Below are 53,820 nucleotides of genomic sequence, written 5' to 3'. Positions count from 1 at the left end.
CATATGCTTGGCCGCGCGTACGGCGGTCGAGCGTTCTTCCGGGGTGATCTTGATCAACTGCGCACTGCCGCCACGGTGCAGGTTGCTGCGAAAATCGTCCGCTGCGCCGGTGCGCTTCATTGCGGCCACCACCTTTCCGCCGACCACCAGCGCGCGAATGTCGGTCCCTCCCGCTTCCTTGATGAATTCCTGGACAAGGATGTTCACGTTTGCCCCGCGGAAGGCCTCGATCACGGACTTGGCCGATGACATGGTTTCGGCAAGGACGACGCCGATGCCCTGCGTGCCCTCCAGCAGCTTGATAACGACAGGCGGCCCCTTGACCGCCTTGATGATCTCCTCAGCCTGTTTGGGATCATTCGCATAGGCCGTCAGGGGCAGGCCCAGCCCGTGTTTGGCAAGAATCTGCATACTGCGCAGCTTGTCGCGGCTGCGGCCGATGGCGACGCTTTCGTTGAGCGGCCAGCATCCGCGCATTTCGAACTGGCGCAGGATGGCGAGCCCGTAATTCGTGATCGAAGCGCCGATGCGCGGGATGACCGCGTCATAGCCGACGCACGCTTCGCCATTGTAATACACTTCGGGCCGGTGGCTCGCGATGTGGACCGTGCAGCGCGTCGTGTTGAGTATATCGAGTTCGTGCCCGCGCTCCTCCGCCGCCTGCTTCAGGCGCTTGTGCGAATAGAGATTGGGATTTCGCGCAAGCATGGCGATTTTCATGGTTTGTGGCCTTTCTTGACCTTCATTTCGGGCGTCTGGAGCCAGGAATATCCTGAATCCACGACAAATCTACGACGCAAGGACGAGCGACCGATCAGCATCGGGAATTTCATGTCCGACCGGTCGGCCAGGCTGATTTCCGCACGAAACTTGATGTCGCCGATCTTCAGCGGCGTCTTGATGACATAGCGATACTGGGTTTCGCCATTGGAGCTGGTGATGCCGCGGATGTCGACATGAACCGCCTCGCATATCTGGCGCACATGTGGCTTTTCGAAGTCGACGGCGAACCGGACGTATTTCTCTCCGTCACGTTCGAATTCGTCGAGCACCACGCCGTGCAAGGACGACGTGCGCGCTCCGGTATCGATCTTTGCGGGAATACCGCGCAGACCAAGCTCAGGCAGGTGTACAAGCTCCCGCCACCCCACCACGGGCAAAACCTTCTTATCACTCATTCGATGATCGCCAGTCCGTCTCCGCCTCCTTCACCCGGTAGGCGGCGCAAGACCTCTCCGCTAGCGAAATCGACTTCCGCGATCGTGTCCGAACGTGTCTCTGCGGCGTAGATACGCTCTCCGTCGGGCGACCACAGGATCGTGACCTGAAAGCGCGTCTGCGCCTCGTCGGGACTGGACACGGCGATAGTGCGCACGACTTCTCCGGTCGCAGTATCGATCACCGACAGACCGCCATCGGCAAGGTCGCTGGTCACCGCGAAGTCACCTTGCGGACGGACAGCAATACGCAGCGGAAAGCGCCCGGTATCGACCTCCTTGCGGATCGCGATGGTCATGGGATCAAGCACGAAAGCCTTGTTGGAGCCGCGTGCGGAGACCCACAGCGTCTCGCCATCGGGACTCAGCGCAATGCCCTCGGGCTCCTCACCCACTTCGACCGAAAGGGGAGCGCGGCGGGTCTTCAAATCGACCAGCGTGACTGTCTTCGAGCCGAGATCGGTCGTCCAGGCGTGACGCGCATCGGGCGAGACGGCAATCATGTGGCTGCCCTCCTTCCCTGTCGAATATTCGAAAGTCTCGTGTTCGCTCATTGGAGAGCGGATCCAGAAGATCGACTGCCGCCCCTCGGCGGTTGCGTAAAGGTCGCCGTTCGGGTGCCATACGATCCCGTGCGGACGTGCGTTTTCACCAAGCTCCACCGACTTCACGCGGCCGAGGTCGCTGGTACGAAAAACGTCGACACTGGTTCCGCCATAGCAGGCGAGCGCCACGTGTTTGCCGTCGGGTGACGTCGCCAGTTCGTGCGGGTTGGCGCAGCTGTCCACCCGCGCAACCTCGGCCCCGCTGGCAAGATCGATCTTGGCCAACGTGTTGCCGAACTTGCCCGCCACGAACAGCGCGCCTTCCGCAGAAGTGTCAGATGCGGCGCGCAGCCCGTCCTCCGCCACCGGCGCGCATGACGCGAGCAGGATGGGGAGGAGCGCCGCGATCCGCATTCTTACCACCCTTGCGGCTTGCCCTGGTTCTGCTCTTCCAGCCACGCCATCAGCGGGGCGAAATACTCAACCATGGCCTTGCCGGACATCTGGCGCTCGCCGGTGAAGGCTTCCAGAGCGTCGGGCCACGGCTTGCTCGCGCCCATTTCGAGCATGGCGTTGAGGTTCTTGCCCACTTCTTCATTGCCGTAGAACGAGCAGCGGTGAAGCGGCCCTTCCCAGCCAGCCTGGTCGCACGCAGCCTTGTAGAACTGGAACTGCAGGATCCGTGCGAGGAAGTAGCGCGTATACGGCACATTCCCCGGAATGTGGTACTTCGCGCCCGCATCGAACTTCGTCTCATCACGCGCCACCGGGGGCGTAATGCCCTGGTATTCGAGGCGCAGGTCGTTCCAGCCGGCATTGAGGCCTTCGGCGGGGATCGAACCGTCGAACAGGCCCCAGCGATAGCGGTCGACCATCAGGCCGAACGGCAGAAAGGCGACCTTGTCCATCGCCTCGCGCAGCAGGAGGCCGATGTCCTTGTCGGCGCTCGGCACGTCAGAACGGGCGAGCATGTCGATCTGGACGAGGTACTCGGGCGTGATCGACAGGGCGATCATGTCACCTATCGCCTCGTGGAAACCGTCATTCGCGCCGTTGAGGTGCAGGTAATCCTGCTGGTTATAGGCGCGCTGGTAGTAATTGTGACCAAGCTCGTGGTGGATGACCTTGAAGTCGTCCGCGTTGCGCTTGATGCACATCTTGATGCGCAGGTCGTCGACATTGTCCACGTCCCAGGCGCTGGCATGGCAGACTACTTCACGGTCCCGCGGCTTGGTGAACTGGCTGCGCTCCCAGAAAGTCTCCGGAAGCGGTTCGAAGCCGAGGGAGGAGAAGAACTGTTCGCCCACGCGGACCATCTGGACTTCGTCCATGCCGTCTTCTTCGATGAGCTCGGTCAGGTCGTAGCCGATGTCACCAGCGCCCTCGGGAGCGACGAGCGGGTAGATGTTGCCCCATTCCTGCGCCCACATATTGCCGAGCAGGTCGGCGCGGATCGGCCCGGTCGCGGGCTGCACGGCATCGCCGTACTTCTCGTTCAGCTTGGACCGGACATAGGTGTGCAGCGCCATGTATAGCGGCTTCACTTCCTGCCACATCCGCTCGGTCTCGCCGGCGAACTGGTCCGGGTCCATATCGTAGTTCGAACGCCACATCGCGCCCAGATCGTTGAAGCCGAGCTCTTTCGAACCCTCGTTCGCAATGCCGATCATGCGCAGGTAGTCGCTGCGCATTGGCGCGCCGACATTGTCGTGCCAGCTGGCCCACATTTCGGCGAGTTCTTCCGGCGTACGCTCGAGGTTGCCCATCTCCGCCTCGATATCCGAGCCGTTGATCTCCTCGCCGTTCAGCGTGCCCTTGCCCTTGCCGTACGAAGAGCCGAGGCGCGTTGCGATATCGGACAATTCTGTCGCTGCGCCATCGCGTACGGGAGCAGGCATCACGATGCCGTTGCGCAGGATATCGAGCTTTCGAGCCACCTCGGGATCCAGGCCGGCAACGCGGGCATATTCCGCCGCCTTGTTCGCATAGGCTACCGACTTCTGCGTTGCTTCGGCACCGTATTTGGCAGCCAGCATATCACTGTCGTGGACGATGTAGGTGGAATTCAGCCAAGCGACGCGCGCATACTCGACGCCGAAGTCGAACAGGTCCTTCTCGACCATGTCGACCCATGCGGCGGCCCCTGTGGGCGTCATCGGATAAGGATCGGCCTCTGCGACAGGTGCGAGCGGTGCTGAGGGCACAGGCTCTGCATTGGCAGTGGTACAGGCGGCAAGCGAGATGGCGAGCGCGGACAGTGCGACGGGGGAGAATTTCATGTGTGTCCTCTCAAACAGGGTAATCCGGTTTCTTATGTCACCGGATTGCACCTGTCTGGAGGCTTTATCAACCCGCTCGAGCTTTCATTCGTCGAATGACAAGCAGGGCCAATGTTCCGAGGAAGCTTACTCCGAACGCGACCATCTTGATTGGCTGCATCGTCGCCGCCAGGCTCGCAAGGCCGTCGTCACCCCGCATCGAGGTCAGCTGGATGAACTGCGCGATAGTCTCTGCGTAATCCGTAAAAAGGAATATGGCACCTGCGACCGCGACGAGCAGCCCCGCTACCCTGAGGAAGCCGCTTCCAGCTTGGCGGAAGGATACGCCTCCGAGGACCGAGCCCAAGCCGTACAATCCGATAAAGAGGAAGTCACCGATCATTCCCCAGCGTGCGTGACCAAGCAATCCGGCATCGCTCCACGCCTGCTGGATCCGGTTTACCTCGGCGGCGGTGCCGGCCGCCTGATGGTCGAAAATTCCGCCTGGAACTTCCGGAATGGCCAAAGGCCCGTGGGGTATGCGCAGGAGCGCAAAAACGAACAGGCCGAAAAGCCAGATAATCCACCAGTATCGGACAGCCGCTTTCACTGTGTCCGGTCCAGCCAGTCAGCCATGGCAATGCCGAGGTCGGGCTTGGTTACACTGCCCATATGCGTGCCAGGCACTTCCGCGTACTCCGCGTTCGGCAGCAATTCGGCGAGCGCTTCGGCAGAGCCATTGTCCCGATCTTCGTCGCCGCAAACCACCAGCGTCGGCATGGTAACATTGTCGAGCATGGCCAGATCGAGATCCGGCATCGTGTCGAGCAAGAGGCGTGCGGCAGTGCGATTGACGCCCTGCGACTTCAGGAACTGCATCGAGAAATATGCCGGGTCGCCGCGCTCGATCGTGTCGAATTCATCGATCACGCGCTTGAAGAATGCGCTGCGCTTACCCCATTCGCCGAGACCCGCCGTGCCCATGCCTCCCACGATCAGCCGCTTTGGCGAGAGGATACCATGCGCCACGCCATGGAGCGATGTGCGCGCTCCCAGGGAAAAGCCGCCCAGGTCATAGTCCTCAAGCCCAAGATGATCGACAAGCGCCGCCACATCCCGCACCAGTACGTTTAGCGGGTACTTCTCTGGCTCTTCCGGGGCTTCGCTGTCTCCGTGAACGCGAAAGTCGAGCATGATGACCTCATACCCACGTGAGGCGATCTTTTCGGCATGGCCGAACTTGATCCAGTTCATCTGTGCGCTGGAGAACAGGCCGTGAAGCAAGACCAGCGGTCTGCCTTCGCCGATGCGGTGAATGGCAAGGCGGGTCCCGTCGAAGCTTTCGAAAGAATCGCCGCTCATGCCAGCCCCACCAGCGCGACCCAATCCTCGGCAGAGGAAGGCTGGGTATCCATTGTCTGGCTATCCTCCGGTATCACTATCCAGGGTTGCTTGCTCTTCACCCAGACATGCGCCGCAGGGACGACGTCGCTGCTGTTGTCCAGGGTTCCGCACCTCAGGCTGGCGAAGCCCGCGCGGCGGTCGTTCACTGCGTAGATCCTGGCCTTGCAGGTTTCGCATCCGTAAATCGTCGATTTCGTGCCGGAAGGCTGGGTGTATTCCGCAGCATCGAGCGCCCCTTCGACATCGATATCCCTCTCCGCGAACAACATGTGTTCCGAAAATGCGGTGCCGGTGCGCTTCTGGCAGTCGGTACAATGGCATGCGTATGGTGCAAGCCGCATACCCTCTTTGAGCGTATAACGCACCGCGCCGCACAGGCACCCGCCGGTCAATTTACCCTTCACCGCTTTTCCAACCCCTTCTGCTCCATCCGCCATTTGACCATGTCGATGCGGTCCTGTCCGAAGAAAGGCTCTCCGTCGAAGACAAGCGTGGGGACGCCCCAGTGGCCGGCGGCTTCCAGCGCTTCCTGGTTTGCGGCAATCTCGGCGTCGAGCGCCTCTGCATCGCCCTGCACCTCGGCGATGATTTCCTCGACACCCAGTCCGGCCGCCTCCAGCGCACGGTCGAGATGACCGCCTTCGTGCCAGTTCTCCTGCCCACCCCAGATCATCCGCCCCGCCTCGGCAGCGAAGACGAGACCTGCACCGCGACGAGCGGCAGCCTGCCCCATACGGGTCACGCGGCGAATGTAGGGTTGGTCCTCGGCTATCTTGCGCGTCGCCATATCCTGGATGATCGGATCGGGCCTGGGTCCGCCGAACGGGATATCGTGAAACTGGGCCACACGGATCATGTCGCGCATCGTGTATCCGAGCCAGTTCGGATGGTTGCGCTCGAAGAAATCGGGCTGCCGGATCGCGAGCGGGTAGACGGGCCTCAGGGCGATCTTGAGGTCGTACTCTTCCGTCATCGCGTGATATCGTCCTACCGACAGGTAGCTGTAAGGCGAACGAAAGCTGAAATAGAGCTCTGCGGTAAGGGTCATGCCTGTCTTATACAGACACGCGGCCTCAGCGGAAGAAGCAGGTGATCCCGGCCGAGAGGCCGCTGATCGACCCATCGGGATCGGCAAAGCCGGTTATCGTCCCGTAGTCGGCGGTGGTGTACTGGAACTCGCCATCGAGGGTCGTGTCCAGTTCCTGGACCTGCCGCTCTGACTTGAGCGCATCGAGAGTGGTCAAACCCGGGGCAATACCATCGGATGTCGCAACATCCTTTCCGGGACGCAGGAACCATCCGGCAAAGCGCCCGTCGAGAAACGCGAGGTCCACCGGGCCGTACTTGCTGAATTCCATCGGCCCTGCGCCGCACTCGTCCTGTTCCGATTTGATCGGCCCGTCGGGAAATATCTCGCTGGCCTTTGCATCGACCTCTTCGCGCGCCGTGCCGAACCGGACGGGCGCGCCATCACGGCCGCTGAAGCCATTGGCATCGACGATCATCCTTGCCTGCACGAGCGATTTTCCAGTCGGCAGCGTGTCGCCAGGCTGGGTTTCGTCGGTGGGCGTGTCGCTCTGGCCGCCGCAGGCAGCGAGAGCGAGTGTCAGAGCCGAAAGGATGCCTGCGCGCATCATCCCTTCTTCAGAACCTCGCGGCCAAGCAGTTCGGCGATCTGGACGGCATTGAGCGCCGCGCCCTTGCGGAGGTTGTCGGAAACGCACCACAGGACGAGACCGTTCTCGACCGTCGGATCTTCGCGCACGCGGCTGATATATGTGGCGCTGTCGCCTGCCGCCTCGACGGGAGTGGTGTAGCCACCGTCTTCCCGCTTATCGATGAGCATGATACCGGGCGCCTCGCGCAGGATATCCTGTGCAGCCTCTGCACTGAGTTCCTTTTCAAACTCGATGTTCACCGCTTCGGAATGACCGACGAAGACCGGTACACGCACGCAAGTGGCCGTCAGCTTGATCTTCGGGTCGAGGATCTTCTTGGTCTCGACCACCATCTTCCATTCTTCCTTGGTCGAACCATCGTCCAGGAAGACGTCGATGTGCGGAATAACATTGAAAGCGATCTGCTTGGTGAACTTTACCGGTTCGACCGAATCTCCGACAAAGATCGCGCGGCTCTGCTCGAACAGCTCGTCCATGCCCGCCTTGCCCGCGCCGGAGACCGACTGGTAGGTGGAGACCACCACCCGCTTGATCGTTGCGGCATCGTGCAGCGGCTTGAGCGCAACGACCAGCTGCGCGGTCGAGCAGTTGGGATTGGCGATGATATTCTTCTTGGAATAATCGTGGATCGCTTCCGGGTTCACTTCCGGCACGATAAGCGGCACGTCCGGGTCCATGCGATAGAGCGAGCTGTTGTCGATCACGATGCAACCCGCCGCAGCGGCCTTGGGCGCATATTCCTTGGCCGGACCGCTACCCGCGGCGAACAAGGCAATGTCCCAGCCGGCCCAGTCGAAATGCTCGATATTCTTGCACTTGAGCATCTTGCCGGTGTCGCCGAATTCGACCTCCGAGCCGTGCGACCGGCTGGAGGCGACGGCAGCCACTTCGTCGCAGGGGAACCCGCGCTCGGCCAGCACCATCATCATTTCGCGTCCGACATTTCCGGTCGCGCCGACTACGGCAACACGATAGCCCAAATCACTTCTCCAAAATCAATCTGCCGCCGAGATAGCGATTGCCGCCGCGCCCGCAAGCGCACATTCGATTGCGGGCGATAAAGCTCACACGAGTCCGGCAAAATGCGCGAGCAGGACTGCCAGGGCTGCGAAGGCCAACACTGTCCCTGGAAGAGTGATCCAGCGCTTCCCTACATTCTCCTTTACGGCAAGCGCGTTCAGTGTGCCAAAGACCAGCAGGAAGACAACGCTCGCGCCGCTTACCAGCCCGTCGAGCCCCCCCATCACCGCAAGTGTCAGCGATAATGCCGCCAAGGCGAGCACTGCCCATTGCGGGGAGCCATGCGAATTCTGCTTACCCAGCGCCTCAGGCAAATCGCCGTCCTGGGCCACTTCGCGCGCCAACCGAGCGGATGAGAAAAGTGTCGCATTGATGGCGCTTGCGGTAGATAGGGCAGCGGCGATCGTCACTGCAATGAGACCCGGCGTGCCAAGCGCAGCCTGCCCGGCCTGGCTCAAGGCAACTTCGCCGTCCTTGATGACCGCCTGTGTGCCGGTCAGCATCGGCACGGCAAGACAGACAAGAACATAGATCAGGGCGGCAGAGCCGATAGCCAGGGGCATGATCCGGCTCATCGTCTTCTTGCGATCTTTCATCTCGTCATAATCATACGCCAGCAATTCGAACCCTTCGTAGGCCATGAACACGCTTGCAGCGCCGACCACCACCCCGATCAATCCGGGCTGCTGCGCAATCTCCAGCTTGGCGGCATCGAATTGCGAAAGCCCGAATGCAGCCAATGCGGCAAGGATCGCCAGCTTCAGCACGACAATGGCAATTTCGACCCCTGCCGCCTGGCCTGCTCCGCGCAAGTTTATCGCAGTCATCGACAGGATAGCGACCGCGGCCATCGCAGGGGGGAGCCAGCCGGGACCGCCGATCGCGTGCCCGAGGTAGGCACCGAATGTATATGCGTACACCGCGCAGGTCAGAACATACCCGGCCAGCAACACCCAGGCGCTCCATTTCGCCAGACGCACGAATTTCAAATCGCGAAGGAAGGTGTAGATACCGCCGGCCTCGTCCTTGTCGACTGTCAGCGCGGCGAGGCTGTGGCCCGTAGCATAAGCAACCAGGCCGCCGAGCACGAAGCTCAAGGCAGCCCAATGCCCTGCAGCGGAGATTACAACGCCGAGCGTCGAAAAAATCCCGCCTCCGACCATACCGCCAACAGCGATGGCCCAAACTGCAGCGAGGCCGAGTTGGCCCTTTTCTTCTTGCGGGCTGTTCATTCCGGGGGGGTCACTCCATGGTGCTCGAGGAAGCGGAACACTGTGTTGTAGCGGTGCGGGGAGATCTGCTCGCCCGATACGCGGTGGGTGTAGCCGGGGTAGAGCATCATCTGGAAAGGCACATTGCCTTCCTGCATTGCCGAAATCAGCTCGGTTGCGTTCTCGAACACCACGTTGTCGTCTGCCATCCCGTGGATCAGTAGCATGGGATCCGTGATCTTCGTGGCGTCGGGTATGGCGGAAGCGGTTTCGTACGCCTCGCCGTCATCCTGCGGTGTCCCCATGTAACGCTCGGTGTAATGCGTGTCGTAAAGCTCCCAGCGCGTGACCGGCGCGCCGCTTATACCGGCGGCATAGAGGCCCGGATCCGCCTGCAGCTGCTTCAATGTCATGTATCCCCCATAGGACCAGCCATCGATGGCGATCTTGTCCGGGTCGACGAAGTCGAACTGGGTGAGAAATTCTGCGCCCGCCTTCTGGTCGCGCACTTCGACGCCGCCCATGGCGCGGTAGATGGGTTGTTCGAATTTCACCCCGCGGTTGGCGCTGCCACGGTTGTCGAGGGCGAACCAGATATAGCCTTTGTCGACGATTGCCTGGCGCAGCGCGCCGTTCCAGCCTTTCGTCACGATCTGCGGGCCGGGTCCGCCATAGTGGTAGAAATAGACCGGGTATTTCTTGCCCGGCTCCAGGTCCGGCGCGACCATTTCCCAGTAAAGCAGCGTGCCGTCCTCGGCCGGAAGCACGCCATATTGCGTTGGCCGGTGGCTGGCGAGATAGGGCGCATAAGGATGCTCACTGTCAATCTCGTTCTGCTCGATCCAGACGAGACGCGTTCCTTCTGCATCGGCAAGATAGCTTTGAGGCGGGCGATCATCGTTCGACCGCGTCACCAGCAGCGTCTGCGCTTTGTCATCCATCGTGCCGGAATTGGCGTAGGACAGGTCGGTCAGGCGTGTCACCTCAGACGGACCGGCAAGATCGAACATGTATATCTGCTGCGCCAGCACATCGTCCTTCGTCCCCTGGAAATAGACTAGGCCCTGCGCCTGATCGACGCCAAGCAGCTTCGTCACCACCCAGTCACCACTGGTCAGCTGCTGCCAGTTTCCTTCGGCGTAGCGATAAAGATGGCCATATCCATCGCGTTCCGACCACCAGATCAGGCTGCCATCGTCGAGCCACTTGTAGTCGTCCGACAGGTTGATCCAGTAATTCTCCATCGCAGCGCTCTCGGTGAAAACCACCTCGCTCTCGCCGGTGGCAGGATCGACCTTGAGCACATCGAGAACCGTCTGTTCGCGGTTCTGGCGCTGGACATAAAGCGCCGTTCCGTCAGGTGCCCAGTCGACGCGGGCGAGGTAGATGTCCGGATCATCGCCCAAGTCCACCTTCACGCGGTTCTGGCCGTTCGGGTCCATGACGAACAGGTCTACTATCGCATTAGCGCTGCCGGCGACGGGATAGCGCTGGTCGAAGACCTTGGTGCCCGTCGCGCCGATTGCTGCGCGGGTGACGATGCCCACGCCGCTTTCGTCGAAGCGCTGGACTGCGATCCGGCGGTCGTCCGGGCTCCACCAGTATCCGGTGAGCCGGGCCATTTCCTCTTGCGCGACGAATTCCGCCTCGCCCCAGCGGATATTTTCCCCCTCTTTCGGTGTGACGGGGCTGGCCTCGGCGCCCACGTCGCCGACCCACAGCTGCCTGTCGCGCACGAAGCTGACATAGGCGCCCGTGCTGCTCAGCGAGGGGTTAAGCTCGCTTTCTTCCGTATCGGTAAGCTGGACGACTTCGCCGCCGATCCGGGCGAGGTAGAGATCGCCGTCCAGCGGCACGAGCACGGCGTCAGCTTCCCTGGTCCACTGGTAGTCGATGATGCCCTTGAGGCTGCCGACACGCGCGCGTTCGCGCTGCATCTTCTCGTCCTCTGACAATTCGCGACCCGAAGACAGCGCCTCGCTGTCGACCAGCATCGACCAATCGTCCTTCTCGCGGTCGTATGCCCACAGATCGTAGCGCTCGCGGTCGTTTTCGCGGTTGCGCAGCAAGGTCAAGTAGCGCCCGTCAGGCGACAGTTTCGCCTGGCGCGGCGCGGGGCCGTCGAGCGAGGGAGAGGCGAAGACGCGTTCGAAGGTCAGGTCCATGGGGGCTGCCTGTGTTGTGGTGGTGTGATCGTCGGCCAGTGCGGGCGCTGCAAGGCATGTGCCGAGCGCCAGGGCCGTGGCATAGGTCAAAACGCGCAATTTTCTCTCCCTGATTGCGGTGCCATGCTCTTGCAAGCTGCGAAGTGGAAAGCAAGCCTAGGAAAAAAGCGCGCAATTTATACCTAATTTGGCCTTAAGCGCGCTTCCTTAAATCCCCTTAACGCCTGTCCTCCAAAACGGTCCCTGTCATCGGGAGCCACTTTCCGGCTCAACGGCTCCCGGAGGCATCAGAACGGGCCGCAAGGCTCATCATGATCCCCACGTGACAAGGGCGGTGCTTTCAGGAGCACCGCCCTTTCTTCTTGGTCTGAAGAATGGTGCCCGAACTACGTTGCCTAAACGAAAAAGGGCGGCCCCGCAGGACCGCCCTTCGAATTCGCACTGCTTGCGAGGATTACGCCTTGGGAGCGTTGACCTTGCGTTCCGCGATACGAGCGCGCTTACCGGTACGGCCGCGCAGGTAGTACAGCTTTGCACGACGCACGACGCCGCGGCGGACCACGGTGATGCTGTCGACGATCGGGCTGTAGAGCGGGAACACGCGTTCCACGCCTTCGCCGAACGAAAGCTTGCGGACGGTAAAGTTGCTGCCCATGCCGCGGTTGGAGCGGGCAATGACAACGCCTTCGAAATTCTGAACACGCTCGCGCTGGCCTTCCACGACCTTCACGCCGACACGTACAGTGTCACCGGCGCGAAATTCCGGAACGTCCTTGCCGAGGTTCTCGATAGCTTCTGCTTCGAGCTGCTGAATCAGGTTCATCGAACCGTTTCCTTAGTCTTTTCGCCGCGCGCCAGAGGCAGACTGGTCCCGATCGCCACTATAGCGATCCCAAAGGTCCGGCCTGCGTAACCGTGTGTCTTCCTCGCTCCTTGCCTTGCGCCAAGCAGCGATTTTCGCATGATCCCCCGATCGCAGCACTTCAGGGATCGTGCGCCCTTCCCATTCCTGAGGTCGGGTATATTGCGGATATTCGATGAGGCCGTTTTCGTAGCTCTCTTCGACTCCGCTATCGGGCGCGCCCATTACTCCGGGAAGCAGGCGAATGCAAGCGTCGAGTATGGCGATGGCGGCGGTCTCTCCGCCCGACAGGACGATATCGGCAAGGCTGACCTGTTCTATCTGCGGGTAATGGTCGAAAATCCGCTCGTCGAAGCCTTCGAACCGACCGCACAGGATGGCCACGCCGGGTCCGGCCGCGATCTCGCGAATACGCGCCTGCGTGATCGGTTTCCCGCGCGGTGTCATAGCGAGGATCGGATGTCCCTCGCCGACGCTCTCGATAGCGGGACCAAGCACATCGGGTTTGAGCACCATGCCCGCCCCGCCGCCGGCGGGCGTATCATCGACCGTGCGATGCTTATCCGTGGCGAAATCGCGGATCTGGACGGTCTCGCACGACCAGTCCCCCCGCTCGAGCGCCCTGCCCGCCAGCGACACGCCCAGCGGGCCGGGAAACATCTCGGGATAGAGAGTGAGGATGGTGGCGGCGAAGGTCATGACTCAGCAAAACGGTATGAGGCGAGGAAGAAGCTCGCGATGAAGATCAGAGCGAATATTGGAGAACCGTAAACCAACACGGCCATAGGCCCCATATACTCCTCACTTCCTCCGTTCGCGCGATGAATGGCGAAATCGATCCGATGGAATATCCAGAAGTAAGCCAGGACGATCAATACCGGACTGGCGATTGCCAACCCGAAGCGCAGGACAGCAGGAACCTGTGTTGCCCCGCGCTTCAGAACCCCGCCGCCAACGAAGGCGGCAATCAGGCTAAGCAAGCCTGGCGCAACAATGAGAAGCGTCCAGTGGATCATTGTTGCTGTTCTACACGCCGGTCAGCGGGAAGGAAGCTTATTGTCACCGACCCCACGCGTCGGGAAAAATTTCCCAACAACGCTTGATGTCGCCACCCCGAGCACGAGCAAGCCGCCTGCACCGAACAGATCCAAGGCGTCCAGCGTCGTGCTCGGCCCGCCTTCGAGCCTGATCGCAAGGAGGACCGCAAGCGGTGCCGCACCCGCGAAAAGGTGCCGCAATCGGGGCCCCATCGCGGGAGAAACCTTGCGCACGGCAAGGCTCATCCCTGCGCTCATGGCGGCGTAGGATGCAATAAGGAACGGAACGGAATCAAGCACGGCGGTCACCCCGGTAATGGCATTCGGACGAGGTCAGGAAAGTGTCCGCCCCGAACCATCAGGTCGAGAGGCGCTCTACACAGGTAATACAGCGATCTGCGAGTGCCTATTCGGCGAAATCGGCGCTGATTGTCAGCTTCTCGCTGTCCCAGCCGGGAACGGCCCGCTCCGTGAGGGGGACCATGAACTTCTTGCCGTCGGGCTTCTCGATTTCGACGATATCCGTCGCGCCGAAGTTCTCGACCGCGCACACGCGGCCCACTGCCTCGCCCGCATCGGTCACGACCGGCAGGTCGAGCAGGTCGGAGTAGTAAAACTCGCCCTCTTCCAGCGGCGGGAGGGCATCGATCGGAACCGTCAGCACCGTGCCGCGCAGGGCCTCGGCATCGTTGCGGCTGGTGATCTCGGCAAAGCGCGCGATCGCGCCGCCCTTGTTGTCGCTCCGCACCTTGGAGAGCGTCAGCGCACCGTCGTTGAAGCTCTTGTGGGCCTTAAGGGCATCGACGCCCTCGCCGAACAGCTTCAGACGGACTTCGCCCGCCACGCCGTGCGCACCGATGACGGCGGCAAGGGTGGCGGGCTTGTCTTGCATGAGAAAGGCTTACTCGGCCTTTTCTTCGGCTGCGTCTTCAGCCGGTGCTTCTTCGGCAGCAGCTTCTTCAGCCGGAGCTTCTTCAGCAGCAGCTTCTTCGGCCGGTGCTTCTTCAGCAGCAGCTTCTTCGGCCGGAGCTTCTTCAGCCGGAGCTTCGGCAGCAGCCTTGGCTTCTTCTTCAGCGGCCTTGGCAGCTTCGGCTGCTTCAGCTTCCTTTGCGGCCTTTTCTTCAGCGCGTTCCTTGGCGGCTTCGCCCGGTTCACCCTTCTTCGGGTTATTGCGCGGCGCACGCTCGAGGATGCCGGCAGCGTCGAGGAAACGCAGGACGCGGTCCGAAGGCTTCGCGCCGACCGACAGCCAGTGACGTGCACGGTCTTCGTCGAGCTTCACGCGCTCGCCCGAATCCTTCGGCAGCATCGGGTTGTAGGTGCCGATCTGCTCCAGGTACTTGCCGTCACGCGGGCTGCGCGTGTCCGACACGACGATGCGGTAGTAGGGACGCTTCTTCGCGCCACCGCGCGACAGACGAATTGCAACTGCCATTATACTTCACCTTTCGAATTTAAATATCTGTAATTTCGTTTATTTCTTGTTCAACATGTCACGCAGATCGGCGGGGAGCGTGTCGGGATCGACACTCGGCCCCTTGTCGCCGCCCGAACCGAGGCCGGGCAGGCCACCCATGGGTCCGGGACCACCGGGGCCACCAAGACCCGGCATGGCAGCGCCAAGCCCGCCCTTGCCGAACAGGGCGCCGAGACCCTTCAACCCGCCCATCTTCTTGATCTGCTTCATGGCCTTGGCCATTTCCTGGTGCATCTTGAGCACCTTGTTCACTTCCTGGACCTGCGTGCCCGAACCGGCCGCGACGCGCTTCTTGCGCTTGGCGTTGAGCAGTTTGGGATGCTTGCGCTCCTTCGGGGTCATGGACGAAATGATAGCGTCCATGTGGACGAGGACTTTGTCGTCCATGCCGCTGGCCTGCATCGCCTGCTTGGCCTTCTTCATGCCCGGCATCATGCCCGCAAGCGCGCCGAGACCGCCCATGTTCTGCATCTGCTTCAGCTGCATGCGCAGGTCGTCGAGGTCGAATTCGCCCTTCGCCATCTTCTTGGCGAGCGCTTCGGCCTCTTCTTCCTTGATTGCAGTCGCAGCCTTTTCGACGAGGCTGACGACATCGCCCATGCCGAGGATGCGGCCGGCCACACGCTTGGGATCGAAGGCTTCGATCGCGTCGAGCTTTTCGCCCGTCCCTGCAAACTTGATCGGCTTGCCGGTGACATAGCGCATCGAGAGCGCCGCACCGCCGCGTGCATCGCCGTCCATGCGGGTCAGCACCACGCCGGTCAGCGGCACTTCGCCGGTAAAGCTCTGCGCGACGTTGACCGCGTCCTGGCCGGTCAGGCTGTCGACCACCAGCAGCACTTCGGTCGGAGCGGACACGGCGTTGATCGCCTTCATTTCCGCCATCAGTGCTTCGTCGACGTGCAGGCGGCCCGCAGTATCGAGCAACAGGACGTCTGCGGCCTGGAGCCTGGCGCTTTCCATTGCGCGGCGGGCGATATCCACCGGCTGCTGGCCAGCCACGATCGGCAGCGTTGCGACATCGACCTGCTCGCCAAGAACCTTGAGCTGTTCCTGTGCCGCCGGACGATTGACGTCGAGCGACGCCATAATCGCTTTCTTGCCGTGCTTTTCGCGCAGCAGCTTGCCGAGCTTGGCCGTCGTGGTCGTCTTACCCGAACCCTGCAGGCCGACCATCATGATGACGACCGGCGGCTTCGCGTTGAGGTTCAGCCCTTCGACTTCGGTACCGCCGAGCATGTCGACCAGTTCGTCGTCGACGATCTTGACGACCTGCTGGCCGGGCGTGACGGACTTGAGGACTTCCGAGCCGATCGCCTTTTCGGTGACGGCATCGATGAAACGGCGAACGACGGGCAGCGCGACATCGGCTTCGAGCAGCGCGATGCGCACTTCGCGCATGGCTTCGCGGACATCGCTTTCGGACAGCGCGCCGCGGCCCTTGAGCTTGTCGAAGACATTGCCGAGCCGGTCTGACAGATTGTCGAACATGGCCGTTCTACTCCTTCCCGACGCCTGGGCGCCGGATAAACGCGAAAAACGCCGGCGGACGAGAACTCGTCGGCCAGCGTGGGGTCAGACCCCTATGAAACCCAAACGTGTGCCCGGGTGTGGTGGAAGCAAGCCGCAGCCGTCGCCACGACCTGCTACCATCAAACCCATCGAAATGGTGGAGCCTAGCGGGATCGAACCGCTGACCTCTACAATGCCATTGTAGCGCTCTCCCAGCTGAGCTAAGGCCCCGAGCCATTTTTCGCTGACGCATCCTGGGAGGTGCGTCACCCTTGCGGGAGGCGCCCAATATAAGCGACCTTCCCGCAATGCAACAGCAAAATTAGCTTTCGTCGGCGTTGTCGTCGTCGCCCTTGGACTTGGTTTCGACACCGAGATCGTCGTCGCCGCCAAGATCGACTTCATTGTCGGGCGAATCATCGTCCTCGTCGATGTCGATGTCGAGATCGTCATCGTCGTCGCCGCCCAGATCGCTGTCGGCTTCGCCCTTCTTGTCCTTCTTCTCTTCCTCGGCGAGGATCGGCTGCTTGGACTTGAGAACGGGCTCGGGAGTCCATTCTTCACCGCATTCGATACAGGTGACCGGATCTTCCTTGTTAAGATCGTAGAAGCGGGTGCCGCAATTCGGGCAAGTGCGCTTGGTGCCCCATTCAGGTTTGACCATGTGTAATCCTTGATGTTTGCCGCCCCGGCATCGGGCCGGGCCGCCTTGAATTCGTAATTGTATTGATGGGATCCCGCTGGGCAGGAATCAACTGCGCGCGCGCCTTGCCAGAAGCCATTGCCACTGTCAAAGACCCGCGCTCTATCCCTGCAACACCATCCGGAACCCTGCTTGACCGCCCATCGCTTTTCTCACCGTGGCCCGCTGACCGGACGCATCCGCGTTCCGGGCGACAAATCGATCAGCCATCGTTCGCTCATGTTCGGGGCGCTGGCAGTTGGGACCACGACCATCCGCGGCCTGCTGGAGGGCGAAGACGTTTTGGCGACGGGCCGCGCGCTCGAGCAGATGGGCGCAAAGGTCAACAAGACAGACGACGGCACCTACAGCGTCGACGGCGTAGGCGTCGGAACTCTCCTGCAACCCGAAGGCGCGCTCGACATGGGCAATTCGGGAACGTCGACGCGCCTCCTCATGGGTCTCGTCGCCAGCCACGGAATCACGGCAGCATTCATTGGGGACGCCAGCCTTTCCAAGCGGCCGATGGGTCGCGTGATCGATCCGCTCTCGACCATGGGCGCGAGCGTCACCCCTTCTCCCGGCGGCACTTTGCCGTTGATCATGGAAGGCATGCAGCCCGCGGTGCCGATCACTTATCGCCTGCCTGTTGCCAGCGCGCAGGTGAAAAGCGCCGTATTGCTCGCCGGGCTGAACACACCGGGCACGACGACAGTCATCGAACCGGTCCCCACTCGCGACCATACCGAGCGAATGCTGCGGGCATTTGGGGTCGAGGTGACGGTTGAGGAAATCGACGGCGAGAAAAACATTTCCGTCACCGGCCCGGTGGATATGAACCCCTGCGACATCGAAGTTCCGGGCGATCCGTCGTCGGCAGCATTCTTCGCAGTTGCGGCCAGCATCGTGCCCGGAAGTGATCTGGTGATCGAGAATGTGGGCCTCAACCCAACGCGCGACGGCATCTTCCGCGTCCTCAAGCAGATGGGCGCCGACATCGACTATCTCGACCCGCGCGAAGTTGGCGGCGAGCCTGTGGCCGACCTTCGGGTACGTCACGCCCCTCTTACCGGTATCGATGTCGATCCCGAAATCGCGCCGAGCATGATCGACGAATTTCCCGTATTGTTCGTGGCGGCCGCGATGGCCAAGGGGGCGACGATCACCAGCGGGCTGGAAGAATTGCGGGTCAAGGAAAGCGACCGCCTGTCCGCAATGGCCGCCGCTCTCAAACTGGCAGGCGCGAGGGTCGACGAGCGCGAGGACGGATTGCTCATCACCGGATCGAACGGCGAACCCCTGCCCGGCGGTGGCACGATAACCACCCACCTCGATCACCGCATCGCCATGAGCATGGCGGTGGCAGGCCTGGCCAGCAAGACCGGTGTCGAGATCGACAGCACCGAGCCCATCGCGACCAGCTTCCCCAACTTCACTGCGCTGATCGACGAGGCATCGGCATGATCAATCTCGACTGGGCATCCATGGTCGGCTTCGTGGGCACGGCCTGCATTATCGGCGCCTATGCGTACCTCACCTACAAGGAAGAACCGAACCCCATCATCCTGCATGGCACCAACCTGACCGGGGCCGCGCTGCTGACCGTATCGCTGGTGGTGCACACCAACTGGCCAAGCTTGGTGCTCGAAGGTTTCTGGGCAGCGATCGCCATCTGGGGCTTGGCGAAAGCGTTCAAGGCGCGCAGGAAAAGCGCATGAGCCGGAAGTTGCTGTTTATTTACGCGGCGATCAGCAGTTTCGCCGTCCTCACCTATGTTTTCCGGGGTGGAGGCGAGCTCGAGCCAGGCCGGGCCGCCGCCGCAATCTTCTTCGTTGTTCTCGCCGGTCCGATCATCAAGATGTGGTGGGATGAACGGGACAAGGCTCGCCAACGCAGGCGGACCAAACAAGAAAAGGCGAAGGAGGTCGAGGAATGATCATCGCCGTCGACGGACCGACCGCCTCGGGCAAGGGCACGATTGCAAGAGCTCTCGCCCAGCATTTCGGGCTGCCCCATCTCGATACCGGCCTCCTCTATCGCGCGGTCGGGCGTCAGGTTTTTCTCGATGGCGGCGATCCCGACAACGGGGCCGACGCGCTGGCAGCCGCCAGCTTTCCCGACAGCCTGCTCGACGATCCGCACCTGCGCGATGAACAGACCGGCGGTCTCGCGAGCCGCGTGTCGGTGCATCCCGCCGTGCGCGAGGCGCTGTTCGAACGTCAGCGCGCCTTCGCCACGCGAGAAGGCGGAGCGGTTCTGGACGGCCGCGACATCGGCACTGTTATTGCACCCGAAGCTGAAGCCAAGCTCTTCGTGACAGCCAGCGTAGAGGCACGCGCACGCCGCCGCTTCCTGGAGATGCGCGATCGCGGTGCGGGCGTGACGCTGCTCGAAATCCAGGACGATCTGCGCCGCCGCGACGAACGAGACCGCAATCGTGCCGTCGCTCCGCTGGTCCCCGCCAGGGATGCAATGGTTATCGACACCAGCGCCCTCGACCGCGACGAAGCGATCGCCGCTGCAATTGCGGCAGTGGAAGAAGCAATCAGCTCCTGAGCGGCGTCTGGGTCGCCCCCTGCTCGACCTTGTTCCGCAGGTCCTGGCAAAGGCCGAGGGCAAACAGCCCTTCCGCCACCATGAAAAGCGGCCCGACAAGCAGGCTGCGGATGTCATCGACGAAGGCAGGTTTGCGCCCTTCGTAATGGTGACCGACAAACTGGAACAGCCACCCGATCACGAACAGGGCGACACCGCCGCCAAGCCAGGCAAGGTCGGATATCTGCGCGATCTGGTGGCCCACGAAGGCGAAAACCGCGAGCAATGCCGTCATCAGTAGCCCGAACTTGAGATCGAGGCGGAGATACCACAGCGCGGCCAGCACGTTCGCTGCGATTGCCGGCGTCAGGACTATGCCGGAAAACTCCCATACGGGTCTCGCAAGCAGGACTTCCACCGACAGCACGATCATCGGGATGCCGAGCGCGTGGGTCAGGACATTGCGATGATCGCGATGGAATTCGCGATAGCTGGCGAGCGATTGCACGAGACCTGTCATGAAGCGACTCGTACCATCACGTTCGGCCTGCGCAAAGACGCCGCGCGAACGCCGTATTTCCTTGCTTTCACGCCCGCTTTGTCCTAGGCGCGCGCCCGTTCACTCAATCCTCGGATTCGATGGACCTTCGCAGCGGCATACGGCTCTGCGGAGATCACGGCCCTCTTGCCCCGTACGGCCCGTGCAATGGTGCACAGGCAGACGGAGAAAGACCCCGGTAAAACCGGTGGCCGGTAGCAAAACGAACGTTAGGACTACTCAACCCATGGCAACCTCAGCCAATCCCACCCGCGACGATTTCGCGGCAATGCTCGACGAGCAACTCGGTGGCGCCGATGACGGCGGCTTCGAAGGTCGCGTCGTCAAGGGCACCGTCACTGCCATCGAAAACGGCATGGCGCACATCGATGTCGGCCTGAAGAGCGAAGGCCGCGTCGACCTCAAGGAATTCATGCGCGGCGAAGACGACCACGGCCTCAAGGTCGGTTCGGAAGTCGAAGTTTTCGTCGACCGCATCGAGAACGCAGACGGCGAAGCAATGCTGTCGCGCGACCGTGCACGTCGCGAAGCTGCCTGGGACAAGCTTGAAAGCGAGTTCGGCGAAGGCAAGCGCGTCGACGGCCGCATCTTCGGCCGCGTCAAGGGCGGCTTCACCGTCGACCTCGACGGCGCAGTGGCCTTCCTGCCCGGTTCGCAGGTCGACATCCGCCCCGTGCGCGATGTCACGCCGCTGATGGACATGCCGCAGCCGTTCCAGATCCTGAAGATGGACCGTCGTCGCGGCAACATCGTCGTTTCGCGCCGCGCCGTACTGGAAGAGACCCGTGCGGAACAGCGCAGCGAACTGATCGACAAGCTGGCCGAAGGCCAGGTCATCGACGGCGTCGTGAAGAACATCACCGACTACGGTGCATTCGTCGACCTCGGCGGCATCGACGGTCTGCTTCACGTCACCGACATGAGCTACAAGCGCGTCAACCACCCCAGCGAGATGATCGAAATCGGCCAGACCGTGACCGTCCAGATCGTCCGCATCAACGAAGACACCCAGCGCATCAGCCTCGGCATGAAGCAGCTGGAATCGGATCCGTGGGATGGTGTCGCAGCCAAGTACCCGGTCGGCATGAAGATGACCGGTACTGTCACGAACATCACCGAATACGGCGCATTCGTCGAAATCGAGCCGGGCATCGAAGGCCTCGTCCACGTTTCGGAAATGAGCTGGACCAAGAAGAACGTCCACCCCGGCAAGATCGTCTCGACCTCGCAGGAAGTCGAAGTCATGGTCCTCGAAGTGGACAGCGAAAAGCGCCGCATTTCGCTCGGCCTCAAGCAGGCTCAGCGCAATCCGTGGGAAGAATTCGCCGAAGCGCACCCCGTTGGCGCCAAGGTCACTGGCGAAGTCAAGAACGCCACCGAATTCGGTCTCTTCATCGGCCTTCCGGGCGACGTCGACGGCATGGTCCACATGTCCGACATCGCATGGGGCATCTCGGGTGAAGACGCCCTTGCCCTGCACCGCAAGGGCGAGGAAGTCGAAGCCGTCGTTCTCGATGTCGACATCGAGAAGGAACGCATCAGCCTCGGCATGAAGCAGCTCGAAAAGGGCGCTCCGACCGAAGCAGGCGCAGGCAGCTCGCTCCGCAAGAACCAGGTCGTCACCGTCACCGTCCTCGAAGTCCGCGATGGCGGTCTCGAAGTGCAGGTCGGCGAAGATGGCGCAACCGGCTTCATCAAGCGTTCGGACCTCGGCCGCGATCGTGACGAACAGCGTCCCGACCGTTTCCAGCCCGGCGCGAAGGTCGACGCAATGGTCACCGGCTTCGATCGTTCGAAGAAGCCGACCTTCTCGATCAAGGCTCGCCAGATCTCGGAAGAGAAGGAAGCGGTTGCACAGTTCGGTTCGTCGGATTCGGGTGCATCGCTCGGCGACATCCTCGGCGAAGCACTGAAGAAGAAGGAAGACTAAGCTCTTCCTGCCTTCTCAAGGCTAATCAGGAAGGCCCGCCTGCTCCAAGGAGCAGGCGGGCCTTTCCCTTTGGCGCGGGGGCGCTTACGTTCCCTGTCCTAAAGAAGCGCAGCGTTAGGACAGACCGAGACACATGCTAGAAGTTCACCAGTTCCCCTGCCTGTCCGACAATTACGGATTTCTCCTCCACGATCCCGATAGCGGGGAGACCGCGGCGATCGACACGCCGGACGGGCCTGAATACCTGCGGCAGGCAGAGGCCAAAGGCTGGACGATCACGCAGATCTGGAACACCCACTGGCACCCCGACCATGCGGGTGGAAACAAGGCGATCGTTGAGGCTACCGGGGCGAAGGTCATCGCACCGCAGGAGGTCGAGAAGCTGAGTCCGATCGACCGCGTAGTCGGCAATGGCGAAAGCGTATCTCTCGGCGAGTGGAAGGCCCGCGTGATCGATGTATCGGGCCATACCAACGGCCACATCGCATACCATATCGCCGAAGCCGATACCGCCTTCGTGGGCGACAGCGTGTTCGCGTTGGGCTGCGGCCGTATGTTCGAAGGCGAACCGGAGCAATTCTGGAACAGCCTGGACCGCATCCGGCAGCTTCCCGACAACACCCAGCTTTACTGCGCGCACGAATACACTGCCGCGAACGCCAAGTTCGCCCTGCATGCGGACCCGGACAATACCGAACTGCAGCTCTACGCCGCGCGCGTTGAAGAGAAGCGTGCCAAGGGCGAGCAGACAGTGCCGACTGTGCTTTCGCGAGAGCTCGCTACCAACCCGTTCCTGCGCGCGGACAGCGCCGAATTGCGTGACCGCTGGGGTGGCAGTTCGCCTGCGGAGACCTTTGCCGCCCTTCGCGCAGCCAAGGACAGTTTCTAAGTCGATGAAGGCGGTAGTCGTTCAGCGTCTGAGCGAAGACCTGTCCGGCGTCCAAATGCTCGATGTCGCATTTCCGGCGCGCGCCAAGGGCGAAGTGCTGGTCCGCGTCCGTGCCGCATCGCTAAACTATCCAGACCTGTTGATGACGCAGGGCAAGTACCAATTCAAACCGGAGCTTCCCTTCACCTCCGGTCTAGAGATGGCCGGCGAGGTGATCGAGGCTGACCCGGACAGCGGCTTCTCGACAGGCGACCACGTCATGGGCGGCGCCAAGACCGGCGCCTTTGCGGAAGCCATCGCCCTCCCTGCCTCAGCCCTGAGGCGCATTCCCGAGGGGGTGGACTTCCCGCAGGCTGCAGCGATGGGTGCCGCCTACCACACCGCATATGTCGCGCTTGTCGAATTGGGCAATCTGGAGGCCGGCCAGACGATCCTCGTCCACGGGGCAAGCGGCGGTGTCGGCTTGGCGGCCTGCGACCTAGCCAAGGCCCTCGGAGCGAAAGTGATCGCGGCAACCCATTCCGAGGCAAAACTCGAACGACTGGCCGCTGTTTCCGGTGCCGATGCTGTCATTACCAATAAGGGTCGGTTTCGTGACGATATCTCGGCGCTCACCGAAGGCCGGCTATGCGATCTCGTCTTCGATCCGGTCGGTGGCGATGTTTTCGACGAGAGCACGCGCTGCGTCACCTTTGGCGGCAAGCTGCTGGTCGTCGGCTTCGTGGCGGGACGCATTCCCGAAATCGCCGTCAACATCCCCCTCATCAAGGGCTTCTCGATCGTCGGTGTGAGAGCAGGCGAATACAGCCGCCGCTTCCCCGACCGCGGGAAGCGTATCTCCGGTGCATTGGATAAGCTCGCCAGCGACGGGAAGATCACCCCTCACATCGACCGCACCCTGCCCCTTGCCGACTGGCGCGAGGCGTTCGAGGCGATGGACCGGGGCAAGATCATCGGGAAGATCGTGCTCACCCCGTGACGCACTCACTCTAACGAAAAAGGGCGACCCGAAGGCCGCCCTCTAAAATTCGCTTGTGTCCGGAAATCAAATTCCGGCGATAACCTTGTCGGCCAGCGCCTTGTCCGCCTCGGCGTCATGCTTTTCGGCAATCAGCTTGCGGCTTGCCGAAGTGGCGGCCAGCGCTGCGCGATTACGGACGTCTTCGATGGCTTCGCGCTCGGCAGCGGCGATCTTGTCTTCCGCCATGCGCTTGCGACGCTCGACCATGGCCTTGCTGTCGGCTTCCGCCTTTTCGAGGATGGCATCGGCTTCATGCTGGGCATTTTCCAGCATGGCTTCTGCGTCCTTTTCGGCACCTGCGATCTTGTCGGCATACTCCTTGCGAAGCGCTTCGGCTTCGGCGCGAAGCTGCTTGGCTTCGTCGAGCTGCTGCTTGATCGCTTCGATCTTGCCGTCAAGCCCGCCAGCGATCTTCTTGTGCACCTTCGCACCGAAGAACGCGAATGCGAGCAGGACCAGCATGGAGATCGAGACCCACTGGTAAGGCGCAAGGCCCCACAGCATCGGCTCGACGTGCTTGCCGGCACCGGCGTCGACTTCGACGCTTGCCTGTGCAGCCTCGGTCGCAAACACTTCGGGAACAGTCGTGTTAGCCATTTGCCATGGCCTCCTTCACCGCCTTGGTCGCTACAGGCTTGGTCACCTTCACGCCCGCAAGCGTCTTGACGATGTCCTGCGCGGCTTCGACGGCAACGCTTTCGACTTCTGCCAGCGCTTCCGTCCGAGCTTCGCCGATCCGTGCTTCCGCATCGGCCAGCTTTTTGTCGATACGCGTCTGCGCCGCCTTCAGCTTCTTTTCGGACTTGGCCGCAGCCTCGTCCTTCGCCTTGGCAACGATCGCCTGCGCGGCAGCGCGGTTTTCGTTCTCACGCACCCGCCAAGCTTCTTCCTGCTCGTCGGCAGCATCGCGCGAAGCCTTGGCCGCGGCGAGGTCGGCAGCGATCTGACCATCGCGTTCGGCGACGGTGCTCATCACCTTGGGCACCATGAGGTTGCCGACGACGAAAAATGTGATGCCGAAAAACACGAGCAACCAGAATACCTGGCTGGACCATGTAGCATCAAGCTGGGCTATCTGTGGCATTTCAGCTCTCGAAAAGCGGGTACGGGAAATTCAATGCACCGGCCGGGACTGACCCGACCGGTGCGATCTCGATTGTCGTCGATTAAGCGACGAAGATCAGGATCATGGCAACGACGAACGCCAGCAGGCCGAGAAGCTCGGCAGCGGCGAAGCCGATGAACAGGCGGCCCTGCTGGCCGTCGGCAGCACCCGGATTGCGCAGTGCGCTTTCGAGGAACGAACCGAAGACGTTACCAACGCCGATCGCAGCCATACCGGCACCGATCGCCGCGAGACCCGCACCGATGAGCTTTGCAGCTTCCATTTCCATGACAAACTCCTTTGGGAAAAACGTGTATTGTTGAAAGGTCTTAGTGAAGGTTTTCAGCGTCGTTGATATAAAGTGCAGTCAACAGCGCGAAGACGTAGGCCTGGATACCGGCGACGAGCAGTTCGAGCGCGCAGATGCCGATCATCAGGATAAAGCTGGGCAGGCCGACCAGCAGGCCGAAGCCCACGCCAGCATTGGTGCCGTCGATCACGAAGCTGGAAAGCACTTCCAGCAGAACGTGGCCGGCCATCATTGCGACGAACAGTCGCAGGGCCAGGCTGAACGGGCGAACCATGAACGAGATGAATTCGATCGGCGCAATGACCGGGATCATCGGCAGCGGCGTGCCATGCGGCACGAACAGGCTGAAGAAGTGGAAGCCGTGCTTCCAGAAGCCAACCAGCAGGACGATCGAGAAGCTGAGGATCGCGAGCACGCCGGTAACGGTAAAGTGGCTCGTGAAGGTGAACGGGTGGACGCCGACGACGCCAAGCGGCAAGAGGCCGAGCAGGTTGGCGAACAGGATGAACATGAACAGGCTGAAGACGTAAGGCACGTACTTGCGCCCGGCCTTGCCGATGTTCGCTTCGAGCATGTTGTCGATGAAGCCGGTGAAGGTTTCCACCATCATCTGCCAGCGGCCGGGGACCAGCTGGCGCCTCATTCCGCCAAGCACGAAGAGGAAGAGCACCACGGTCGTGATGAGCATCCACATTGCACTGTTGGTGAAGGCAATATTGAAGCCTTCGCCAAGCGTCCACTCATCCGAACCGCCAAGCGGCTTGATGGTGAACTGGTACATCGGATCGACTTTGGCCTGTTCGGCTGCCACGTCAGTTAGTCCTTCAAATCCTGTAACGAAAGCCCCGGAAATCCTTGCGGATTACTCGCCGGGGCCCTGATTTGCCGCGCGGATAATGTTCCTGAAAGCCACAACTATCCCGAGGAACAGCCCGACCAACAGACCCCACGGATTGGTGCCGGTAAAATAGCCAATGGCATACCCGATCACCGTACCGCCAAGGAGCCCTCCGAGCAGGTCCGCCAATACCCGGTTGCCACTGCGATAATTCGCATCGGCACCGGAGCTTTGGGGTAGGTTACGCTGCTCTTCGCGCTGCTGGGCGGCCTTGAGCCGCTTTTCCAGCGCGTCGATGCGCGCATCCTCCTCGATGGGTTCCCGTGCGGGTTCGTCATCGCTCATGCCTTGCTCCTTACGAGAGGGGGTTGCGCGGCACGCGCAGGGACTTGCCCGCCAAGGGCGCCGCCCCCTTAGAAGGGGGGCTTTGGCGAGTCAACACGAAGGGGGTGTGAATTGCGTGTTTCTAGGAGTTAGTGACCAGCGTTCCCGCAGCAAGGGAGACAGCAGCCCACTACCGGGCATCACGGACAACGCGAATCGCGCAGCGGAGCGGCGCTGTTTCGCGTCTGCCAGGTTCCGTCGGGTGCCTGGTACTTTTCGCCCGGGGACGTAGCGAGTATCGCCTGGCATCCGGCAGTCAGCGCGTATTCCTCGAGCGTGGCGTTATTTGCCTGCGCACGCTCTGCGTAGACCGCGCGGCGCTTGATGTTAATGTCGTTGACGACGCGGCGAAGTTCGGCGGTTTCCGCGCCGACGATGCCGAGATAGCCGTCCATCTTTTCCCCGACTTGTCCGGAAGCGCGCGCCGCGGCATAGGCGGGATCGCGCTGGGCGAAAGCGGGTGCGGCAATGCCGCCGAGCGCAGTTGCGATGGCCGCCGCGCCAAGGGCAGTCCTGATAATCGACCTGGTCATAATTTCACCCATCAAAAAATATCCGCATTTTCCTCGATCGTGTTGCCGGCATCTTCGGCAAGACGATAAATCACTTCCTGCCGGATATTGACGTTCAACTCGATCACGATCGGCTCGGTCGGTGCCTCGACAGTGATGCACCCTCCCAGCGCGAGCGGAACCGCCGCAATCGCCAATAACCGTCTGCCCATCGTGGCCCCCGAAACCTGCATGAGATCGCTTGTCGCAAGGGGCGAAGGGTCAGTCAAATATGCTCGTATCATCGCGCATCCTCGCTTTCCTGGTCCTGAATGGTGGGTTCATCCGGAATGATGTCTTCCGGTTCGATGTCTGGTGCGGCTTCCTCGCCGGTGATAGAGCGGCGCAGCAGGCGCTGGCCATCGTCACTGAGCAGACCCAGTTCGCGCGGATCGCGAACGGCGGACGGGTCGTAAAGAGCCTTCATGGAGGTTAGAAGCTGGTAGAACTGAGCCCGGATATTGATCCGGAACTGGATCGGCAGCTTGGCGATCTGCCGGGTGACGATGTTCTTCCTTGCGCCCTCGCCCTGCTGCACACCGTCGAAGCGCACGCGGGTCACGATCTCGCCCGCCAGCGGACCTTCCATCACGACGCGCATTTGCGAGTAATCCATGCTGCGCAAGGCATCGAAGGCGAAATTGGCGATTGCCGAGAGATCTTCGTAGGTGAGGTCACCGACATAGGAGAGATTGCCTCCCGGCGGGCGCGAAATAAGAATTCCTTCGTCGATGCGGCCATTGCCGTCGCTGCCGAACACGATCGGGACGGTGCCGTCGAAAGTGCCGGTGGCGGAGATGTTCTCCAGCTCCATCTGGGCGACGAACTGCGCCGCTTCGAGACCGATGATCTCGAAGACGTAGCGTCGTTCTTCCTCGACACCGAGGTTGAAATCGAAGTTCCTCAGGACGAGCCGTCCACCCATGAACGGCCAGCTGCCCCCCGCGATTGCAAGCACTTCGCCATTACGCAGTGCGAACTCGATTTCACCGTCGAGCACTTCGACCCCGGGATTGATCGAGGCGACACGTAGTTTCTGTCCCGGCGCAGTGGTCAGGTTGAGCAGGTCGGTGAAGCGGATAGTGCCGCTAGCCCCCTTCACCGGACCGAAGGCCGCTGCAAAATCGAGGCTCTCAGTCGAAAACTCGCCGCTGCTCGTCACGTCGCCATCAGCAGACCAGGCGATCCGCCCCACCCCGTCTATCGACCCTTGCGCGTTGGCGATTACGCCGAGCGCCAGCGGCGTCAGGTCCACGAACTGAAGCCGGTCATCGAACTGCAGATCGTCCACTTCCAGACGCGCCGATCCGGCGCCCGTGCCAAGATCATGGTCTATATCCACAGCGGTGACGAGCCGGTCGCTGTTCGGTTCGCGCAAGTCGGCCTGCGCCGAGATGATGTTGTCGCGCAGGGCAAGCGATGCCTCGCGCGCCGCCAGCGGTTCGAACCGGTCCGGCTCCGCTCTGTCGAGCAAGCGAAATGCGGCATCCGCGATGGCGAAAACGCCTCCCGAATAGGACCATTCGCCGCGCGCATCGCGAATATCGAGCGGCACCGAGGCGAGTGTAATCTCGGCATCGGAGAAACTGCCCTCGATGTCTTCGCCGAGCCTCGCTTCGAGATCCGTGATTGCGAAGCGGCTCGCCGTCTCTTCGGGGCCGAGCACGACATCGAGATCGCGCGCCTTCACCACGCCGGGCCAGGCAAAAGCGACCGGTCCGCTGGCAATGCTGAGCGGCGTATCTGCCAGCGTGCCTTTCATATTCAACTGCGGCGCGCCCGCCGCAAGTTGAAGTCCATTTGCCCCGTACGCCAAGATCGGTTTCCCGGGCGGCGGACAAAGCGTTAGGCCCGGCCCTTCTATGCTGAGATTTGCCAGCGCCGCGCGCCGGAAGGACACTCTGGTGCAGTCCCGCCACAGCGCAATGCTGCCGCCGGGCTCGTAGCGACCGGAAACCGGCATCGACAGTCGATCGATCGCGCCGCCGGGAAGCGGGCCACTCGCCTCGACTTCGCCCGAAAAGCCAAGCGCTCCGCGTTCCGACTGGACGATCGACAGGCTCGGTATCGCCAATCGTGCTACGCCAGCCTCGTAAGGAGCCATGGAGAGGCGAAATGAGGGGCCACTCTGTGTCCGGCGCTCCATCCGTCCGGAAATGCGTGGAATTCCCGGACCTCCCGTAGCCAGATTGCCGGAATAGCGCATGGGCGCATCGCCCTGCCTGCTTGCCTCGAACCGCGAGACCGAGAGCAATCTCGCCCCCTGTCCGCCTCGGATCTCGGCTTCGGGGACGAGCAGGGTCAATGCGTCATCAGTGCGACTGAAGCGGATGCGGCCCTGGATTGAACTGCCCCGCGTCTGCGCCTGCAGGGCGGCAGCGACTTTCCTCGCGATCGGTTCGACCAGCGTTCCTTCGCCCGTGTTGGCGAGGCTTTCTACCGACGCGATCAGCGCAGGTCCGAGCCGTAGGCCATTGCCTTCGACAGCGCTGTCGATCTCGAGGCGCGAAAACCCGTCCCGTCCCCGCACATCGCCGTCGACGGTCAGCAATGCGGCCGCCACCTGCTCGTTCGCGACACCGCGCGCGGCGAGCGTGTAACTTCCCGCCAGGTCGTCATCCCTGAACTGAACCCGCAGGTTGCCGGACAGCGATTGGGCCCCGAGACCCGGAAGCGTCACCGCATCTGTATCGAGGCGGGCGGCAATTTTCGGATCGGCAAGCGAGGGCTCGAGCTCCGCCTCCAGCTGTGCTGTGAGGTTGGCAATCGACACTCCCTGCCCTTCGCAGGCGAGTTGTTCGACCCGTAATGGACCGTCGAAATTCGGCGCACCCGATGCCGTGGTTATGCTGCCGAAGAGGGTCGTTCCTGCCAACTCGCAGCCAGCCGCCGCAAAGCGTGGAGCGTTGGCAGCAAGGATGCCCTCGAATCCGCCGCGCAGCGGGCCTGCGCCTTCGAGTTTCAGCCCTACATTCCCGTATTCGGTTTCCAACAGGCCGCGGCCATCGCGAATAACGAGAAGCAGATCGGGCAATCCGGTGGAAGCCCCGCTGTCGTCGAAGATTATCGGGTCCAGCGAGCCGAAGCTCAATTCGCCGTTGCGGTAGGTTCCGAATAACCTGGCCCCAACCAGTTCGACGCTGCCGACATCCGGCAGGCCAATACGGTGCTGAAGCTGGAGGATAACCTTCTCGGCAGTGAAATCGGGTCTTTCCGGGTCACCGATCACGACATTGCTGAGGATCTGTGTCTGACCGCCAATCCGCTCGATCTCGTAGGCACCGTCGATGCCGGAGGCGTCGAGCTGGTCGCGGATGAAATCGTCGGCGATGGATACGCGGCTCGACCACGCGGTCAGCGACAAGGCGATCAACAAGAGAAACGTGAGTCCGGGCGCTGCATAGCGCTTCTTGCGCCACCGCGGACGGGAATCGGAATGTGCTGGGGGTGCGACCTCTTCCATTGCGTGCACACTTGCGCCCATCGCAGCGCGAAGGCAATGCAAGCGTTTGAAAGGTCGCGCTTCGGGGGTCGAATTTGCCGCAGGATACCAGCAATGCAAAGGTGCACGCAGGCACCGGACATCGCGAGCGGCTGAGGAGCCGCCTGCTTAACGGCGGCGCGGAGGCGCTGGCCGATTACGAACTGCTCGAATACCTGCTCTTCGGCGCTTTCAGGCAGGGGGACACAAAGCCGCTGGCCAAGCGCCTGATCGAGCGGTTCGGATCGTTTTCCGGGGTTCTCAACGCCGACCCGGGTGCATTGTCGCAAGTGAAGGGAATGGGTGAAGCCAGCGCCGCCACGCTGCACGCCATCGCTCTGTCCGCACGCAGGATGGCGCGCGGGGAAATCCAGCAGCAGCCCGTGCTCGGCAGCTGGCAAGCGCTGATCGACTATCTCGCAATCGACATGAGCCATTTGAAGCACGAGCGTGTGCGAGTGCTATATCTCGACACCCGCAACCGGCTGATCCTCGATCACCTGGCTGCAGAAGGCTCGGTGGACGAGGCGGCGATTCATCCGCGCGAGGTTATCCGCAAGGCTTTCGACATCGGCGCATCGGCGTTGATCCTGGTGCACAACCACCCCAGCGGCGATCCCGAACCGAGCCGCGCCGACATCCAGATCACCAACCGCATTGCCGAGGCAGGCCGCCTCTTGAACATCACCGTCCACGACCACGTGATCATGGGGCGCGGCAGCCATGTGTCCCTGCGCGCGAAAGGGCTTATCTGAAGCCGAAACGTCAGTCCTTCGGAACGACCCCGTGCATCGCGTACCGGGCCGCAAGTTCGGGCGCCATGCGCAGCGCCCGCTGAACATCGGTGCGACCGGCCTTGTCGCCTTTTTCCAGGCGGACAATGCCGCGCAGGTAAAGCGATGCGGACAGGCCTGGCGCCAGCTCCAGCGCGCTGTCGAGATCGCTCAACGCGGCGTCGTAATTACCCATCCGGTAGCTCACCATCGCCCGGCTATCGAGCATGGGCGCACTGTTGGCCGCGCGTTCAATGGCTTTGGTGCATGATGACAAGGCGCCTTCGGGCTGAACGTTGAATAGCCCTCGGAACCAGCAATCTGCATTCAGTACGGACGCATTGGTCGGCTTGTCGGCAACCTGTTCTGCCAGAATCGCGATCGCGTCGTCCGTCCGCCCGGCAAGCCCCGCGACTGTGGCAAAGGTGCTGGCATAGGAGCCTTCCTCATCGTCACTGACCGGCAGGTCCTCGAGCAGGAGGAGAGCCTCTTCGCGCTTGCCGCCGTAGGCCATGAGCTCGGCCAGATTGAGGGCAAAAGCGGTGCTCGGTTCGAGATCGTAGGCAACCTGCGCATCCGCAATTGCGGCTTCGCGGTCGCCGAGCGCCTCGTACACGCCACCGCGCCAGCTATGGAGATAGGCGCTCGGCTGGTTGGCGATCAGCGTATCGAGATCGGCGAGGGTCCCGTTCCAGTCGAAGATTTGGGCCTTGAAGCTGGCACGCTGCGTAAGCGGCCCCCATTCATCGTCGGCGGCAAAATTTACCGCCGCGTCATAGGCATCGAGCAATGGCTTCACACGCTTGGCCAGCGTGTCGCTGTCCACTTCCCAGCGCCAGGCAAAGTCTTCGGGCGCCAGCACTTCCGCCTTGAGAGCGTTCAGCTGGCGAACCTTGCGCTTGTGCGCTGGAAGTTCGGAGGCGGGAATTTCGCCCAAATCATTCCACACATTCACATCGAACCGGATGGTGTTCCCGTCGACTGTGCGCGTTCCGTGCATGGCGGTGTTCGCGAACGTATCGTCGATCACGGAATCGCCGGTCACTTCGAAATCGTCCATGCCTTCGGGCAGGATGATGGTCGCGTTGATGCGGGTGAATTGCGGGCCGCCGGTCCTGACCGGGATACTCCTCCACTCGGGCCGTGCCCGGTCGGGGTTGAAGACGAACTTGTCGGTCTGGTCGGAACTCAACCGCATGCGGCCATCTGTCCATGAAAACTCGCTGGGCATCACGCCTTCGACCGTGAGGATGCCGACGGCTTCCTCGTCGTCATAGGACAGGCCGACAGAGGTCAGCGCCCCGCCCGGCCCCGACGCGAAACTGGAAGCGAAACGCTTGAGCTGGTCCTCGTCGGCTTCATCGGCCGCCGCCCTGAGGCTGGCGCCCTGCGGACCGGAAATTCTCATAGTCAGCGAGAAAAGCGAGGGGAAATCGATGCCCGCGGAATAATCGGTGGTCCCGTCCATCACCATGTTCGGCGCGGCCTTGCGCCGCTGTGTCATGGGAACGAGATCGGCGCCGTCTTCAGGCAATGGCAGAGCGTAGTAAAAGGCCGGGACATCGCCGATGTTGGACAGGCGCGTCGCCGTGCTCGTCCCGTCGAGCCAGTAATCCGTGCCGTCGATAGTCGCGCGTACGATCATGTGGTCGAAATTGCCCGGGATCGGCAGAAGCTCGGGAATGGCATCGCCGCCACGGGTTGAAACCAATACCGGGATTGCCTCGATGCCCATCCGCGACAACAGCGAATAGAGGAGTACCGACTTCGCCTTGCAGTCGCCGTACCGCTTTTCCCAGGTCTCGTCCGCCGCCTGCGGCATGTAATTACCGCCGTCGAGGCCGTTGAGGAGATAGCTCACCTCGTCCTGCACGAGCCGCAACGCCATCGCCGTGCGCTCCAGCGGATTGGCTGCAGCTTGCATGATCTCACGAGCCTTGACCGCGACGTCGCTGTCGTCGGCGACTTGTGCCGCCTTTTCGTAGTGCGGGGCGAACGCGCGCGACAATTCCTGCCAGTCCGCGAAGGTCCCGACCCGCAAAACCGGATCGCGGCTGAAGCGCGAAGGGGCATCGCCGGGCATATCAGGCAGTTCGTCTATCGGCAGCGATACGGTGAGTGTCTTGTAGCCATCCTTGACTACAGGAGGCTCTATTCCGGCTACATCTTCTGCGCGCCAGTATACATCCTCGCTCTCGGGCCAGCTGACTATCGCACGCGAGAAACCGACCTGCCACGGCTCCTGGAAGAGATATTGCGAAGCTTGCATTTCATCGCCGAGCGCCTGGTCGTCGACGGTGACCGAATGGGTCACGCGAAGGACGTCGTCGACCTGCAAGCCCGACACCGCGAGTGTCGCGGTGAGGCGTCCGTCGAGAAGGCGTTGTTCAAGCCCCCGCTCCCGGCGAATGACCTCGAATTCCGTGCCGCCGCCGATGACGTCGATGCTTTCGCCTCCGCGAATGATTTCGACGCGGTGCACGGTCAGGTCGCCCTTGTCCGGCTGCCAGGATAGGGAAACGGTTCCGTGGTCCATCAGCAGATCGGGGTTGTCGATCCGGATCGCGCTGTCTTCATACTCGGTAACGACCCCATTTTCGAGGCGCTGCTGCCAATCGTAGATCAGCGTCGAAGGTGCGTCCTCCATGTCCACGAGAGCAAGCGATGCGGGATCGACCCAGTCGGGCGCAGGCCCGTAGAGGACTGCCTCTCCTGCATTTGCAGGGGCAGACAGTATGATTGCCATCGCCGCAGATGCTGCCAGGCTTGTTCGCGAAGTTCGAAGTATCGTCCGGTCGTTCATGAAGAACAACTTACCGCAATTGCAAGGACATGCAATCGTGGTGAAGCCGTCCGGGAAACCGCATGTTCACCAATATTTCGAATGCATGCCGCCCCCGCCCTTGCCAGCGCGCCCACCCTTGCCTAGCGCGCAGCCCTGCACCCCAATCATAAGACTCGGAGACGACCGATGGTCCCCCGCTATGCCTGCCCTGCCATGACTGCCATCTGGGAGCCGGAGGCGAAGTATCGCATTTGGTTCGAGATCGAGGCGCATGCGACCGAGAAACTCGGTGAGCTTGGCGTTGTCCCCAAGAGCGCGGCAAAGGCACTGTGGGACTGGTGGGCGACCGACCCGAAGATCGACGTCGAAGCGATCGACGCCATCGAAGCCGTGACCAAGCACGACGTGATCGCCTTCCTCACATGGGTTGCGGAAAACGTCGGCGACGAGGCGCGCTTCATGCACCAGGGCATGACCAGTTCTGACGTTCTGGACACGACGCTGGCCGTCCAGCTGGCGCGTTCGACCGACCTGCTGCTCGAAGACCTCGACCAGCTGCTGGCCGCAATCAAGCGCCGCGCCGAGGAGCACAAGTACACCCCCACCATCGGTCGCAGCCATGGCATCCATGCAGAGCCGGTAACCTTCGGCCTCAAGCTTGCGCAGGCCTATGCCGAGTTCGACCGCTGCAAGACCCGCTTGATCGCCGCGCGTGAAGAAATCGCGACCTGCGCGATCTCCGGCGCGGTCGGCACCTTCGCCAATATCGATCCCAGCGTCGAAGAATATGTCGCGGAAAAGCTCGGCCTCAAGCCGGAGCCGGTTTCCACGCAGGTCATTCCGCGTGATCGCCACGCCATGTATTTCGCCACGCTGGCGGTGATCGCCGGATCGATAGAGCGCGTCGCGGTCGAAATCCGCCACCTGCAGCGTACCGAAGTTCTTGAGGCCGAGGAATTCTTCTCCAAGGGCCAGAAGGGTTCGTCGGCGATGCCGCACAAGCGCAACCCGATCCTGACCGAGAACCTCACCGGCCAGGCCCGCATGATCCGCGCCTACGCCCTACCCGCACTCGAAAACGTGGCGCTGTGGCATGAGCGCGATATTTCGCACTCCTCGGTAGAGCGTTTCATCGGTCCCGATGCGACCATCACACTCGACTTCGCCCTCGCCCGCCTGACCGGCGTGGTCGACAAGCTGCTCATCTATCCCGAGCGGATGCAGGCGAACATGGACCGCATGGGCGGTCTCATCCATTCGCAGCGCGTCCTCCTCGCCCTCACCCAGAACGGCGTGAGCCGCGAGGCTGCTTACCGCCTCGTCCAGCGCAACGCGATGAAGGTGTGGGAATCGGACGGCAGGCTGATGCTGCTCGACCTGCTCAAGCAGGACGAGGAAGTGACCGCCGCACTGACGAACGAGCAGCTGGAAGAGCGTTTCGACCTCGATTACCACTTCAAGCAAGTCGACACGATCTTCGATCGCGTTTTCGGCTGAGCCTTGCGGCACGTCTGGTGTGCGCCTAGCATTGCCGGAAAACCGGTGAGGGGTAGCTAAGAAATGCAAATTGTCCGGACCATCCTGTGGATTGCACTGCTGGTGGCGATCCTCGCCTTTTCCTTCGGAAATTGGGACAAGCAGATCGACGTTCGTATCTGGCCCGGCATCGTCTGGGACACCCGCGTTCCCGCGCTCGTCATCGTGTCCTTTCTTATCGGAATTGTGCCGATGTGGCTCTACCACAGGGGCGTCCGCTGGCGTCACACGCGCCGGATTACCGCTCTTGAGCAGGCGACCGCACAGATGGCAGCACCGCGCGCAGATGATCGCCCCGCTGCTGCGCCTGCACCTGAGGCTACCGCCGAGGCCGAACCTGCCAACCCCGTAGATCCGGAACCCGAAACGCGGTCATGAGCAATCCCGTCTATCTCGCTCTCGACGTCCCCCGTCTTCGTGATGGGGTGGCATTGGCAGAAAAGGTCAAGGCGCACGTCGGCGGGATCAAACTGGGGCTTGAATTCTTCTGTGCCCACGGAGCCCATGGGGTCCACATGATCGGGCAGCTTGGCCTGCCTATCTTCCTCGATCTCAAGCTTTACGACATTCCGAACACTGTGGCCGGCGCGATGCACGCGATCCACCAGCTCGAACCTTCGATCGTCACCATCCACGCCAGCGGTGGCCGCGCCATGATGGAAGACGCCAAGGCTGCTGCAGGCGAAAATACGAAAGTCGTCGGCGTGACCATGCTGACCAGCATGGATGACCGCGATTTGCAGCGCACCGGCGTCCAGGGCACCGCCCATGACCAGGTGATGCGCCTAGCAGAATTGGCCAAGGACAGCGGGCTCGACGGAATCGTGTGTTCAGGTCACGAGGTGAAAGCCGTGCATGACCAGTGGAAAGACGGCTACTTCGTCGTCCCCGGCTTGCGTCCGGCTGGAAGCGCCGTTGGTGACCAGAAGCGCGTGGTTACGCCCCGTCAAGCGCGTGACGATGGCGCCAGCGTGCTCGTCATCGGTCGCCCCATTAGCCGTGCCGACGATCCTGCAGAAGCGGCCCGCGCGATCGAGGCTACTCTTTGACACCCATTACCGAAGCATCCCTTGCGGATGCCGTCGAGATCAAGCTCCTGATCGAAAGCGCCTATCGCGGAGACAGCGCACGGCAAGGTTGGAACCACGAAGCCGACCTCCTCGACGACGAGAGAACCACCCCCGAAGAGATCGAACGCCTCATCGAAGACGAGAAAGTCAGCTTCCTCGTCTCGCGGGATGTAAGCGCAGCGATGACCGGATGCGTTGCCGTCACCACGCTCGATGCGACCCACGGCTATCTCGGGATGCTGTGCGTGTCGCCTTTGATGCAATCGGACGGGCTTGGCGGAAAGCTGCTCGACGCGGCGGAACAGGCGGCTTCTGAACGAGGTATCGAAGTCCTCGAAATGACCGTGATCACCCAGCGTTCCTCCCTTATATCCTGGTATCAGCGTCGCGGATTTGAGCGGACAGGTGAGACCCGCCCCTTCCCGGTTCCGCGCGATCCGCCGCTGGAATTCGCGGTGCTGGCAAAGCGGCTCGCGGACACCTAGGTTCACTTCATGACCGATGTAGCGATCAAGATTTGCGGGATTTCGACCCCGGATGCCCTCGATGCAGCGATAGCGGCGCGCGCCGACTTCGTAGGGCTGGTGTTCTTTCCGCCCTCCCCCAGGCACGTCGATGGCCACGCCGCAGCAGCACTGGCTGCGCGTGCGGGATCCGCTATCGGGCGCGTGGGCCTTTTCGTGGGCGCGGACGACGGCCTGATCGGAGAAAGCGTCAGGGCTGGCCGCCTCGATGCAATCCAGTTGCATGGCGAGGAAACGCCGGAGCGCGTGGCGCAGGTGAAGGAGCGCTTCGGGCTGCCGGTCTGGAAGGCAATTCCCGTCGCGACGGCAAGGGATGTCGAACAGGCCAGGCCGTACGAGGGGGTTGCCGATCTCCTGTTGTTCGATGCGCGGACGCCCAAGGATGCAGCCCTACCCGGTGGCATGGGGCTCAGCTTCGACTGGTCCCTGCTGTCTGCATGGCGTGGCAAGCCAAGATGGGGACTGGCAGGCGGGCTTTCTGCCGCAAACGTGGCAGATGCGCTGGGGCGGACTGGCGCGCCGCTGCTCGACACCTCCTCGGGCGTCGAAAGGGCGCCCGGCCGGAAGGACCCCGAAATGATCCGCGCCTTCTGCAAGGCGGCGCGCAACGCTTGACGCGCTGCACAATCCTGCTATGCGCGCGCCTTCGCTAATTGGCTCCGCACCCCGGTGAAGCGGTAGCCGCGCTGGAACACTGTTCCAGTGGTGCGATGCCGGGTTGAATGGCTACCGCAGGGGTAGCTCAGCAATTTGAAGGAAAGACTTATGTCGAAGCGCAAGAGCGCCAAGTACAAACTCGACCGCCGGATGGGTGAAAACATCTGGGGTCGTCCGAATTCCCCGGTCAACAAGCGTTCCTACGGCCCCGGCCAGCACGGCCAGCGCCGCAAGAGCAAGATGAGCGACTTCGGCCTGCAGCTGCGCGCCAAGCAGAAGCTCAAGGGCTACTACGGCGACGTGACCGAGAAGCAGTTCAAGCGCACCTACAAGGAAGCGTCGGCCATGAAGGGCGACACCGGTCAGAACCTGATCGGCCTGCTCGAACAGCGTCTCGACATGGTCGTCTATCGCGCCAAGTTCGCTCCGACCATCTTCTCCGCCCGTCAGATCGTGAGCCACGGCCACATCTTCCTCAACGGCGTGAAGACCAACATCGCATCGGCCCGCGTAAAGGTCGGCGACGTTGTCAGCCTCGGCAGCAAGGCAAAGGACATGGCTCTCGTCATCGAAGCGCAGAGCCTGCCCGAGCGTGAAATTCCCGACTATGTCGCGCCCGACGGCACCGACAAGGTGACTTTCACCCGCGTGCCGAAGCTCGACGAAGTGCCCTACCCGGTCACGATGGAACCGAACCTGGTCGTCGAATTCTATTCGCGCTGATCACTTCGCCAACGAAACACGAAAAGGGCGGTCCCGCGGGGCCGCCCTTTTTCATTTCGATTGGTCGCATTTTCAAAAGGTTGCGGGAACCTGACGGTGGGCGCGCGTTGTGTTCCTTGCTATGGTTTTCTACCGCTTCCTCACGCGCAATCGCGTCGGCAAATGGTACGCATCGCTGACTGATGCGCAGCGCAACGCAAACGAGATCGGTGCGGGATTCACGGGCCCCGGCGGCAGTTTCACCGCCTATCGTGGGACGATACTCGAAATGCAGGACCAGCCCGGTCAGCGCGAATGGGCGAAGCGCAAGGACCAGTAGATCATCGCAAGGATGATTGCGGTGATCAGGCCGCCCCAGAACCAGTAAGGCAGGAAAAGCGCCTGCGCGATGTGGCCGGTGTCGGACAATTGGGGCCGCCCACCCAGCATCCCGCCCTCGCTGAACAGATAGCCGAAATCGCGATAGATGCTGATGCAGCCCTGCACGCCAAGGAATTGCACCGCGAAATGGCGTTGGTTCGCCTTCGCCTTGAAAGCCAGCCACAGGCACGCAAGCCCGACAGCAGGTAGGATCAGCCAACCGGTCAGGGACCGCACCCAGATCAGCGTCGAGACCAGCAGGACTACGCCCAGCACCGCCAATGCGTTTCGCGTGGCGCGCTGCGTACGCGAGGAGAGGATGAGCGCACATCCGGCGAAAGTGGGGCCAAGAAGCCCCGCCGCGGCGATTAACGCGCTCGACAATCTGGACGGCTCGCCTTCGGACAAGTGTGCCGCATAGCCCGAGCCGTTGGGGAAAATGACGAGGCGCTCGAACTCATGACCAAACGCCATCGCGGCAAGGCCGTGGCCCATTTCGTGAAACCACGTTGACAGGATCGTGAACGGGTAAAGCAGGTATCCTCCGTAGGGCGAGTGCCAGAGGAGGATCGTGACGATCGCCATGACGACCAGCGCAGTAATCTCATTCCGGTCGTTCGAGGGAAGCCCTCCGCTTGCACGCCATCTGGTCATGTTGCGCCTCTAATCTTCATCAGGCGGGAATTTCCTCGCCGTCGTAGGCAAAACACTTTCCGCTATCGGTCGGTCCAAGCCCATCCAGCACTTCCAGCAGCCTTGCCGCAGAATGGTCCGGCGTGAACAGCTTGCCCTCCGGGACATTACGCTGGAAGGGCTGGCTCAAACGCGTGTCGACCGTGCCGGGATGGAGGCCGACGCAGAATGCCTCAGGCTTCTTTCGCGCCAGTTCGATCGACAAGCTCCGGATCATCATATTGAGCGCAGCCTTGCTCGCCCGGTAGGCATACCAACCCCCCAGGCGATTGTCGGATATGCTCCCGACCCTTGCCGAAAGCGCCGCAAATCCAGCGCGACGTTCATCCGAAAGGAGCGGCAGGAAATGCTTCGCCACCAGTGCCGGCCCGGTGACATTAATCGCAAAGTTTCGCGCGAGATTTTCCGCGTCCAGATGACGCCAGTCCTTTTCGGGACCACTCCCCTCCTCGTGGAGAAAACCTGTGGCGACGAACACGAGATCGAGTGGTCCGCTCTCACCCGCCTTCGCTGCCGCCTCGGCAATGCTGGTTTCGTCCTCCAGATCTATCTTCACGTCACCGCCCGAACGACCCAGACGGATGACCTCGACCCCGTCAGCTTCCAGCCTGTCGGCAATCGCCGCGCCAATGCCGCCGGACGCGCCGATCACAGCTGCGCGGCGCCACGTCACTGCTTGGCGGCTCCGAAGTAATTCCTGCGGAAGTCAGAGGCGAAGGCCGCGAAAGCGCCCGCAGCGATAGCGTCACGCATGGCCTGCATCAGCTGCTGGTAAAATGCGATATTGTGTTCGGTCATCAGCATCGCTCCGAGGATTTCTCCCGACTTCTGCAAGTGATGAAGATAGGCGCGCGAATAGGTAGAGCAAACCGAGCAGGCGCATTTCTCGTCCAGCGGTCCGGTGTCTTCGGCAAACCGCGCATTGCGAAGGTTCAAGGGGCCATGCCAGGTGAAAGCCTGTCCGTTTCGACCCGACCGGCTCGGCAAGACGCAATCGAACATATCGACCCCGCGCTCTACCGCGCCCACGAGGTCGTCGGGCTTGCCGACGCCCATCAGGTAGCGCGGCCGGTCCTGCGGCAGTTGGCCCGGCGCGAAATCGAGCGTGGCGAACATCGCCTCCTGCCCCTCACCCACTGCAAGGCCGCCGATCGCGTAACCGTCGAACCCAATGTCGGTGAGTTTTTCCGCGCTGATCTTGCGCAATTCCTCGTCGAGAGCGCCCTGCTGGATGCCGAACAGGGCCGAACGCTCGGCGTGCTCTCCACCTGCGTCGAACCCGTCGCGGCTCCGCTTGGCCCAGCGCATCGACATTTCCATGCTCGCCGCGATTTCGTCACGCGGGCGATCGGCGCGCGGACATTCGTCGAAGGCCATCACGATATCGGACCCGAGCAATCGCTGGATTTCCATCGAACGTTCCGGTGTCAGCATATGCTTCGAGCCATCGATATGGCTGCGAAACTCTACGCCTTTTTCGGTCAGTTTGCGCAGATCGGACAGGCTCATCACCTGATAGCCGCCGCTATCGGTGAGAATCGGACGATCCCAGTTCATGAACTTGTGCAGACCGCCAAGCCGGGCAACCCGCTCTGCACCGGGGCGCAGCATAAGATGGTAGGTATTCCCGAGGATAATGTCCGCGCCCGTCGCTCGCACGGTCTCCGGCTTCATCGCCTTGACCGTGGCGGCGGTACCTACCGGCATGAACGCAGGCGTGCGGATGTCGCCGCGCAGCATGGAGATGCGACCGGTGCGCGCGGCCCCGTCGGTCGCATCGATCTTGAAGTCGAACCGGCTGGCCATTTCAGAATCCATAGATAAGCGTGGCGCGGGTCAGCGTGTCGGTCGAGACTTTCCCGACCGGCGGATTGCTGTCGTAATCGATCTGGTACGACAAGCGCGAACGGAGGCGGTCGCTGATCTCGAAATCGAGACCGCTGATGAAGGTCAGGCTGGTGTTCGATCCATCGACGATCAGCTGCGCTTCCCCGCCCGTTTCGGCCAGCGCATTCGCGTCCTGCGTGAAAGAGAGACGCTCGAAAATCTGCCAGTCGAAATCTAGCCCTGCCAGAGCCGCAATGCGGTTTTCAGTCCGGCCATCGGTATATTCGGTCACCCGATAAGCCGGGCCTGCCTTCACCGACAGGGCGAGCGTTTGGCTGTCCACCAGCTTGTAACCGATCCCGCCCGATACGGCGTACCTACCGGAAAAACCCTGAATCTTGTCGCGCTCGTACTGGGCGAGGCCGTAAACGAACATCCGGTCGTTGAACTGCCAGCGAGGTTCGTAGGCGAGGAGGTATTGCTCGCGGCTCGTCTCGCCGTTCTGGCGCTGGTAGTCGAGTCGCGCGCGCAGGCGGTGACTCCAGTCGATGCCCTCGCGCTTCATCTTGAGCGAGGCTGCAATGCCGACGCTGTCAGTGTTGCCGGAAGACTGGAAGCCGCCGATCTCGCCCTCGCCGGACCACAGGTCGAGCGGGCCGGCGTCCTTTATCGTGGCGATCCGCGCCTGCTCGGCCGCGGCAGTGCGTTCGGCAAGCGTGGCCTTCCAGCCGTTCTCAAGCTTGTCGATTTCGCTCGCATCGTCCGGAAAGCTCGAGCGGGCGACCGATATCACGGCATCCACTTTGGCCGCATCGCCGGTCGCGATGGCGTTTTCGATCATTGTCCGGGCGGCTTCGGGAAGCTCGGCGCTGGCGGGCACAGCCAGGCACCCGACCAAAAGGGCTATCAGCATATGACGCAGGTAATTCATGGCGCCCGCGCCTAGCGCGTCATGCGCGCAGTCGCCAGCCCGTCTTGAAGATATAGGCGATCACGGCGGTACACGCCGCCAGGAAGGCGAGCGTGATCCCGAAGCTGATCCAGATATTCACATCGCTGCTGCCGTAGAAGGTCCAGCGAAGCCCACTGACGAGGTAGACGATTGGATTTGCCAGCGCGATCGTGTCCCAGGGCTTAGGCAGCATGTCTATCGAGTAGAAGGTGCCGCCGAGGAAAGTCAGCGGTGTGAGAAAAAGCATCGGGATGATGCCCAGCTTCTCGAAATTATCGGCCCAGATCCCGAGGATGAAGCCGAACAGGCTAAAGGCAGCGGCCACGAGCATAATGTAGATCACCGCGAGCAGCGGGTGCGCGATCGAATAGTCGACAAACAGCCGCGCGGTCAGGAGGATGATCGCAGCAAGGATAAGGCTCTTGGTCATGGCCGCGCCGACGAAACCGATTAGGGTCTCGCCCACACCGACAGGCGCGCTGAGCAATTCGTAGATCGTGCCTGTGAAGCGCGGCATGTAGATGCCGAAACTGGAATTGCTGGTCGTCTCGCCCAGCAAGGTCAGCATCAGCAGGCCAGGGATGATGAAGGCGCCGTAATCCACGCCGCCAAGGTCGGGCATACGCCCTCCGATGGCCGCGCCGAAGACGATGAAATACAGCGACGTGGTCAAGACCGGCGCAAGGACCGACTGAAAGGCCGTGCGCAGGAAGCGCATCAGTTCACGCGTGTAGATTGACCAGGTCGAGCGCCAGTTGATCATGCCGCCTCCTCGTCTTCGCCAAGCAAGGTGACGAAAATGTCTTCCAGGCTGCTCTCGCGAGTGTCGATACCGGTGTAATCGATCCCGGCCGCGATCAGGGCTTTGGTCAAGGCTGCGACCTCTTCCTTGCCCTTCCCCGTCCCGTCGCCGCCGCGATAGCAGATCGCATTTCCGCCATCCTCCAGCTCGACAGGAAAGTGTCCGAGCGATGCCGGCAGTGTTTCCAGCGGTTTGGCGAGCGTAATGTGTGCTTCTGTTCTGCCAAGGCGGGACATCATGGCGTCCTTCTCGTCGACCATCAGGATCCTGCCGCCACTGATGATCCCGACGCGGTCGGCCATTTCCTCGGCTTCTTCGATGTAATGCGTGGTCAGGATCACCGTGACCCCGCGCTCGCGCATCTGGTCGATGATACGCCACATGCCCTTGCGCAATTCGACGTCCACACCGGCAGTAGGCTCGTCGAGGAACAGGAGGTCGGGCTCGTGCGCCAGGGCCTTGGCGATAAGCACGCGGCGCTTCATTCCTCCCGACAGGGCCATGATCCGCTCTTCGCGCTTCTCCCACAGGCTGAGAGAGCGCAGGATTTCCTCGATCCGGTCCGGATCCGGCGCAAGGCCGAAGAGCCCGCGCGAATAGGCGACCGCACGCTTCACCGGCTCGAACATATCGGTACTCAGTTCTTGCGGAACGAGGCCGATACGGCTGCGCGCTCGCCGCCATTCGGTCGCCAGATCGTGTCCGAACACGCGCATCGTGCCCGAGGTCGGTCGGACCAGTCCGCAGACTGCGCCGATCAATGTCGTCTTGCCCGCTCCATTCGGTCCGAGCAGGGCAAAGATCTCGCCCCGGCGGATGGTCAGGTCGACATTGTCGAGCGCCTTGAGGCCGCCAGGGTAGACCTTGGTCAGCCCATCGAGTTCGAGGATCGGGTCGGAGATCAGAATCGCGCTCCTACTCGGCCAGCGCAGACATGGCAGCGGGATCGATATACTGGATGTACGCCATCAGAGCCTGCATGGCTGCCGGGTCCATCATCAGCTCCGCCATCGCGATCTCGCCAAGCCGACCGCCTGCAGCCTGCATTCCCATCCGGTCGCGGCTTTGCATGACCACCTTGGCCTGCGCCATGCAGTCCTTGGTGAGCAAACGCGCAAAGAGATCGGCCATCTCGCGATCGACCTGCTCCTTCGCGCCCGTATCGACTTCGACCAGCCCTTCCATGATCGGCGAGGAAGCCATACTGCCTGCCATCCAGCGAGCAACCAGGGTGCGATCGCTGCCGGTAGTTTTGTCGACCAGGCACTGCCCCAGCTTGGCCGAAGCCTCGTTCGGCGCTGCAACCATGCTTTGCGCCGCGAGCGGCGTGCTGATGGCGAATGCAGCAGCGGCTGCAAGACCAGTGAATTTCATTGCGTCCCTCCGTTGAGATGAGGTCGCGATTCGAACCTCGCGCTCACCATAGGCCAAGGATCGGGAGTGCCAAGTTCGGACTGCGGACGGATCCCCGTATCAGGGGATCAGCAGCGACGAATCGCCGTAACTGTAGAAACGATATTCATTGGCAATCGCATGGGCATAGGCAGCCATCATTCGTTCTCGGCCCATTAGTGCGCTCACCAGCATCATGAGTGTCGATTTGGGAAGGTGAAAATTGGTCATCAGCCCGTCGACCGCGCGGAACTTATATCCGGGCGTTATGAAGATGTCGGTGTCGCCTGCGAACGCGCGGATCACGCCATCGGCCTGCGTCGCGCTTTCGAGCAGGCGAAGACTCGTCGTTCCGACGGCGATAATCCGCCCACCAGATGCGCGCGCGGCGTTGAGCCGCTCCGCAACCTCGGGTTCGATCCGGCCCCATTCCGAGTGCATGGCATGATCGTCGGTATCCTCGGCCTTTACCGGCAGGAAGGTCCCAGCTCCGACATGGAGGGTCAGGGTTTCCCGCCCGATACCGGCGTCATCCAGCGCGGCCACGAGTTCAGGCGTGAAGTGCAGCGATGCCGTCGGAGCTGCCACCGCGCCGTCTTCGGCGGCGAACATGGTCTGGTAATCCTCGCGGTCCTGCGCATCGGTCTCGCGCTTTCCGGCGATGTATGGAGGCAGGGGCATCCGGCCTGCGCGTTCGAGCAGGACCTCGACCGGCTCATCCCCCTGGAATTCCAAGACGAAAGATCCATCGGCCAGTCGCGCTTCGGCAATGGCAGAGACACCTCCGCCGAATTCGATCAGATCGCCCGCCCGCACGCGCTTGGCATTGCGGATGAACGCCTGCCACCGCCGCAGGTCGACGCGCTTGTGAAGGGTCGCGCCAATCTTCGCCTCGCCGCGGCGGCCCTCGAGCTGTGCCGGAATGACGCGGGTGTCATTGAAGACCAGAATATCGCCAGAATTAAGCAGGGACGGAAGATCGCGTACGCCGCAATCGCGCATCCTGGCATCGGCGCCCTCCACGACCAGCATACGGGCTGCGTCGCGCGGGCGCGCCGGACGCAAGGCTATGCGTTCAGGCGGCAAATCGAAATCGAACAGGTCTACCTTCATCGCCAGCGCCTCTAAACGCATGGCGGGTTCAGGAAAAGCGCTTAACCGATCGGCGCGTTGAGATCGTCCGCAGTAACCTCGGGATCGGCCATGATACGCGGAGCCGCCGGAACCGGACGATTGTCAGCCGCGATCGAAGCCTGGAGGATGCGAGTCGGGTCCTGCGGCGGTTCGCCGCGATTGATCGCGTCGACTGCGGCCATGTTCGAAATCACGCGCCCGAAATTGGTGTAGCGCTTGTCCAGGTTGAAACGCGGGTAGAAGACGATGAAGAACTGGCTGTTCGCGCTGTCTTCATCGGCCGCACGGGCCATCGACACGGTACCGCGTACGTGCGGCATGATGTTGAACTCTTCCTCGAGGTCGGGAAGCTCCGAGCTGCCCTGGCCGGTGCCCGTCGGATCGCCGGTCTGCGCCATGAAGCCGTCGATCACGCGGTGGAAGATCACGCCGTCATAGAAACCGGCGCGCGCCAGCGTCTTGATACGCTCGACATGGTTGGGCGCCCAGCTCGGCATCAGGCGGATTGCCACCCGCTCGCCATTGGACAGGTCGAGCAGCAGGATGTTCTCCGAATCTTCCTGCACGCTGTAATTGATCGGCTGGAAGGGGGCGCGCGCAGCCGGAACTTCGGCATCCTGCGCTGTCGCGGTAAGCGGAGCGAAAGCCGTCAGGGCGGCGGCAGCAAAGGCAAGCGAGGTCTTGAGCATCGGGTTTCCGTCGAATTGTCTGGTATGCGAAACACCCTAGCGAGCGCGCGCTGTCGGTTCAATGAATAGCTTCGGCAGGATCAATAGTCGCCCAGCCGACCCTTTTCATCCACACGCTTGACGACATCCTCGCAAACCGCCTGGCTCACGAAGGGTGTGATATCGCCGCCGAACAGGGCGATTTCCTTCACCAGCTTTGACGCGATCGGCTGGAGCGAAACGTCGGCCATGAGGAATACCGTCTCGATATCGTCGTCGAGCTGCTGGTTCATGCCCGCCATCTGGTACTCGTATTCGAAATCGGCGACGGCCCGCAGTCCGCGGATGAGCACGTTAGCGCCCATCTTCTGGGCGAATTTCACGAGCAGTGCGTTGAACCCGACGACTTCCACATTGTCGAGACCCATGCGTGCGATCTCTCGCTCGACCATGGCGAAGCGTTCTTCGTTGGAGAACATCGGGTTTTTCGAGGGATTGGTCGTCACCCCGATTATGAGCGTGTCGACCAGCTTCGATCCGCGGCGGATGATGTCCGCATGGCCGAGCGTGATGGGATCGAAAGTCCCCGGATAAATGCCGATACGTTCGCCCATCAGTGATCCCTCTTCACGACAAATCGCGCAAGTTCAACGAGCAGTGCTGCGTCCGAACCGTGGCTGGCAAGGTGCTGCCCCGCTTGTTCGACCAGCATTTCCGCCTGTGCGCGTGCGGCATCGCGGCCCATCAGGGTCACGAATGTCTGCTTGCCCTGGCCTTCGTCCTTGCGGAGCGCTTTCCCGGCCTTTTCCTCGTCGCCTTCAACGTCGAGAAGATCGTCGGCGATCTGGAAGGCAAGTCCGATGTCGCGTGCATAAGCGCGCAGGTGGGTGCGGCCTTCGGGCGGGATGCGGCCAAGGATCGCGCCCATTTCGACACTGGCGGCAAGCAGGGCGCCGGTCTTGAGCTGTTGCAGGCGCGTCACCTGGCGCAGATCGTAATTCTGTTCGTCGGAAACGATGTCCATCATCTGGCCGCCAGCCATGCCTTCATGGCCGCTTGCCTTGGCAAGAGCGGCCACCAACTCTGCGCGAACAAAGGGATCGTTGCTGGTGTCGGGCATGGTCAGGATGTCGAATGCCAGCGCGTGGAGGCAATCGCCAGCGAGGACCGCCGTCGCCTCGTCGAACTGCTTGTGCAGCGTAGGCTTTCCGTGACGCAGGTCGTCATCATCCATGCAGGGAAGGTCGTCGTGGATCAGCGAATAGGCATGGATCGCTTCGACGGCGCAGCCTGCATTGACGGCGGCCTGGCGCGTCACACCGAAAAGCTGGGCAGTGGCGCAGACGAGCAGCGGGCGGACACGTTTGCCCCCTCCTATCGCGGCATAGCGCATCGCCTCTACCAAGCGCGCCCGCGTGTCCTGCGGCACGGGTAGAAAGGCATCGAATGCCCCATCGACCTCGGCCTGGATTTGATCGAACGCGTTTGCAAGAAGATCGGGCATTGCGGTCATCGCGTTCAGGCCTCAGCTTTCCGCATCGAAAGGTACGGTGCCCGATGGCTTCCCGTCGGCTCCCTGCACGATTTTTTCGATCCGGGCCTGCGCTGCATCCAGCCGTGCCTGGCACGCCTTGCGCAATTCTTCGCCGCGTTCGTAGAGCGCGATACTTTCGTCGAGCGGCACTTCCCCGCTTTCGAGATTACGCACAACACCTTCAAGGGCGCGGAGCGCTTCCTCGAAACTCATTTCGCCGATCGGCTTGTCTAGACCCTCTGTCATATAGGGTGAGCATTGACGGGGCGCAGCCGCGCGGTCAAGAACATGGAAAAACTGGGGAGCGGATATGACGTGGATTATCGCATTCGTTGCAGCGGCACTGGCTTTCGGGGCGCTGGACGCACTGTGGCTCGGCTGGGCCGGGAATAACTTCTATCGTCCCAGGCTCGGTGACATGCTTGCGGACAGCTTCCGGATGGGCCCGGCGCTGGTGTTCTACGCCGCCTACGTGGCCGCTATGGTCTGGTTTGCAGTCCGCCCCGGCCTCAGCGCCGGGCTCGGCAGCGCGGCGCTCAACGGAGCATTGCTCGGTGCGATCTGCTACGCGACCTACGACCTCACGAACCAAGCAACGCTAAAACAGTGGTCGACCACGGTCACCATCGCCGACATCATCTGGGGCGCGTTCGCCACGTCGGTTGCAGCAACCGTCGCCACCTACGCCGCGAGCAAACTCGCCTGAAGGAGGCAGCGGCTCCATGTTCATAGGTCATTTCGCACCGGCTTTTGCCGCGTGCGCCATCACGAGCGAAGCCCCGAAGCTGGGCACGCTGTTCATTGCCGCGCAGCTGGTGGACTGGGCCTTCATGGCCTTCTTCATGGTCGGCATCGAGCAGGCGCGGATCGAACCCGGCATCACGGTAATGAGCCCGCTCGACCTCTATCATATGCCCTATACGCACAGCCTGCTCGGCACAGCGGTCTTTGCGATAGGCTTTGCAGCGGTGGTCGGAATTATCTTGCGCAACGCAGTGGCTGCCACCTGGGCCGCGATCGTGGTGATGAGCCACTGGGTTCTCGACCTCCTGGTCCACCGTCCCGATCTCACGCTCGCAGGAGGGGACGAAAAGCTTGGCTGGGGACTGTGGAATTACCCGTGGATCGAAATCCCGCTCGAGCTGGGAATAACCCTTGGCGCATTCATCTGGTTCATGCGTGCAACCAAGGGACCGATCGTACCCCCGCTGATCCTGATCGGCTTCATGCTGGCCTTCCAGCTCGTCAGCTGGTTCGGCCCGCAACCCACGGAATATTCGATAGCCTTGCCACTGACGGCGCTCTTCGCTTTCGGCTTCCTCACGGCGCTCGCATACTGGGTCGGCACGACACGCTGGCACCGCAACGAGGTCGGCCTGGGAGTGGCAAGCCCACCATTGTGGTAGCCGAGCATATTGCGCCTCGGCGCGCAGCACCGTAAGGGCGCGGGCCATGAGCGAAATCACCCCAGACGTCGTTGCCCAGCATGGCCTTTCCGAAGAAGAATACGAGCGCGTCCTGAACGCCCTTGGACGAGAGCCGAACCTCGTAGAACTCGGCATCTTCTCTGTCATGTGGAGCGAACATTGCTCCTACAAGTCCAGCCGTCTGCACCTGAAAAAACTGCCGACAGAGGCGCCGTGGGTAATCTGCGGACCGGGCGAGAACGCGGGCGTGATCGACATCGGCGACGGACAGGCCGCCATCTTCAAGATGGAGAGCCACAACCACCCGAGCTACATCGAACCCTACCAGGGTGCAGCAACCGGCGTCGGCGGAATCCTGCGCGACGTGTTCACGATGGGCGCGCGCCCGGTAGCAAATGCGAATGCGCTGCGTTTCGGACGGCCCGACCATCCGAAGATGAAGCACCTCGTGCAAGGCGTGGTCGCGGGCATCGGTGGCTATGGCAATTGCGTCGGCGTCCCGACAGTGGCTGGCGAGACAAACTTCAACCCGGCCTATGACGGCAATATCCTCGTCAATGCGATGACGGTGGGCGTCGCCGATGCGGACAAAATTTTCTACTCGGCCGCGACCGGCGTCGGGAATCCGATCGTCTATGTCGGTTCGAAGACCGGCCGCGACGGCATCCATGGCGCGACCATGGCCAGCGCGGATTTCGAGGAAGACGCCGATGCCAAGCGCCCGACGGTGCAGGTCGGCGACCCCTTCACCGAAAAGCTGCTGATCGAGGCCTGCCTCGAACTGATGGCGACCGATGCCATCGTCGCGATCCAGGACATGGGCGCAGCCGGCCTCACCTCCTCCAGCGTTGAAATGGCGACCAACGGCAAGGCCGGTATCCGCCTCGACATGGACAAGGTGCCGTGCCGCGAAGAAGGCATGACGCCCTATGAAATGATGCTGAGCGAAAGCCAGGAGCGCATGCTCATGGTGCTGAAGCCCGGCAAGGAAGAAATGGCGGCGGCCATCTTCGAGAAGTGGGAACTCGATTTCGCTGTCATCGGCGAGGTCACCGACACGCGTCACATGGTGCTGGAATTCGGCGGCGAAGTGGTGTGCGACATTCCGCTCGGCCCGCTCGCGGCAGATGCGCCCGAATACGACCGTCCGTATCTTTCGAAGGAAGAGTACATCGCCTGGGCCGGGATCAAGCCGATGGTCGATCGTCCCGACACCAGCGACGTCGGCGGGGACCTGCTCACACTACTGGCCTCCCCCAACCTGTCCTCGCGCAGCTGGATTGCGGAGCAGTACGACAGCCAGGTTGGCGCGGATACGCTCCAGACCGGCGGGGATGCAGGCGTCGTACGCGTTCACGGCACGAAGAAGGCGCTTGCAATCAGCACCGATTGTACGCCGCGTTACGTCCACGCGGACCCTTACGAAGGCGGCAAGCAGGCAATCGCGGAAGCATACCGCAACCTGTGCGCAGTCGGCGCGCGTCCCCTCGCCGTCACCAACTGCCTCAACTTTGCCAACCCGCAGCGCCCTGAAATCATGGCGCAATTCGTCCATGCGCTCGACGGCATGGGTGCAGCTTGCCGCGCGCTCGACTTCCCGATCGTCTCCGGCAACGTCAGCCTCTATAACGAGAGCAAGGCGACCGGCGGCGGTAGTGCGATCCTGCCCACCCCGGCTATCGGCGGTGTCGGCCTGATCGACGATTACGCCAGGATGATGACCATGCCCTTCAAGGCCGAAGGCGAAGCGATCTACCTCATTTGGCCGGAAGAATGGGCGACGCCCGATCCGGAACGTTCGCATATCGGCAAATCGCTTTGGCTTGCCAAAATCCATGGCCGCGACGAAGGCCGCGCACCGCCGGTCGACCTGACGCTGGAAAAGAACGCGGGCGAAGGCGTGCGCGAACTGATCGAAGCAGGATTGGTCAGCGCGGTACACGATGTTTCCGATGGCGGTCTCGCCGTGGCGCTCGCCGAAATGGCCATGGCCAGCGGCATGGGTGCCGAAACCATCGGCAATGACGACTATACGCAGGCGCAATGGTGGTTCGGCGAAGACCAGGGCCGCTATGTCATTACCGTTCCCGATGCAGAGGCGTTCAACGCCTATCTCGCCAAGGGCACCGAGAACGAAGACACCGCCCGCGTCGGTTTCCGTCGGCTCGGCACTGTCGGCGGCAACGAGCTGTTCGGCGTTCCGGTGACCAAGCTGCGCGAGGCGCACAAGAGCTTCTTCAGCAAGTGGATGGAGGGCTGAGGCGGCGCCAATGGCGCTGCTGCAGATTGCCCTCCACTATGGCGGGCACTGGCTCGTCCCCTACCTGATCGCCCGCATCCTGTGGGCGAACAACTGGCTGCGCGCCGGGCTGGTCATCGCTTCGGCAAATCTGATTGATCTCGACCACTTGCTGGCCGACCCAATGTTCGATCCGGAACGGTGCAGCATCGGCTTCCACCCGCTCCATGGCTGGATTGCGGCTGGCGTCTATTGCGTAATGCTGCTGGTGCCCAGGTGGTGGGTTCGCGCTTTCGCCGTGGGCGCGCTATGGCACCTTGCAGTCGACCTGGGCGATTGCGGCATGCAGGACTGGAGTTGATTCGATGAGCGCAGGATATTCGGACACACCCCTGGCGAAGAAGCTGTCCCTGAGGGACGGAATTACCGTGTGGTTCGACGGCATGCCCGAAAGCATCATCGACGAGATCGATGAATACGCACTGGAACTGACATTCGTCCCGGGGCCGGAAGCCGGACCGGACGCGGCCCATATCTTCGTAACCGATCAAACGGCTATGGAAGAGAAGCTGGCTGTGCTTCGCGATGCGATTTCGCCCGATGGCCATGTCTGGGTCAGCTGGCCGAAACAGGCATCAGGCGTCGCGACCGAAATCGATGAACACTCGGTGCGCGAAGCTGGGTTGGCGCTGGGGTTCGTGGACACCAAGAAATGTGCAGTGGACGAGACCTGGTCGGGCCTCAAATTCGCTATCCGCAAGGAGTTGCGCTGAAGATCAGGCAGCCTGCTGCTGCGGCGGCATGATCTGGTCGTCGGTAAGGCCTTCGTCGCGCATGATTTCAAGGCAGCGGAAATAGGTCTCGGGCTTGCCGACATTCAGCCGCTTGCGCGCGACTTCGATGTCCTCGCGCATCACTTGCTCGACATCTATATGCGCCAGCTTCTTCGCCGCCTTGCCGAGCCGGCGGCCTTCGTTGATCGCAGCAAAGATCGGGGCGGAAGTTCCCGTACCCTTCTTGATTTGGCGCGCACCGGCATAGGCGATGAACAACACGCCGGGATTGAGGTTCTGTTCGTAGCTGAAGCCGAGCAACGCGGCCTCTCCCAGAGCATCCCGCCCGTAACCAGTCAGGATGTGGAAGAGGTCGTGCGTGTCGCGCAGGCGGCAGAAATACCATTCCGTCAAATCGTCATGGCGATTCTCCGGCGGATTGAACCTGTGCGATTCCGCCACCAATCCAGCGGCGGACAAGCCCTCGCGCTTCATGAAGGAGATGTATTTCGCGGCCACCGTGTTCGGTCCGCAATCGGCCCAACGCTCGTGATTGTCGAGCATTTGTGGGATATCGGTTCCATTTTCGAGAAACCGGCGCCCCTCTTCGGACTGCACGAAGTTCCACGCCTGCAGGTGGCTGCGCTTGCCCTTCAGCGACTCGATAATGTGAAACACCTGCGCGGTGTCTTCCTTGTCGGCAACGAGCTTGCGGAAATGCCGCCACGCCTTCAGCGGACGAATGCCGCTGGTCTTGCGGTCCGGATGAACGAGTGGTCGATCAGAAAGTGCCATGCGAGACTCCATTGCAGGCAGCAACTTACAATACTGTAAATTGCCTGTCCATGTAACGGGTTCCCTTTCACCGCCGAAACAGGAATAGGAGGGGTCATGCTTGATCACGAGACAGTACCCTATTCCCTGCATACGATGGACGATGCGCAGCGTATCGAGCGCGCGCGTTCGATGCGCGACAGGTTGAAGGAGCGGCGCACCTGCCGGTATTTTTCCGACGCGCCAGTTCCGCGTGAAGTCATCGAAGCCGCGATCGAGGCGGCAGGCACGGCTCCCAATGGCGCAAACCACCAGCCGTGGCATTTCGCGGTGGTTTCATCGCCCGAGAAGAAGCGCGCCATTCGAGAAGCCGCCGAATCCGAAGAACGCGCTTTCTATTCCGGCAAGGCGAGCGAGGAATGGCTCGAGGCGCTTGCCCCGTTGGGGACCGACGCCGACAAACCGTTCCTGGAAACCGCGCCCTGGCTGATCGTCGTCTTCGCCC

The 53,820-nt window shown here is 61.9% G+C and carries 64 protein-coding genes and 1 tRNA gene (2 of these 65 running past the window's edge); 21 read left to right on the top strand and 44 right to left on the bottom strand.

Features of this window, described 5'->3' with window-relative positions; genetic code table 11:
- The 21 genes from rimK to CVE41_RS13315 all read right to left on the bottom strand — a co-directional run.
- Nucleotides 1-720 carry the 5' portion of a 30S ribosomal protein S6--L-glutamate ligase gene (rimK, locus tag CVE41_RS13415; protein ID WP_100261104.1) on the bottom strand. Its footprint begins 186 nt before the window's first position, so only the first 720 of its 906 coding nucleotides appear in the window; the start codon lies at nucleotides 718-720; its stop codon lies off the left edge, out of view.
- Entirely contained in the window at nucleotides 717-1,178 is a 462-nt protein-coding gene (locus tag CVE41_RS13410) for an ATP-dependent zinc protease family protein (RefSeq protein WP_100261103.1), read from the bottom strand. The genes rimK and CVE41_RS13410 overlap by 4 nt, the downstream gene beginning before the upstream one ends.
- Nucleotides 1,175-2,176: a YncE family protein gene (locus tag CVE41_RS13405; protein WP_100261102.1), complete on the bottom strand. Its 1,002-nt coding sequence runs from the start codon at nucleotides 2,174-2,176 to the stop codon at nucleotides 1,175-1,177. Before CVE41_RS13405 ends, CVE41_RS13410 begins: the two co-directional genes overlap by 4 nt.
- Before the next feature lie 2 nt (nucleotides 2,177-2,178).
- Nucleotides 2,179-4,041 carry a M2 family metallopeptidase gene (locus tag CVE41_RS13400; protein WP_100261101.1) on the bottom strand — a complete coding sequence of 621 codons (1,863 nt, stop codon included), beginning with the start codon at nucleotides 4,039-4,041 and terminating at the stop codon, nucleotides 2,179-2,181.
- A 67-nt stretch (nucleotides 4,042-4,108) separates the two neighbouring features.
- Nucleotides 4,109-4,630: a hypothetical protein gene (locus tag CVE41_RS13395; protein ID WP_100261100.1), complete on the bottom strand. Its 522-nt coding sequence runs from the start codon at nucleotides 4,628-4,630 to the stop codon at nucleotides 4,109-4,111.
- Complete coding sequence (locus CVE41_RS13390; protein WP_100261099.1) at nucleotides 4,627-5,382, bottom strand: alpha/beta fold hydrolase; 756 nt, start codon at nucleotides 5,380-5,382, stop codon at nucleotides 4,627-4,629. The genes CVE41_RS13395 and CVE41_RS13390 overlap by 4 nt, the downstream gene beginning before the upstream one ends.
- Nucleotides 5,379-5,828, bottom strand: coding sequence for a GFA family protein (locus CVE41_RS13385; RefSeq protein WP_157799516.1), 450 nt, complete (start codon nucleotides 5,826-5,828; stop codon nucleotides 5,379-5,381). Before CVE41_RS13385 ends, CVE41_RS13390 begins: the two co-directional genes overlap by 4 nt.
- The gene (locus CVE41_RS13380) at nucleotides 5,825-6,472 is read right to left on the bottom strand and encodes a 2-hydroxychromene-2-carboxylate isomerase (RefSeq protein WP_100261097.1); all 648 of its coding nucleotides are present in this window, start codon (nucleotides 6,470-6,472) and stop codon (nucleotides 5,825-5,827) included. Before CVE41_RS13380 ends, CVE41_RS13385 begins: the two co-directional genes overlap by 4 nt.
- Before the next feature lie 25 nt (nucleotides 6,473-6,497).
- Nucleotides 6,498-7,061 carry a hypothetical protein gene (locus tag CVE41_RS13375; protein WP_100261096.1) on the bottom strand — a complete coding sequence of 188 codons (564 nt, stop codon included), beginning with the start codon at nucleotides 7,059-7,061 and terminating at the stop codon, nucleotides 6,498-6,500.
- The gene (locus tag CVE41_RS13370) at nucleotides 7,058-8,083 is read right to left on the bottom strand and encodes an aspartate-semialdehyde dehydrogenase (RefSeq protein ID WP_100261095.1); all 1,026 of its coding nucleotides are present in this window, start codon (nucleotides 8,081-8,083) and stop codon (nucleotides 7,058-7,060) included. The genes CVE41_RS13375 and CVE41_RS13370 overlap by 4 nt, the downstream gene beginning before the upstream one ends.
- Nucleotides 8,084-8,167: 84 nt before the next feature.
- Nucleotides 8,168-9,355 (bottom strand): APC family permease, encoded by a 1,188-nt coding sequence (locus tag CVE41_RS13365; RefSeq protein WP_100261094.1) that lies wholly within the window; start codon nucleotides 9,353-9,355, stop codon nucleotides 8,168-8,170.
- Nucleotides 9,352-11,598, bottom strand: coding sequence for a S9 family peptidase (locus CVE41_RS13360; RefSeq protein ID WP_100261093.1), 2,247 nt, complete (start codon nucleotides 11,596-11,598; stop codon nucleotides 9,352-9,354). The genes CVE41_RS13365 and CVE41_RS13360 overlap by 4 nt, the downstream gene beginning before the upstream one ends.
- A gap of 355 nt (nucleotides 11,599-11,953) precedes the next feature.
- Entirely contained in the window at nucleotides 11,954-12,322 is a 369-nt protein-coding gene (gene rplS, locus CVE41_RS13355; protein WP_100261092.1) for a 50S ribosomal protein L19, read from the bottom strand.
- Nucleotides 12,323-12,334: 12 nt separating this feature from the next.
- Nucleotides 12,335-13,060 carry a tRNA (guanosine(37)-N1)-methyltransferase TrmD gene (gene trmD / locus CVE41_RS13350; RefSeq protein ID WP_100261091.1) on the bottom strand — a complete coding sequence of 242 codons (726 nt, stop codon included), beginning with the start codon at nucleotides 13,058-13,060 and terminating at the stop codon, nucleotides 12,335-12,337.
- Nucleotides 13,057-13,377 (bottom strand): hypothetical protein, encoded by a 321-nt coding sequence (locus tag CVE41_RS13345; RefSeq protein ID WP_100261090.1) that lies wholly within the window; start codon nucleotides 13,375-13,377, stop codon nucleotides 13,057-13,059. The genes trmD and CVE41_RS13345 overlap by 4 nt, the downstream gene beginning before the upstream one ends.
- A gap of 21 nt (nucleotides 13,378-13,398) precedes the next feature.
- Entirely contained in the window at nucleotides 13,399-13,698 is a 300-nt protein-coding gene (locus CVE41_RS13340) for a hypothetical protein (RefSeq protein WP_157799515.1), read from the bottom strand.
- 106 nt (nucleotides 13,699-13,804) lie between these two features.
- Complete coding sequence (gene rimM, locus CVE41_RS13335) at nucleotides 13,805-14,290, bottom strand: ribosome maturation factor RimM (RefSeq protein ID WP_100261088.1); 486 nt, start codon at nucleotides 14,288-14,290, stop codon at nucleotides 13,805-13,807.
- A 9-nt stretch (nucleotides 14,291-14,299) separates the two neighbouring features.
- The gene (gene rpsP / locus CVE41_RS13330; protein WP_100261087.1) at nucleotides 14,300-14,833 is read right to left on the bottom strand and encodes a 30S ribosomal protein S16; all 534 of its coding nucleotides are present in this window, start codon (nucleotides 14,831-14,833) and stop codon (nucleotides 14,300-14,302) included.
- Nucleotides 14,834-14,872: 39 nt separating this feature from the next.
- Nucleotides 14,873-16,366, bottom strand: coding sequence for a signal recognition particle protein (gene ffh / locus CVE41_RS13325; RefSeq protein ID WP_100261086.1), 1,494 nt, complete (start codon nucleotides 16,364-16,366; stop codon nucleotides 14,873-14,875).
- 176 nt (nucleotides 16,367-16,542) lie between these two features.
- Nucleotides 16,543-16,618 (bottom strand) — tRNA-Ala (locus tag CVE41_RS13320).
- 91 nt (nucleotides 16,619-16,709) lie between these two features.
- On the bottom strand, nucleotides 16,710-17,051 hold the full coding sequence (locus CVE41_RS13315; RefSeq protein WP_100261085.1) for an FYDLN acid domain-containing protein: 342 nt from the start codon (nucleotides 17,049-17,051) through the stop codon (nucleotides 16,710-16,712).
- Nucleotides 17,052-17,222: 171 nt separating this feature from the next.
- Between CVE41_RS13315 and aroA the strand changes: the two genes are divergently transcribed.
- Genes aroA through CVE41_RS13295 form a run of 4 tightly spaced genes read left to right on the top strand, consistent with a single transcriptional unit; the run spans nucleotide 17,223 to nucleotide 19,625 of the window.
- Nucleotides 17,223-18,533 (top strand): 3-phosphoshikimate 1-carboxyvinyltransferase, encoded by a 1,311-nt coding sequence (gene aroA, locus CVE41_RS13310; protein ID WP_100261084.1) that lies wholly within the window; start codon nucleotides 17,223-17,225, stop codon nucleotides 18,531-18,533.
- Nucleotides 18,530-18,787 carry a CBU_0592 family membrane protein gene (locus tag CVE41_RS13305; protein WP_100261083.1) on the top strand — a complete coding sequence of 86 codons (258 nt, stop codon included), beginning with the start codon at nucleotides 18,530-18,532 and terminating at the stop codon, nucleotides 18,785-18,787. Before aroA ends, CVE41_RS13305 begins: the two co-directional genes overlap by 4 nt.
- On the top strand, nucleotides 18,784-19,005 hold the full coding sequence (locus CVE41_RS13300; protein WP_100261082.1) for a hypothetical protein: 222 nt from the start codon (nucleotides 18,784-18,786) through the stop codon (nucleotides 19,003-19,005). The genes CVE41_RS13305 and CVE41_RS13300 overlap by 4 nt, the downstream gene beginning before the upstream one ends.
- Entirely contained in the window at nucleotides 19,002-19,625 is a 624-nt protein-coding gene (locus CVE41_RS13295; protein WP_100261081.1) for a (d)CMP kinase, read from the top strand. Before CVE41_RS13300 ends, CVE41_RS13295 begins: the two co-directional genes overlap by 4 nt.
- Here the strand turns inward: CVE41_RS13295 and CVE41_RS13290 are convergent.
- Nucleotides 19,615-20,124, bottom strand: coding sequence for an Mpo1 family 2-hydroxy fatty acid dioxygenase (locus CVE41_RS13290; RefSeq protein ID WP_100261080.1), 510 nt, complete (start codon nucleotides 20,122-20,124; stop codon nucleotides 19,615-19,617). The two genes, CVE41_RS13295 and CVE41_RS13290, sit on opposite strands and share 11 nt — an antisense overlap.
- Before the next feature lie 265 nt (nucleotides 20,125-20,389).
- Between CVE41_RS13290 and rpsA the strand changes: the two genes are divergently transcribed.
- The 3 genes from rpsA (at nucleotide 20,390) to CVE41_RS13275 (ending at nucleotide 23,961) form a co-directional block, all read left to right on the top strand.
- A complete protein-coding gene (rpsA, locus tag CVE41_RS13285; RefSeq protein ID WP_100261079.1) occupies nucleotides 20,390-22,093 on the top strand; it encodes a 30S ribosomal protein S1 in 1,704 nt (567 codons plus the stop codon).
- A gap of 133 nt (nucleotides 22,094-22,226) precedes the next feature.
- Nucleotides 22,227-22,982: a hydroxyacylglutathione hydrolase gene (gene gloB / locus CVE41_RS13280; RefSeq protein ID WP_100261078.1), complete on the top strand. Its 756-nt coding sequence runs from the start codon at nucleotides 22,227-22,229 to the stop codon at nucleotides 22,980-22,982.
- A gap of 4 nt (nucleotides 22,983-22,986) precedes the next feature.
- Nucleotides 22,987-23,961 (top strand): NADPH:quinone oxidoreductase family protein, encoded by a 975-nt coding sequence (locus tag CVE41_RS13275; protein WP_100261077.1) that lies wholly within the window; start codon nucleotides 22,987-22,989, stop codon nucleotides 23,959-23,961.
- A gap of 66 nt (nucleotides 23,962-24,027) precedes the next feature.
- On the opposite strand, the gene CVE41_RS13270 is transcribed toward CVE41_RS13275, so the two are convergent.
- The 8 genes from CVE41_RS13270 to CVE41_RS13235 all read right to left on the bottom strand — a co-directional run bounded on the left by CVE41_RS13270 (nucleotide 24,028) and on the right by CVE41_RS13235 (nucleotide 30,654).
- Entirely contained in the window at nucleotides 24,028-24,600 is a 573-nt protein-coding gene (locus CVE41_RS13270; RefSeq protein ID WP_100261076.1) for a F0F1 ATP synthase subunit B family protein, read from the bottom strand.
- Nucleotides 24,593-25,087, bottom strand: a complete 495-nt coding sequence (locus tag CVE41_RS13265; RefSeq protein ID WP_100261075.1) for a F0F1 ATP synthase subunit B family protein — start codon at nucleotides 25,085-25,087, stop codon at nucleotides 24,593-24,595. Before CVE41_RS13265 ends, CVE41_RS13270 begins: the two co-directional genes overlap by 8 nt.
- An 82-nt stretch (nucleotides 25,088-25,169) precedes the next feature.
- Entirely contained in the window at nucleotides 25,170-25,397 is a 228-nt protein-coding gene (locus CVE41_RS13260; RefSeq protein ID WP_006832363.1) for a F0F1 ATP synthase subunit C, read from the bottom strand.
- A 40-nt stretch (nucleotides 25,398-25,437) separates the two neighbouring features.
- A complete protein-coding gene (locus CVE41_RS13255; RefSeq protein ID WP_269800156.1) occupies nucleotides 25,438-26,229 on the bottom strand; it encodes a F0F1 ATP synthase subunit A in 792 nt (263 codons plus the stop codon).
- A 51-nt stretch (nucleotides 26,230-26,280) separates the two neighbouring features.
- The gene (locus CVE41_RS13250) at nucleotides 26,281-26,601 is read right to left on the bottom strand and encodes an AtpZ/AtpI family protein (protein ID WP_100261074.1); all 321 of its coding nucleotides are present in this window, start codon (nucleotides 26,599-26,601) and stop codon (nucleotides 26,281-26,283) included.
- Between the two features lie 179 nt (nucleotides 26,602-26,780).
- Complete coding sequence (locus CVE41_RS13245) at nucleotides 26,781-27,173, bottom strand: YdbL family protein (protein ID WP_100261538.1); 393 nt, start codon at nucleotides 27,171-27,173, stop codon at nucleotides 26,781-26,783.
- Nucleotides 27,174-27,184: 11 nt separating this feature from the next.
- Entirely contained in the window at nucleotides 27,185-27,364 is a 180-nt protein-coding gene (locus tag CVE41_RS13240) for a YnbE family lipoprotein (RefSeq protein ID WP_100261537.1), read from the bottom strand.
- Nucleotides 27,365-27,432: 68 nt separating this feature from the next.
- Nucleotides 27,433-30,654, bottom strand: coding sequence for an intermembrane phospholipid transport protein YdbH family protein (locus tag CVE41_RS13235; RefSeq protein WP_100261073.1), 3,222 nt, complete (start codon nucleotides 30,652-30,654; stop codon nucleotides 27,433-27,435).
- A gap of 74 nt (nucleotides 30,655-30,728) precedes the next feature.
- Here CVE41_RS13235 and radC point away from each other — a divergent pair, with 74 nt between their 5' ends.
- The gene (gene radC, locus CVE41_RS13230) at nucleotides 30,729-31,427 is read left to right on the top strand and encodes a RadC family protein (RefSeq protein ID WP_100261072.1); all 699 of its coding nucleotides are present in this window, start codon (nucleotides 30,729-30,731) and stop codon (nucleotides 31,425-31,427) included.
- 10 nt (nucleotides 31,428-31,437) lie between these two features.
- Here radC and CVE41_RS13225 read toward each other — a convergent pair whose 3' ends face one another.
- Complete coding sequence (locus CVE41_RS13225) at nucleotides 31,438-34,191, bottom strand: DUF3857 domain-containing protein (protein ID WP_157799514.1); 2,754 nt, start codon at nucleotides 34,189-34,191, stop codon at nucleotides 31,438-31,440.
- 225 nt (nucleotides 34,192-34,416) lie between these two features.
- Between CVE41_RS13225 and purB the strand changes: the two genes are divergently transcribed.
- The 7 genes from purB to CVE41_RS13190 all read left to right on the top strand — a co-directional run bounded on the left by purB (nucleotide 34,417) and on the right by CVE41_RS13190 (nucleotide 39,059).
- Nucleotides 34,417-35,727 carry an adenylosuccinate lyase gene (gene purB / locus CVE41_RS13220; protein ID WP_100261070.1) on the top strand — a complete coding sequence of 437 codons (1,311 nt, stop codon included), beginning with the start codon at nucleotides 34,417-34,419 and terminating at the stop codon, nucleotides 35,725-35,727.
- A 63-nt stretch (nucleotides 35,728-35,790) separates the two neighbouring features.
- The gene (locus CVE41_RS13215) at nucleotides 35,791-36,144 is read left to right on the top strand and encodes a DUF1049 domain-containing protein (protein ID WP_100261069.1); all 354 of its coding nucleotides are present in this window, start codon (nucleotides 35,791-35,793) and stop codon (nucleotides 36,142-36,144) included.
- Entirely contained in the window at nucleotides 36,141-36,815 is a 675-nt protein-coding gene (pyrF, locus tag CVE41_RS13210) for an orotidine-5'-phosphate decarboxylase (RefSeq protein WP_090479786.1), read from the top strand. Before CVE41_RS13215 ends, pyrF begins: the two co-directional genes overlap by 4 nt.
- Complete coding sequence (locus CVE41_RS13205) at nucleotides 36,812-37,321, top strand: GNAT family N-acetyltransferase (RefSeq protein WP_100261068.1); 510 nt, start codon at nucleotides 36,812-36,814, stop codon at nucleotides 37,319-37,321. Before pyrF ends, CVE41_RS13205 begins: the two co-directional genes overlap by 4 nt.
- Before the next feature lie 9 nt (nucleotides 37,322-37,330).
- A complete protein-coding gene (locus CVE41_RS13200) occupies nucleotides 37,331-37,975 on the top strand; it encodes a phosphoribosylanthranilate isomerase (RefSeq protein WP_100261067.1) in 645 nt (214 codons plus the stop codon).
- Nucleotides 37,976-38,125: 150 nt separating this feature from the next.
- Entirely contained in the window at nucleotides 38,126-38,740 is a 615-nt protein-coding gene (rpsD, locus tag CVE41_RS13195) for a 30S ribosomal protein S4 (protein WP_100261066.1), read from the top strand.
- Between the two features lie 109 nt (nucleotides 38,741-38,849).
- Nucleotides 38,850-39,059: a hypothetical protein gene (locus CVE41_RS13190; RefSeq protein WP_232725710.1), complete on the top strand. Its 210-nt coding sequence runs from the start codon at nucleotides 38,850-38,852 to the stop codon at nucleotides 39,057-39,059.
- On the opposite strand, the gene CVE41_RS13185 is transcribed toward CVE41_RS13190, so the two are convergent.
- From CVE41_RS13185 to CVE41_RS13130, 12 genes are all read right to left on the bottom strand, one after another.
- Nucleotides 39,026-39,754 (bottom strand): M50 family metallopeptidase, encoded by a 729-nt coding sequence (locus CVE41_RS13185; RefSeq protein ID WP_100261064.1) that lies wholly within the window; start codon nucleotides 39,752-39,754, stop codon nucleotides 39,026-39,028. The two genes, CVE41_RS13190 and CVE41_RS13185, sit on opposite strands and share 34 nt — an antisense overlap.
- Nucleotides 39,755-39,773: 19 nt before the next feature.
- Nucleotides 39,774-40,466 (bottom strand): SDR family NAD(P)-dependent oxidoreductase, encoded by a 693-nt coding sequence (locus CVE41_RS13180; protein ID WP_100261063.1) that lies wholly within the window; start codon nucleotides 40,464-40,466, stop codon nucleotides 39,774-39,776.
- Nucleotides 40,463-41,599, bottom strand: a complete 1,137-nt coding sequence (gene tgt, locus CVE41_RS13175; RefSeq protein WP_100261062.1) for a tRNA guanosine(34) transglycosylase Tgt — start codon at nucleotides 41,597-41,599, stop codon at nucleotides 40,463-40,465. Before tgt ends, CVE41_RS13180 begins: the two co-directional genes overlap by 4 nt.
- A 1-nt stretch (nucleotide 41,600) precedes the next feature.
- Complete coding sequence (locus tag CVE41_RS13170) at nucleotides 41,601-42,551, bottom strand: DUF481 domain-containing protein (RefSeq protein ID WP_100261061.1); 951 nt, start codon at nucleotides 42,549-42,551, stop codon at nucleotides 41,601-41,603.
- A 19-nt stretch (nucleotides 42,552-42,570) separates the two neighbouring features.
- A complete protein-coding gene (locus tag CVE41_RS13165; protein WP_100261060.1) occupies nucleotides 42,571-43,335 on the bottom strand; it encodes an ABC transporter permease in 765 nt (254 codons plus the stop codon).
- Nucleotides 43,332-44,276: an ABC transporter ATP-binding protein gene (locus CVE41_RS13160; RefSeq protein ID WP_100261059.1), complete on the bottom strand. Its 945-nt coding sequence runs from the start codon at nucleotides 44,274-44,276 to the stop codon at nucleotides 43,332-43,334. The genes CVE41_RS13165 and CVE41_RS13160 overlap by 4 nt, the downstream gene beginning before the upstream one ends.
- Nucleotides 44,277-44,289: 13 nt before the next feature.
- On the bottom strand, nucleotides 44,290-44,748 hold the full coding sequence (locus CVE41_RS13155; RefSeq protein ID WP_100261058.1) for a hypothetical protein: 459 nt from the start codon (nucleotides 44,746-44,748) through the stop codon (nucleotides 44,290-44,292).
- A gap of 99 nt (nucleotides 44,749-44,847) precedes the next feature.
- Nucleotides 44,848-45,879 carry a tRNA preQ1(34) S-adenosylmethionine ribosyltransferase-isomerase QueA gene (gene queA, locus CVE41_RS13150; protein WP_100261057.1) on the bottom strand — a complete coding sequence of 344 codons (1,032 nt, stop codon included), beginning with the start codon at nucleotides 45,877-45,879 and terminating at the stop codon, nucleotides 44,848-44,850.
- Between the two features lie 41 nt (nucleotides 45,880-45,920).
- Nucleotides 45,921-46,589 (bottom strand): peptidylprolyl isomerase, encoded by a 669-nt coding sequence (locus CVE41_RS13145; protein WP_100261056.1) that lies wholly within the window; start codon nucleotides 46,587-46,589, stop codon nucleotides 45,921-45,923.
- Nucleotides 46,590-46,669: 80 nt separating this feature from the next.
- Complete coding sequence (coaD, locus tag CVE41_RS13140; protein WP_100261055.1) at nucleotides 46,670-47,182, bottom strand: pantetheine-phosphate adenylyltransferase; 513 nt, start codon at nucleotides 47,180-47,182, stop codon at nucleotides 46,670-46,672.
- Complete coding sequence (locus CVE41_RS13135) at nucleotides 47,182-48,072, bottom strand: polyprenyl synthetase family protein (RefSeq protein WP_100261536.1); 891 nt, start codon at nucleotides 48,070-48,072, stop codon at nucleotides 47,182-47,184. The genes coaD and CVE41_RS13135 overlap by 1 nt, the downstream gene beginning before the upstream one ends.
- Before the next feature lie 21 nt (nucleotides 48,073-48,093).
- On the bottom strand, nucleotides 48,094-48,348 hold the full coding sequence (locus CVE41_RS13130) for an exodeoxyribonuclease VII small subunit (protein ID WP_100261054.1): 255 nt from the start codon (nucleotides 48,346-48,348) through the stop codon (nucleotides 48,094-48,096).
- A 64-nt stretch (nucleotides 48,349-48,412) separates the two neighbouring features.
- On the opposite strand from CVE41_RS13130, the gene CVE41_RS13125 reads away from it, so the two are divergent.
- The 5 genes from CVE41_RS13125 to CVE41_RS13105 are packed head-to-tail and all read left to right on the top strand — an operon-like array spanning nucleotide 48,413 to nucleotide 52,541.
- Complete coding sequence (locus tag CVE41_RS13125) at nucleotides 48,413-48,808, top strand: DUF2177 family protein (RefSeq protein ID WP_100261053.1); 396 nt, start codon at nucleotides 48,413-48,415, stop codon at nucleotides 48,806-48,808.
- A gap of 16 nt (nucleotides 48,809-48,824) precedes the next feature.
- Complete coding sequence (locus CVE41_RS13120; protein WP_100261052.1) at nucleotides 48,825-49,508, top strand: hypothetical protein; 684 nt, start codon at nucleotides 48,825-48,827, stop codon at nucleotides 49,506-49,508.
- A 46-nt stretch (nucleotides 49,509-49,554) separates the two neighbouring features.
- Nucleotides 49,555-51,789: a phosphoribosylformylglycinamidine synthase subunit PurL gene (purL, locus tag CVE41_RS13115; RefSeq protein WP_100261051.1), complete on the top strand. Its 2,235-nt coding sequence runs from the start codon at nucleotides 49,555-49,557 to the stop codon at nucleotides 51,787-51,789.
- A gap of 10 nt (nucleotides 51,790-51,799) precedes the next feature.
- Nucleotides 51,800-52,129 (top strand): DUF6122 family protein, encoded by a 330-nt coding sequence (locus tag CVE41_RS13110; RefSeq protein WP_100261050.1) that lies wholly within the window; start codon nucleotides 51,800-51,802, stop codon nucleotides 52,127-52,129.
- Nucleotides 52,130-52,133: 4 nt separating this feature from the next.
- Nucleotides 52,134-52,541: a DUF3052 family protein gene (locus CVE41_RS13105; protein WP_100261049.1), complete on the top strand. Its 408-nt coding sequence runs from the start codon at nucleotides 52,134-52,136 to the stop codon at nucleotides 52,539-52,541.
- A 3-nt stretch (nucleotides 52,542-52,544) separates the two neighbouring features.
- Here CVE41_RS13105 and CVE41_RS13100 read toward each other — a convergent pair whose 3' ends face one another.
- Nucleotides 52,545-53,336 carry a Coq4 family protein gene (locus CVE41_RS13100; protein WP_100261535.1) on the bottom strand — a complete coding sequence of 264 codons (792 nt, stop codon included), beginning with the start codon at nucleotides 53,334-53,336 and terminating at the stop codon, nucleotides 52,545-52,547.
- Nucleotides 53,337-53,432: 96 nt separating this feature from the next.
- On the opposite strand from CVE41_RS13100, the gene CVE41_RS13095 reads away from it, so the two are divergent.
- Nucleotides 53,433-53,820, top strand: partial view of a nitroreductase family protein gene (locus CVE41_RS13095; RefSeq protein ID WP_100261048.1) — the 5' portion only. Its footprint extends 284 nt past the window's final position; the window shows 388 of its 672 coding nt (coding positions 1-388); the start codon lies at nucleotides 53,433-53,435; the stop codon falls past the right edge of the window.

The organism is Qipengyuania seohaensis (assembly GCF_002795865.1).
Taxonomy (GTDB): Bacteria; Pseudomonadota; Alphaproteobacteria; order Sphingomonadales; family Sphingomonadaceae; genus Qipengyuania; species Qipengyuania seohaensis.
Note: the sequence above shows the minus strand (reverse complement) of the source record. Positions and strands in the feature narration are given on the sequence as shown.

What these genes read in the sequence shown, in the direction of transcription:
- CVE41_RS13225 (WP_157799514.1), bottom strand. Translation starts at nt 34,191, where the DNA reads ATGGCAATCATACTGTCTGCCCCTGCAAATGCAGGAGAGGCAGTCCTC.
- CVE41_RS13135 (WP_100261536.1), bottom strand. Translation starts at nt 48,072, where the DNA reads ATGCCCGATCTTCTTGCAAACGCGTTCGATCAAATCCAGGCCGAGGTC.
- CVE41_RS13110 (WP_100261050.1), top strand. Translation starts at nt 51,800, where the DNA reads ATGGCGCTGCTGCAGATTGCCCTCCACTATGGCGGGCACTGGCTCGTC.
- CVE41_RS13155 (WP_100261058.1), bottom strand. Translation starts at nt 44,748, where the DNA reads ATGAAATTCACTGGTCTTGCAGCCGCTGCTGCATTCGCCATCAGCACG.
- CVE41_RS13130 (WP_100261054.1), bottom strand. Translation starts at nt 48,348, where the DNA reads ATGACAGAGGGTCTAGACAAGCCGATCGGCGAAATGAGTTTCGAGGAA.
- CVE41_RS13105 (WP_100261049.1), top strand. Translation starts at nt 52,134, where the DNA reads ATGAGCGCAGGATATTCGGACACACCCCTGGCGAAGAAGCTGTCCCTG.
- CVE41_RS13380 (WP_100261097.1), bottom strand. Translation starts at nt 6,472, where the DNA reads ATGACCCTTACCGCAGAGCTCTATTTCAGCTTTCGTTCGCCTTACAGC.
- CVE41_RS13265 (WP_100261075.1), bottom strand. Translation starts at nt 25,087, where the DNA reads ATGCCACAGATAGCCCAGCTTGATGCTACATGGTCCAGCCAGGTATTC.
- rpsA (WP_100261079.1), top strand. Translation starts at nt 20,390, where the DNA reads ATGGCAACCTCAGCCAATCCCACCCGCGACGATTTCGCGGCAATGCTC.
- CVE41_RS13375 (WP_100261096.1), bottom strand. Translation starts at nt 7,061, where the DNA reads ATGATGCGCGCAGGCATCCTTTCGGCTCTGACACTCGCTCTCGCTGCC.
- CVE41_RS13260 (WP_006832363.1), bottom strand. Translation starts at nt 25,397, where the DNA reads ATGGAAATGGAAGCTGCAAAGCTCATCGGTGCGGGTCTCGCGGCGATC.
- CVE41_RS13345 (WP_100261090.1), bottom strand. Translation starts at nt 13,377, where the DNA reads ATGATCCACTGGACGCTTCTCATTGTTGCGCCAGGCTTGCTTAGCCTG.
- CVE41_RS13100 (WP_100261535.1), bottom strand. Translation starts at nt 53,336, where the DNA reads ATGGCACTTTCTGATCGACCACTCGTTCATCCGGACCGCAAGACCAGC.
- CVE41_RS13270 (WP_100261076.1), bottom strand. Translation starts at nt 24,600, where the DNA reads ATGGCTAACACGACTGTTCCCGAAGTGTTTGCGACCGAGGCTGCACAG.
- gloB (WP_100261078.1), top strand. Translation starts at nt 22,227, where the DNA reads ATGCTAGAAGTTCACCAGTTCCCCTGCCTGTCCGACAATTACGGATTT.
- rimM (WP_100261088.1), bottom strand. Translation starts at nt 14,290, where the DNA reads ATGCAAGACAAGCCCGCCACCCTTGCCGCCGTCATCGGTGCGCACGGC.
- rpsP (WP_100261087.1), bottom strand. Translation starts at nt 14,833, where the DNA reads ATGGCAGTTGCAATTCGTCTGTCGCGCGGTGGCGCGAAGAAGCGTCCC.
- coaD (WP_100261055.1), bottom strand. Translation starts at nt 47,182, where the DNA reads ATGGGCGAACGTATCGGCATTTATCCGGGGACTTTCGATCCCATCACG.
- purB (WP_100261070.1), top strand. Translation starts at nt 34,417, where the DNA reads ATGGTCCCCCGCTATGCCTGCCCTGCCATGACTGCCATCTGGGAGCCG.
- CVE41_RS13215 (WP_100261069.1), top strand. Translation starts at nt 35,791, where the DNA reads ATGCAAATTGTCCGGACCATCCTGTGGATTGCACTGCTGGTGGCGATC.
- purL (WP_100261051.1), top strand. Translation starts at nt 49,555, where the DNA reads ATGAGCGAAATCACCCCAGACGTCGTTGCCCAGCATGGCCTTTCCGAA.
- CVE41_RS13405 (WP_100261102.1), bottom strand. Translation starts at nt 2,176, where the DNA reads ATGCGGATCGCGGCGCTCCTCCCCATCCTGCTCGCGTCATGCGCGCCG.
- CVE41_RS13400 (WP_100261101.1), bottom strand. Translation starts at nt 4,041, where the DNA reads ATGAAATTCTCCCCCGTCGCACTGTCCGCGCTCGCCATCTCGCTTGCC.
- CVE41_RS13240 (WP_100261537.1), bottom strand. Translation starts at nt 27,364, where the DNA reads ATGGGCAGACGGTTATTGGCGATTGCGGCGGTTCCGCTCGCGCTGGGA.
- CVE41_RS13125 (WP_100261053.1), top strand. Translation starts at nt 48,413, where the DNA reads ATGACGTGGATTATCGCATTCGTTGCAGCGGCACTGGCTTTCGGGGCG.
- pyrF (WP_090479786.1), top strand. Translation starts at nt 36,141, where the DNA reads ATGAGCAATCCCGTCTATCTCGCTCTCGACGTCCCCCGTCTTCGTGAT.
- CVE41_RS13315 (WP_100261085.1), bottom strand. Translation starts at nt 17,051, where the DNA reads ATGGTCAAACCTGAATGGGGCACCAAGCGCACTTGCCCGAATTGCGGC.
- CVE41_RS13165 (WP_100261060.1), bottom strand. Translation starts at nt 43,335, where the DNA reads ATGATCAACTGGCGCTCGACCTGGTCAATCTACACGCGTGAACTGATG.
- CVE41_RS13235 (WP_100261073.1), bottom strand. Translation starts at nt 30,654, where the DNA reads ATGGAAGAGGTCGCACCCCCAGCACATTCCGATTCCCGTCCGCGGTGG.
- ffh (WP_100261086.1), bottom strand. Translation starts at nt 16,366, where the DNA reads ATGTTCGACAATCTGTCAGACCGGCTCGGCAATGTCTTCGACAAGCTC.
- CVE41_RS13145 (WP_100261056.1), bottom strand. Translation starts at nt 46,589, where the DNA reads ATGCTCAAGACCTCGCTTGCCTTTGCTGCCGCCGCCCTGACGGCTTTC.
- CVE41_RS13305 (WP_100261083.1), top strand. Translation starts at nt 18,530, where the DNA reads ATGATCAATCTCGACTGGGCATCCATGGTCGGCTTCGTGGGCACGGCC.
- CVE41_RS13185 (WP_100261064.1), bottom strand. Translation starts at nt 39,754, where the DNA reads ATGACCAGATGGCGTGCAAGCGGAGGGCTTCCCTCGAACGACCGGAAT.
- CVE41_RS13365 (WP_100261094.1), bottom strand. Translation starts at nt 9,355, where the DNA reads ATGAACAGCCCGCAAGAAGAAAAGGGCCAACTCGGCCTCGCTGCAGTT.
- CVE41_RS13295 (WP_100261081.1), top strand. Translation starts at nt 19,002, where the DNA reads ATGATCATCGCCGTCGACGGACCGACCGCCTCGGGCAAGGGCACGATT.
- queA (WP_100261057.1), bottom strand. Translation starts at nt 45,879, where the DNA reads ATGAAGGTAGACCTGTTCGATTTCGATTTGCCGCCTGAACGCATAGCC.
- CVE41_RS13200 (WP_100261067.1), top strand. Translation starts at nt 37,331, where the DNA reads ATGACCGATGTAGCGATCAAGATTTGCGGGATTTCGACCCCGGATGCC.
- CVE41_RS13250 (WP_100261074.1), bottom strand. Translation starts at nt 26,601, where the DNA reads ATGAGCGATGACGAACCCGCACGGGAACCCATCGAGGAGGATGCGCGC.
- trmD (WP_100261091.1), bottom strand. Translation starts at nt 13,060, where the DNA reads ATGACCTTCGCCGCCACCATCCTCACTCTCTATCCCGAGATGTTTCCC.
- rplS (WP_100261092.1), bottom strand. Translation starts at nt 12,322, where the DNA reads ATGAACCTGATTCAGCAGCTCGAAGCAGAAGCTATCGAGAACCTCGGC.
- CVE41_RS13120 (WP_100261052.1), top strand. Translation starts at nt 48,825, where the DNA reads ATGTTCATAGGTCATTTCGCACCGGCTTTTGCCGCGTGCGCCATCACG.
- CVE41_RS13245 (WP_100261538.1), bottom strand. Translation starts at nt 27,173, where the DNA reads ATGACCAGGTCGATTATCAGGACTGCCCTTGGCGCGGCGGCCATCGCA.
- CVE41_RS13390 (WP_100261099.1), bottom strand. Translation starts at nt 5,382, where the DNA reads ATGAGCGGCGATTCTTTCGAAAGCTTCGACGGGACCCGCCTTGCCATT.
- CVE41_RS13300 (WP_100261082.1), top strand. Translation starts at nt 18,784, where the DNA reads ATGAGCCGGAAGTTGCTGTTTATTTACGCGGCGATCAGCAGTTTCGCC.
- CVE41_RS13410 (WP_100261103.1), bottom strand. Translation starts at nt 1,178, where the DNA reads ATGAGTGATAAGAAGGTTTTGCCCGTGGTGGGGTGGCGGGAGCTTGTA.
- rpsD (WP_100261066.1), top strand. Translation starts at nt 38,126, where the DNA reads ATGTCGAAGCGCAAGAGCGCCAAGTACAAACTCGACCGCCGGATGGGT.
- CVE41_RS13170 (WP_100261061.1), bottom strand. Translation starts at nt 42,551, where the DNA reads ATGAATTACCTGCGTCATATGCTGATAGCCCTTTTGGTCGGGTGCCTG.
- CVE41_RS13290 (WP_100261080.1), bottom strand. Translation starts at nt 20,124, where the DNA reads ATGACAGGTCTCGTGCAATCGCTCGCCAGCTATCGCGAATTCCATCGC.
- tgt (WP_100261062.1), bottom strand. Translation starts at nt 41,599, where the DNA reads ATGGCCAGCCGGTTCGACTTCAAGATCGATGCGACCGACGGGGCCGCG.
- CVE41_RS13275 (WP_100261077.1), top strand. Translation starts at nt 22,987, where the DNA reads ATGAAGGCGGTAGTCGTTCAGCGTCTGAGCGAAGACCTGTCCGGCGTC.